The sequence below is a fragment of the Streptosporangium sp. NPDC000095 genome (assembly GCF_042899335.1).
Classification (GTDB): Bacteria; Actinomycetota; Actinomycetes; order Streptosporangiales; family Streptosporangiaceae; genus Streptosporangium.
This window is the reverse complement of record NZ_JBIAZS010000001.1, coordinates 515,909-571,857: the sequence shown is the minus strand read 5'-3', so window position 1 is coordinate 571,857 and position 55,949 is coordinate 515,909. Positions and strand designations below refer to the sequence as shown.

51 protein-coding genes (2 of these 51 running past the window's edge) are annotated in these 55,949 nt (G+C 70.7%); 29 read left to right on the top strand and 22 right to left on the bottom strand.

All coding sequences use genetic code 11. The features are described from left to right. Window positions 1-590: the 3' portion of a hypothetical protein gene (locus tag ACFY3V_RS02275; protein ID WP_362895658.1), read on the top strand. Its footprint begins 553 nt before the window's first position; only the last 590 of its 1,143 coding nucleotides appear in the window; its start codon lies beyond the left edge, outside the window; the stop codon is at window positions 588-590. A 70-nt stretch (window positions 591-660) separates the two neighbouring features. On the opposite strand, the gene ACFY3V_RS02270 is transcribed toward ACFY3V_RS02275, so the two are convergent. Both ACFY3V_RS02270 and ACFY3V_RS02265 read right to left on the bottom strand, forming a co-directional pair. Then, complete coding sequence (locus ACFY3V_RS02270; protein ID WP_350947497.1) at window positions 661-1,137, bottom strand: hypothetical protein; 477 nt, start codon at window positions 1,135-1,137, stop codon at window positions 661-663. Between the two features lie 66 nt (window positions 1,138-1,203). Beyond that, complete coding sequence (locus ACFY3V_RS02265) at window positions 1,204-1,968, bottom strand: alpha/beta fold hydrolase (RefSeq protein WP_362502170.1); 765 nt, start codon at window positions 1,966-1,968, stop codon at window positions 1,204-1,206. A gap of 149 nt (window positions 1,969-2,117) precedes the next feature. Here ACFY3V_RS02265 and ACFY3V_RS02260 point away from each other — a divergent pair, with 149 nt between their 5' ends. Continuing rightward, window positions 2,118-2,858, top strand: a complete 741-nt coding sequence (locus ACFY3V_RS02260) for a lysophospholipid acyltransferase family protein (RefSeq protein WP_350947499.1) — start codon at window positions 2,118-2,120, stop codon at window positions 2,856-2,858. A 122-nt stretch (window positions 2,859-2,980) separates the two neighbouring features. On the opposite strand, the gene ACFY3V_RS02255 is transcribed toward ACFY3V_RS02260, so the two are convergent. Together ACFY3V_RS02255 and mmuM are read right to left on the bottom strand one after the other, a co-directional pair. Beyond that, window positions 2,981-3,988, bottom strand: coding sequence for a LacI family DNA-binding transcriptional regulator (locus tag ACFY3V_RS02255; protein ID WP_362895655.1), 1,008 nt, complete (start codon window positions 3,986-3,988; stop codon window positions 2,981-2,983). A gap of 315 nt (window positions 3,989-4,303) precedes the next feature. Further along, a complete protein-coding gene (mmuM, locus tag ACFY3V_RS02250) occupies window positions 4,304-5,176 on the bottom strand; it encodes a homocysteine S-methyltransferase (protein ID WP_362895653.1) in 873 nt (290 codons plus the stop codon). 273 nt (window positions 5,177-5,449) lie between these two features. On the opposite strand from mmuM, the gene ACFY3V_RS02245 reads away from it, so the two are divergent. Together ACFY3V_RS02245 and ACFY3V_RS02240 are read left to right on the top strand one after the other, a co-directional pair. Continuing rightward, on the top strand, window positions 5,450-5,941 hold the full coding sequence (locus ACFY3V_RS02245; protein WP_362895651.1) for a SigE family RNA polymerase sigma factor: 492 nt from the start codon (window positions 5,450-5,452) through the stop codon (window positions 5,939-5,941). Next, complete coding sequence (locus ACFY3V_RS02240; RefSeq protein WP_389769127.1) at window positions 5,938-6,858, top strand: hypothetical protein; 921 nt, start codon at window positions 5,938-5,940, stop codon at window positions 6,856-6,858. The genes ACFY3V_RS02245 and ACFY3V_RS02240 overlap by 4 nt, the downstream gene beginning before the upstream one ends. A gap of 165 nt (window positions 6,859-7,023) precedes the next feature. Here the strand turns inward: ACFY3V_RS02240 and ACFY3V_RS02235 are convergent, their stop codons facing one another. Both ACFY3V_RS02235 and ACFY3V_RS02230 read right to left on the bottom strand, forming a co-directional pair. After that, window positions 7,024-9,399 carry a VIT domain-containing protein gene (locus tag ACFY3V_RS02235; protein WP_389769124.1) on the bottom strand — a complete coding sequence of 792 codons (2,376 nt, stop codon included), beginning with the start codon at window positions 9,397-9,399 and terminating at the stop codon, window positions 7,024-7,026. Beyond that, window positions 9,396-10,112, bottom strand: a complete 717-nt coding sequence (locus ACFY3V_RS02230) for a MerR family transcriptional regulator (protein ID WP_389769121.1) — start codon at window positions 10,110-10,112, stop codon at window positions 9,396-9,398. The genes ACFY3V_RS02235 and ACFY3V_RS02230 overlap by 4 nt, the downstream gene beginning before the upstream one ends. 122 nt (window positions 10,113-10,234) lie before the next feature. Between ACFY3V_RS02230 and ACFY3V_RS02225 the strand changes: the two genes are divergently transcribed. After that, on the top strand, window positions 10,235-10,702 hold the full coding sequence (locus ACFY3V_RS02225) for a Dps family protein (RefSeq protein ID WP_389769118.1): 468 nt from the start codon (window positions 10,235-10,237) through the stop codon (window positions 10,700-10,702). A gap of 283 nt (window positions 10,703-10,985) precedes the next feature. Here ACFY3V_RS02225 and ACFY3V_RS02220 read toward each other — a convergent pair whose 3' ends face one another. The 4 genes from ACFY3V_RS02220 to ACFY3V_RS02205 all read right to left on the bottom strand — a co-directional run bounded on the left by ACFY3V_RS02220 (window position 10,986) and on the right by ACFY3V_RS02205 (window position 14,580). Beyond that, window positions 10,986-12,785 carry a hypothetical protein gene (locus ACFY3V_RS02220; RefSeq protein ID WP_389769115.1) on the bottom strand — a complete coding sequence of 600 codons (1,800 nt, stop codon included), beginning with the start codon at window positions 12,783-12,785 and terminating at the stop codon, window positions 10,986-10,988. A 302-nt stretch (window positions 12,786-13,087) separates the two neighbouring features. Continuing rightward, entirely contained in the window at window positions 13,088-13,906 is an 819-nt protein-coding gene (locus tag ACFY3V_RS02215; protein WP_389769112.1) for an HPP family protein, read from the bottom strand. A gap of 198 nt (window positions 13,907-14,104) precedes the next feature. Next, entirely contained in the window at window positions 14,105-14,239 is a 135-nt protein-coding gene (locus tag ACFY3V_RS02210; protein WP_362895637.1) for a hypothetical protein, read from the bottom strand. Between the two features lie 8 nt (window positions 14,240-14,247). Then, the gene (locus ACFY3V_RS02205; protein WP_362895635.1) at window positions 14,248-14,580 is read right to left on the bottom strand and encodes a hypothetical protein; all 333 of its coding nucleotides are present in this window, start codon (window positions 14,578-14,580) and stop codon (window positions 14,248-14,250) included. Window positions 14,581-14,800: 220 nt separating this feature from the next. Between ACFY3V_RS02205 and ACFY3V_RS02200 the strand changes: the two genes are divergently transcribed. The 4 genes from ACFY3V_RS02200 (at window position 14,801) to ACFY3V_RS02185 (ending at window position 16,720) form a co-directional block, all read left to right on the top strand. Further along, on the top strand, window positions 14,801-15,676 hold the full coding sequence (locus ACFY3V_RS02200; protein WP_389769108.1) for a helix-turn-helix domain-containing protein: 876 nt from the start codon (window positions 14,801-14,803) through the stop codon (window positions 15,674-15,676). After that, complete coding sequence (locus ACFY3V_RS02195) at window positions 15,673-15,915, top strand: DUF397 domain-containing protein (RefSeq protein ID WP_362895631.1); 243 nt, start codon at window positions 15,673-15,675, stop codon at window positions 15,913-15,915. The genes ACFY3V_RS02200 and ACFY3V_RS02195 overlap by 4 nt, the downstream gene beginning before the upstream one ends. Next, window positions 15,915-16,142, top strand: coding sequence for a DUF397 domain-containing protein (locus tag ACFY3V_RS02190; protein WP_362895629.1), 228 nt, complete (start codon window positions 15,915-15,917; stop codon window positions 16,140-16,142). Before ACFY3V_RS02195 ends, ACFY3V_RS02190 begins: the two co-directional genes overlap by 1 nt. Window positions 16,143-16,303: 161 nt before the next feature. Further along, window positions 16,304-16,720: a nuclear transport factor 2 family protein gene (locus ACFY3V_RS02185; RefSeq protein WP_362895627.1), complete on the top strand. Its 417-nt coding sequence runs from the start codon at window positions 16,304-16,306 to the stop codon at window positions 16,718-16,720. Between the two features lie 117 nt (window positions 16,721-16,837). Here the strand turns inward: ACFY3V_RS02185 and ACFY3V_RS02180 are convergent, their stop codons facing one another. From ACFY3V_RS02180 to ACFY3V_RS02165, 4 genes are all read right to left on the bottom strand, one after another. Next, complete coding sequence (locus ACFY3V_RS02180; RefSeq protein WP_389769103.1) at window positions 16,838-18,805, bottom strand: serine hydrolase; 1,968 nt, start codon at window positions 18,803-18,805, stop codon at window positions 16,838-16,840. A gap of 253 nt (window positions 18,806-19,058) precedes the next feature. Continuing rightward, the gene (locus tag ACFY3V_RS02175; protein ID WP_389769100.1) at window positions 19,059-22,412 is read right to left on the bottom strand and encodes a P-loop NTPase fold protein; all 3,354 of its coding nucleotides are present in this window, start codon (window positions 22,410-22,412) and stop codon (window positions 19,059-19,061) included. A 189-nt stretch (window positions 22,413-22,601) separates the two neighbouring features. After that, the gene (locus ACFY3V_RS02170) at window positions 22,602-22,796 is read right to left on the bottom strand and encodes a hypothetical protein (RefSeq protein ID WP_389769097.1); all 195 of its coding nucleotides are present in this window, start codon (window positions 22,794-22,796) and stop codon (window positions 22,602-22,604) included. 64 nt (window positions 22,797-22,860) lie between these two features. Beyond that, entirely contained in the window at window positions 22,861-23,610 is a 750-nt protein-coding gene (locus tag ACFY3V_RS02165) for a TetR/AcrR family transcriptional regulator (protein ID WP_362895613.1), read from the bottom strand. Window positions 23,611-23,700: 90 nt separating this feature from the next. On the opposite strand from ACFY3V_RS02165, the gene ACFY3V_RS02160 reads away from it, so the two are divergent. Beyond that, complete coding sequence (locus ACFY3V_RS02160; RefSeq protein WP_389769094.1) at window positions 23,701-25,893, top strand: MMPL family transporter; 2,193 nt, start codon at window positions 23,701-23,703, stop codon at window positions 25,891-25,893. A gap of 99 nt (window positions 25,894-25,992) precedes the next feature. Here the strand turns inward: ACFY3V_RS02160 and ACFY3V_RS02155 are convergent, their stop codons facing one another. Beyond that, window positions 25,993-26,904, bottom strand: coding sequence for a GNAT family N-acetyltransferase (locus tag ACFY3V_RS02155; protein ID WP_389769091.1), 912 nt, complete (start codon window positions 26,902-26,904; stop codon window positions 25,993-25,995). 155 nt (window positions 26,905-27,059) lie between these two features. On the opposite strand from ACFY3V_RS02155, the gene ACFY3V_RS02150 reads away from it, so the two are divergent. From ACFY3V_RS02150 to thiI, 5 genes are all read left to right on the top strand, one after another. Beyond that, window positions 27,060-28,049, top strand: coding sequence for a beta-propeller fold lactonase family protein (locus tag ACFY3V_RS02150; protein WP_362895607.1), 990 nt, complete (start codon window positions 27,060-27,062; stop codon window positions 28,047-28,049). A 338-nt stretch (window positions 28,050-28,387) separates the two neighbouring features. Beyond that, entirely contained in the window at window positions 28,388-29,413 is a 1,026-nt protein-coding gene (locus tag ACFY3V_RS02145; protein WP_350948005.1) for a 6-phosphofructokinase, read from the top strand. A gap of 307 nt (window positions 29,414-29,720) precedes the next feature. Then, a complete protein-coding gene (gene macS, locus ACFY3V_RS02140) occupies window positions 29,721-30,830 on the top strand; it encodes a MacS family sensor histidine kinase (RefSeq protein ID WP_389769087.1) in 1,110 nt (369 codons plus the stop codon). 180 nt (window positions 30,831-31,010) lie between these two features. After that, window positions 31,011-31,640 (top strand): response regulator transcription factor, encoded by a 630-nt coding sequence (locus ACFY3V_RS02135; RefSeq protein ID WP_362895840.1) that lies wholly within the window; start codon window positions 31,011-31,013, stop codon window positions 31,638-31,640. A 221-nt stretch (window positions 31,641-31,861) separates the two neighbouring features. Further along, window positions 31,862-33,064 (top strand): tRNA uracil 4-sulfurtransferase ThiI, encoded by a 1,203-nt coding sequence (gene thiI / locus ACFY3V_RS02130; RefSeq protein WP_350948007.1) that lies wholly within the window; start codon window positions 31,862-31,864, stop codon window positions 33,062-33,064. A 131-nt stretch (window positions 33,065-33,195) separates the two neighbouring features. Here thiI and aroF read toward each other — a convergent pair whose 3' ends face one another. Next, on the bottom strand, window positions 33,196-34,233 hold the full coding sequence (gene aroF, locus ACFY3V_RS02125; protein ID WP_350948008.1) for a 3-deoxy-7-phosphoheptulonate synthase: 1,038 nt from the start codon (window positions 34,231-34,233) through the stop codon (window positions 33,196-33,198). A gap of 350 nt (window positions 34,234-34,583) precedes the next feature. On the opposite strand from aroF, the gene ACFY3V_RS02120 reads away from it, so the two are divergent. From ACFY3V_RS02120 to ACFY3V_RS02110, 3 genes are read left to right on the top strand one after another with little or no spacing between them, the layout of a single operon-like run. Then, window positions 34,584-35,225, top strand: a complete 642-nt coding sequence (locus ACFY3V_RS02120; protein ID WP_389769082.1) for a molybdopterin-dependent oxidoreductase — start codon at window positions 34,584-34,586, stop codon at window positions 35,223-35,225. Between the two features lie 48 nt (window positions 35,226-35,273). After that, window positions 35,274-36,518 carry a histidine kinase gene (locus ACFY3V_RS02115; protein WP_362895600.1) on the top strand — a complete coding sequence of 415 codons (1,245 nt, stop codon included), beginning with the start codon at window positions 35,274-35,276 and terminating at the stop codon, window positions 36,516-36,518. A 50-nt stretch (window positions 36,519-36,568) separates the two neighbouring features. Next, window positions 36,569-37,357 carry a LytTR family DNA-binding domain-containing protein gene (locus ACFY3V_RS02110; RefSeq protein ID WP_350948010.1) on the top strand — a complete coding sequence of 263 codons (789 nt, stop codon included), beginning with the start codon at window positions 36,569-36,571 and terminating at the stop codon, window positions 37,355-37,357. A gap of 1,254 nt (window positions 37,358-38,611) precedes the next feature. On the opposite strand, the gene ACFY3V_RS02105 is transcribed toward ACFY3V_RS02110, so the two are convergent. Together ACFY3V_RS02105 and tnpA are read right to left on the bottom strand one after the other, a co-directional pair. Continuing rightward, window positions 38,612-39,451, bottom strand: coding sequence for a deoxyribonuclease IV (locus ACFY3V_RS02105; RefSeq protein WP_389769078.1), 840 nt, complete (start codon window positions 39,449-39,451; stop codon window positions 38,612-38,614). Between the two features lie 106 nt (window positions 39,452-39,557). Then, a complete protein-coding gene (tnpA, locus tag ACFY3V_RS02100; RefSeq protein WP_389769075.1) occupies window positions 39,558-39,953 on the bottom strand; it encodes an IS200/IS605 family transposase in 396 nt (131 codons plus the stop codon). 63 nt (window positions 39,954-40,016) lie between these two features. Between tnpA and ACFY3V_RS02095 the strand changes: the two genes are divergently transcribed. The 10 genes from ACFY3V_RS02095 (at window position 40,017) to alc (ending at window position 50,245) form a co-directional block, all read left to right on the top strand. Further along, window positions 40,017-41,174 carry an RNA-guided endonuclease InsQ/TnpB family protein gene (locus tag ACFY3V_RS02095; RefSeq protein ID WP_389769072.1) on the top strand — a complete coding sequence of 386 codons (1,158 nt, stop codon included), beginning with the start codon at window positions 40,017-40,019 and terminating at the stop codon, window positions 41,172-41,174. A gap of 442 nt (window positions 41,175-41,616) precedes the next feature. Continuing rightward, window positions 41,617-42,279, top strand: coding sequence for a 2-oxo-4-hydroxy-4-carboxy-5-ureidoimidazoline decarboxylase (locus tag ACFY3V_RS02090; protein ID WP_389769069.1), 663 nt, complete (start codon window positions 41,617-41,619; stop codon window positions 42,277-42,279). 126 nt (window positions 42,280-42,405) lie between these two features. Then, window positions 42,406-42,717, top strand: coding sequence for a hydroxyisourate hydrolase (gene uraH / locus ACFY3V_RS02085; protein WP_389769066.1), 312 nt, complete (start codon window positions 42,406-42,408; stop codon window positions 42,715-42,717). Continuing rightward, window positions 42,718-43,620, top strand: a complete 903-nt coding sequence (gene pucL / locus ACFY3V_RS02080; protein WP_389769063.1) for a factor-independent urate hydroxylase — start codon at window positions 42,718-42,720, stop codon at window positions 43,618-43,620. Window positions 43,621-43,625: 5 nt separating this feature from the next. Next, window positions 43,626-44,501, top strand: coding sequence for an FAD binding domain-containing protein (locus tag ACFY3V_RS02075; RefSeq protein ID WP_389769060.1), 876 nt, complete (start codon window positions 43,626-43,628; stop codon window positions 44,499-44,501). Continuing rightward, window positions 44,501-44,974, top strand: a complete 474-nt coding sequence (locus ACFY3V_RS02070; RefSeq protein WP_350948143.1) for a (2Fe-2S)-binding protein — start codon at window positions 44,501-44,503, stop codon at window positions 44,972-44,974. The genes ACFY3V_RS02075 and ACFY3V_RS02070 overlap by 1 nt, the downstream gene beginning before the upstream one ends. Beyond that, entirely contained in the window at window positions 44,971-46,356 is a 1,386-nt protein-coding gene (locus ACFY3V_RS02065) for an 8-oxoguanine deaminase (RefSeq protein ID WP_389769057.1), read from the top strand. Before ACFY3V_RS02070 ends, ACFY3V_RS02065 begins: the two co-directional genes overlap by 4 nt. 143 nt (window positions 46,357-46,499) lie before the next feature. Further along, a complete protein-coding gene (locus tag ACFY3V_RS02060) occupies window positions 46,500-47,741 on the top strand; it encodes a glycerate kinase (RefSeq protein WP_389769054.1) in 1,242 nt (413 codons plus the stop codon). A 50-nt stretch (window positions 47,742-47,791) separates the two neighbouring features. Continuing rightward, the gene (gene allB, locus ACFY3V_RS02055) at window positions 47,792-49,105 is read left to right on the top strand and encodes an allantoinase AllB (RefSeq protein WP_389769051.1); all 1,314 of its coding nucleotides are present in this window, start codon (window positions 47,792-47,794) and stop codon (window positions 49,103-49,105) included. A gap of 144 nt (window positions 49,106-49,249) precedes the next feature. Next, complete coding sequence (gene alc / locus ACFY3V_RS02050; RefSeq protein ID WP_389770202.1) at window positions 49,250-50,245, top strand: allantoicase; 996 nt, start codon at window positions 49,250-49,252, stop codon at window positions 50,243-50,245. A gap of 78 nt (window positions 50,246-50,323) precedes the next feature. On the opposite strand, the gene pknB is transcribed toward alc, so the two are convergent. The 4 genes from pknB to thiO all read right to left on the bottom strand — a co-directional run bounded on the left by pknB (window position 50,324) and on the right by thiO (window position 54,738). Beyond that, window positions 50,324-52,273, bottom strand: coding sequence for a Stk1 family PASTA domain-containing Ser/Thr kinase (pknB, locus tag ACFY3V_RS02045; RefSeq protein WP_389769048.1), 1,950 nt, complete (start codon window positions 52,271-52,273; stop codon window positions 50,324-50,326). Between the two features lie 75 nt (window positions 52,274-52,348). Further along, complete coding sequence (locus ACFY3V_RS02040) at window positions 52,349-53,260, bottom strand: thiazole synthase (protein WP_389769045.1); 912 nt, start codon at window positions 53,258-53,260, stop codon at window positions 52,349-52,351. A 3-nt stretch (window positions 53,261-53,263) separates the two neighbouring features. After that, window positions 53,264-53,464, bottom strand: a complete 201-nt coding sequence (thiS, locus tag ACFY3V_RS02035) for a sulfur carrier protein ThiS (protein ID WP_350948022.1) — start codon at window positions 53,462-53,464, stop codon at window positions 53,264-53,266. Beyond that, window positions 53,461-54,738, bottom strand: coding sequence for a glycine oxidase ThiO (gene thiO / locus ACFY3V_RS02030; protein ID WP_362895580.1), 1,278 nt, complete (start codon window positions 54,736-54,738; stop codon window positions 53,461-53,463). Before thiO ends, thiS begins: the two co-directional genes overlap by 4 nt. 314 nt (window positions 54,739-55,052) lie before the next feature. On the opposite strand from thiO, the gene ACFY3V_RS02025 reads away from it, so the two are divergent. Beyond that, on the top strand, window positions 55,053-55,949 hold the 5' portion of the coding sequence (locus ACFY3V_RS02025; protein WP_350948024.1) for an FAD-dependent oxidoreductase. 282 nt of this gene lie beyond the right edge of the window; 897 of the gene's 1,179 nt are visible here — the first part of the coding sequence; the start codon lies at window positions 55,053-55,055; its stop codon lies beyond the right edge, outside the window.

The window sequence follows — 55,949 nt, the reverse complement described above, 5'->3', positions numbered from 1 at the left end:
CCCAGCTTCCCGACAAGGGCGCGCTGTACGGGGTGGCGCTGTCGGGCAAGAGCGACGGGTGGGCGGTGGGCGACACCGGCGGCAAGCCGTTGATCATGAAGCAGTCCGGCGGGCGCTGGAAGACCTACAAGACCCCCCGGATTCCGGGCGGCTACCTGCGTGACGTCCACCTCGACGGCCCCAAGCGGGCCCTCGCCGTCGGCGGCGTCTACCGGGAGAACGGGGGGATCGTCCCGCTCGCCCTGTCGTGGAACGGCAAGAAGTGGTCTCGGGTCTCCCTCCCCGAGGGAGACGTCCGGCTGTACGGGGTGACGGGCGACCGCAAGGGCCGCTACTGGATCTCCGGGGTCGATCTGGATCGGCCGGGGGAGGCCTTCCTGCTCCGGTACGACGGGCGCAAGGTCAAGACGCTGCGCGGTCCTGAGACCGCCGCTCCCCGGACGGTGCGGCTCCAGTCGGTGGCCTACCTGCCGGGCACCGACACCGTGTGGACCGTCGGCCACGTGGTCGACGCCTCCGGCAAGTACACCGACGTGATCGAGCGCTTCGGCAACTCGGCGCGTGCCGGCTCGGCACGCACCAAGCAGTAGCGGACTCGGGGCGCACCGACTCGGGGCGCCAAGCAATGGCGGACTCGGGGCGCACCGAGCAGCAGGCCGCTCAGATGACCGCGCCGTCGTCCCAGCCGGAGTCGTTGGGCGGGCCGTCACCCATGCGGACCACCAGCGCCACGAAGCCGCCGATGAACGCCGCGACCGCGGTGAAGAGCATCCATCCCTGCAGGTTCCAGCCGAGCGCGGCGCTGAGCAGCAGGTAGGCGGGGCCGCCGAACAGCGCGAGCCATGCGATCTTGGTGGTGGCGTCGGTCTTGGGCAGCGGGGGTGGGGGCGGAGGCACGTAGTGCCCCTCCTCGTCCTCGCCGCCGGACTGCTCCGTGCCGGTTTCGGCCTCGTCGGCGGGATCGTCCTCACGCAGGAGGTCTTCCTCGTCCGATTGCTTGATCACCCGTCGCGGAGGCTCGGCAGGGAGGTTCTCGCTGTCCGGCCACGGCTGATCTGCCGAGTCGCGCTCGGCGGTGTCGTTGAAGGACGCGACGATCTGACGCCAGACCTCGTCCTCATCGCTTTGAGGTGTCACCTAGTTGGGCTCGTTGCTCATCGGTCGATCACTTTCTCCCGAAGACCGCGCATCCCCCGCTCGCGATCAGTCTCTCTGCAAGGGTACAGACGCGTTCGAGGTGATGAACTCCAGGCTCCCCGCGAAGATCCGTTCAGCGTCGTTGTCAAGCGTCGCGACATGGTAGCTGTCGGCGAGCTCCACCACATTCAGATTCCCCTTGGTCAGCCTCTCCCGCAGAATACGCACACTCATCGGTTTCACAACATGATCCTGCGGACTATGGAAAACCAGGACGGGTTGGGTGATCTTACCCAGCTCCGATCGGGTCAGCGACCACAGCCGCAGGAGGGTGGCCGCGGCCTTGACCGGCGTACGCGTGTAGCCGAGCTCGGCCGCCCCCTCCTTCTTGATGTCCCCGGCCACGCCCGGCACCGACGCGACCACGAACTTGAGCAGGGGAGCCAGTCTGAGCAGTGGCACGTCGTTGACGATCGACGGGTTGACGACCACCACTCCCTTGATTCCGTCGCCGTGCACCTCGGCGAGCCGCAGCGCCATGCACCCGCCCAGTGAAAGGCCCATCACGAAGACCTCGGCGCAGCTGCCGCGCAGGTCCGCCAGGGCCTTGTCCAGCTCGGCGTACCAGTCCTCCCAGCCGGTGCGGGCCATCTCCCGCCAGGTGGTGCCGTGGCCGGGCAGCCTCGGCAGCGCCACCGTCAGGCCCGCCGCCGCCAGGTATTCGCCCCAGGGACGCAACGACTGCGGCGATCCGGTGAATCCGTGGCAGAGCAGGACGCCGATCTGTCCTCCCGCATGGTGGTACGCCTCCGCACCGGGCATGACTGGCATCGCGGCTCCTAGTAAGGTTCGCCTGATCGTCGCACGACTGGGACATGTTTTGCGAGAGGTCGATTTGGGTGGTTCGGTGGGGTAGGTGGCCGGGATCTGAAGTGGGAGGATAACTCCAGATTCTCGGCTGTCAATCGAAGGAGCATCGAGTGTTCTACTGGGTGGTGAAGGCCATCCTCTCGCCCTTACTTCATCTGATTTTCCGCCCCTGGGTGGAGGGTGTGGGGAACGTGCCGAAGCAAGGGCCGGTGATCCTCGCCGGAAACCACCTGTCGTTCGCCGACCACTTCTTCGGGGCGCTGTTCCTGCGGCGCAAGGTGATCTCTCTCGGCAAGTCCGACTATTTCACCGGCCGAGGTCTCAAGGGGCGGTTGAGCAAGGCCTTCTTCAGCGGCGTCGGCACCGTGCCCATCGACCGCTCCGGCGGCAAGGCGAGCGAGGCGGCGTTGCGCACCGGCAAGCGCATCCTCGGCGAGGGGAACGTGCTCGCCATCTATCCCGAGGGTACGCGTTCCCATGACGGCCGCCTCTACAAGGGCAAGACCGGTGTGGCCCGCCTCGCGCTGGAGGCGCGGGTGCCGGTCGTCCCGTGGGCGATGGTCAACACCTTCGAGATGATGCCCCCGGGCAGCGTCCTTCCCAAGCTGGGCATCCGCCCGGGGGTGAAGTTCGGCAAGCCGCTCGACTTCAGCCGCTACTACGGGATGGAGGAGGACCGCCTCGTCCTGCGCGCCGTCACCGACGAGATCATGTACGCGCTGATGGAGCTCTCCGGCCAGGAGTACGTCGACAAATACGCCGCGAGTGCCAAGGTCGAGGCCGCCCGCGCCGCCAAGGAGGCGAAGGAGGCCGCCAGGCAGGCCGCGAAGGAGGCGCGCAAGCGCTCCTGACCGGGCCGGGCGTCGTCACCGGTGCGGCGGGATCAAAGGGCGGTGAAGCCGATCCGAGGGCTGGGCGGAGTGACCGGCGAATCGGGATCAAAAGGGTGAGGCAGGGTGACCGGTGAGGCGGGTCAGCGGGTCGACTCGCGGATCACCAGCTCGGGTTGGAACATGATCTGCTGATGGGCGTGCGAGTCAGGGTTGTCGCACTCGTCCAGCAGTAGCTCGGTGGCGACCCGGCCCAGCCGGTGGGTCGGCTGCCGGATGGAGCTGAGCGAGACCGTCGACGCCGAGGCGAAGTCGATGTCGTCGTAACCGATGAGGGAGACGTCCTGGGGGACCCGTACGCCCGCCTGGAGCAGCCCGCGCAACATGCCCAGGGCGAGCAGGTCGTTCGCGCAGAACACGGCGTCGGGCAGCCGCCCCTCGGCGATCAGCTTCTCCGCCGCCTGCTGTCCCGACCTGGCGTTCATCGTGCTCACCGCGATCTCCTGCAGCACCTCCCCGGGGTCGTGGCCCGCCGTGGTCAGCGCCCGCTCCGCGCCGGTCAGGCGGTCGGCGCACTGGCGGATGGTGTGCGGGCCGGTGACGTAGGCGATCCGCTCGGCTCCGATGGAGAGCAGGTGGGAGACCGCGAGCGAGCCGCCGGTGACGTCGTTGACCGCGACCGAGCACTGGTCGGCGCGTTCGGCGGGGTGGTCCACCAGGACCACGCTGATGCCGCGCTCCTTGAGCTGGTCGAGTTTGGCCAGGTTCTCCCCGGCGGGCGTGATGAGCACGCCGCGGACCCGCTGTTCGGCGAAGACCAGGAGGTTGCGCTCTTCCTTGAGCAACTCGCCCGAGGAGTTGCCCAGGATCACCGCGTACCCGCGCTCGCTGGCCACCTCCTCGACCCCCGCCGCCACGTCGGTGAAGAAGGGGTTGCCGATGTCGATGACAGACAGACCGACTGTGCGGCTGTGCCCGGCCCGCAGGCTGGAGGCGGAACCGTGCCGGACGAACCCCAGGTCGCGGATGGCCTCCTCGACCCGGGCGCGGGTGGACTCGGCGACCTTCTCCGGCCAGTTGAGCACGTTGGAGACCGTTCCCGGGGAGACCCTGGCGCGCGTCGCGACTTCCTTAATACTCACCGAGCTCATGTGCACTGATTAAAACGTAACAACCTTTGATTCGCTAGTGACTTTAGGCGCTTTTGTGCCACTTGACTGGTTTCGTCTCTCGACCCGACGTGGCGGTGTTGACGGTGCCCGTGGGTGTCACGCGACTTTTTCGCCGTCGTTGAAACGTTTTCAAGAAGCGCTCGGATCTTGCGCGACGGTCTTCCCGGCGTCCGGGGGAGGAGCGAGCGGAGAGGATCGTCCGGCCTGTTCACGCTCTCGCCGACAGGCCGGACCCCCTTCAGACAGGGGATCCGGCGTTCGCGGGTGTGGGAGGCACGGTGGCCGCTCAGGGCCTCACGGGGTGTCCGTCCCCGTGAGGTGGGCGCGGATCTGGCGGATGTGCTCCGGGGTGGTGCGGCAGCAGCCGCCGACGAAGGCCGAGCCGGCGGCGGTCCACTCGGCCGCGGCCTCCCCGAACTCCACCGGGTCGGCCAGCCCGAGCCAGCGCCGGTTCGCGGAGTCCCAGACCTCGCCCGAGTTGGGGTAGACCATGGTGGGCTTGCCCTTGATCTGCGAGATCAGGCTGGGCACGTGGCGCGGTGCCGTGCAGTTGACGCCGATCGCGATCACCTGGGGGTTGCCGGCGAACAGACCGGCCGCCATCTTGAGCGGGGTGCCGTCGTTGATGTGCTCGCCGTCGCGGCAGGAGAAGCTCACCCACGCCCGCATCCCCGGCGTCTCGGCGAGCAGCCGCCTCAGCGCCCTCGCCTCGGTGTAGGACGGGATGGTCTCGCAGGCCATCAGGTCGGCCTCGCTGTCGGCCAGGATGTGCCAGCGGTCGCGGTGCCAGTCGGTGAGGCCGTCCTCGTCGAGGTCGTAGGCGCCGGTGTACTCGGCGCCGTTCGCCAGATAGGCGCCGTACGGGCCGACGCTCGCGGCCACCGTGCCCGAACCGTGGGCGTCCCTGGCCTGGGCGGCCAGGTGCACGGAGAGCAGGATGAGGTCCTCGGCCTCGGTGGCGCTCAGCCCTCGCTTCACGAACGCGGGGATGCTCGCCTGATAACTCGCCGTTATCGCCACCTCGGCGCCGGCGGTGAAGTAGTCGAGATGCGCCTGCCGGATCACGGAGGGGTTCTCCAGCAGGAGTTTCGCCGACCAGAGGTCGTCTCGCAGGTCCGCGCCCAGCTCCTCCAAATGGGTGGCCAGGCCGCCGTCCAGAATCACCATCCCGCTACTTTATGTGGCACGGCCGAGGTTGGAACCCCGCTCTTCCTGACCTTGGTTCCGCTCTGTCCCATATCGGCCTCGTGGCGTCTTCGCCGCGTACGGTGATCCGCGCCCGCACGAGCGCCGGATTCGCAGGGGGCGCCGTTGACCGCGAAGGGCTCGTGCCTCGCTCGCGCGAGGCGAAGGAAAACGGCCACACGTCACCTCCCGCTGTCGTCCGAATCGGCCCGCCGCCCGGTAGATGTCTGTAAGGCCTCAGGACGGAGATCGTGAATGGACGACGGGTTCGACGGTTACGTGGCGACACGTTACGAGCGGCTCCGACATACGGCGTATCTGCTCACGGGGAACAGGGCGACCGCCGAGGATCTCGTGCAGACGGCGCTCGCCAAGGCATGGGTGGCGTGGCGGCGGATCGAGGGCGATCCCGATCCGTACGTGCATCGGATCATCGTCAACACCCACGCCTCGTGGTGGCGCAGGAAGTGGCGCGACGAGGTGCCCGCCGAGCACCTTCCCGAGCACGCCGATCCGAGGGACTTCACCACCGAGGTCGGTAGCCGCCAGGTGCTCTGGGAGGCGATCGGCGGCCTGTCGAGGCGGCAGCGCGCGGTCATCGTCCTGCACTACTTCGAGGAGCTCACCCTCGCGCAGTGCGCCGACGCGCTCGGCTGCTCCCTCGGCACGGTGAAGACCCAGCTCGGCCGGGCGTTGAAACGCCTTCGCGTCCATTCCGAGATCCAGACGACGGGGGCGAAGCGATGACCCATGCCGAGGACGAGTTGCGCGCGGTGCTGGCCGGGAACGTCTTGGAGGGTCCCCCCGACATGCGGGAGATCGTGCGGCGTGGCCGTCGCATCAGGCGGCGCAGGGCCGTGACGGGCGTGGTGGGCGTGGCGCTCGCGGGGGCCGCCATAGCCGTCGCGGCCTTCCAGGCCCAGGGATTCCGGGAGGGCGCCGAATCGATGGAGAAGGAGCCGCCGACGGCGGCGAGGGTCTCACCGCCGACCGAACTGCCCTCGCAGGACGTCCTGGACGCCCCTTTGATCGCGTCATACGGTTCCGCGACCGTGCCCGGCGGCACGACGCTCACGTTCCGGCCGTTGAGCGACTACACCTCCTACCGGGTCGTGTGCGCTGATCCGAAGGCGGTGGTGGTGATCCGGGCGAGCGACGGAAGCAGCTCGGTCGGTACCTGTGGAGAGGAGGGCAGACATCAGTACCACTATGAGAGGCCGCTGACCTCCAGCTGGTCGGAGCGACCCCAGCGTCTCAAGGTCTGGGTCCTGCCCGGTGACGCGCCGATCGATCCTCCCGCTCCTCCCTCGCCGTCGAAGGATGACTGCAAGGTGGTCAAGAAGGAGCTGGGCATGTGTGACGGCAGGTACAAGATGACGTGGTTGACGGATCCAGGGGTCATCGAACGGGTGATCGCCGAGTTCGAGCGGCGACCGGGGCGGTGGGCGGTGGGGGTCTACGACCGGACGGGCAGGCCCGCACCGTCGAGGACGACCCCGATGCCGACGAGGACCGTCACCGTCGGACCGGACGGCCGAGTCGGTACGGCGACACCGCCGGGGCCGATGCCCACGAGGACCGTCACCGTCGGACCGGACGGCCGAGTCGGTACGACGACACCATCGGGGCCGATGCCGACGAGAATCGTCACCGTCGAACCGTGAGCCGGACCGTGCGGAGAGTGGGACCGCCCGCCGGCGGGTCCGGGAGACCTGCCCGGAACGCACTCCTCTCGGGTGCTCGTGCCGGGGGTGGTCCGGTGACCGTTCGAACGGTCACCGGACCGGGCCGGTCCCGCCGGGGCGCCCCGATCCGGTGACCGGAGAGGGTCAGCGCTTCCAGAACGGACGTCGCCCGGTGGAACCCGTCAGAGACTCCAGGACCTCCACGGCCCTCCGCCACAGGACGTCCACGTCCCCACCGGCCTGCAGCTCGCTCGCCAGGGCGGCGAGTTCGGCGTGGCCCCCGAGGTAGACGACGAGGGCCGCGAGGCGGCTGCCCAGGTCCTCCAGCAGGAGCAGCCGCTCGGCGGCGGGCAGGGAGGCCGCGGCGCGCAGCCGCTTCAGCTCCTCGGCGAGCTGCTCCTTCGGCGGGTCCTGGGGGGCGCCCTGGGACTTGCCGCGCTTCGGGGCGGCCCCCGCCGGTGCGGGACGCAGCATCCTGGCGCGGTCGTCGAAGCCTCCGGCCGCCGCCTCGTGCGGCATGCCGCCGACGGCGGGGCTCGCCGCGAACCTCGGCATGGAGCCGGGGCGGGCCATCCCGGGCGGTCCCGTGGGCGCGGGGGGCGGCGGGGCCGCCGCGTTCTCGAAGGCCATCGAGGTCATCATCATCGGAGCGGCGGCGATCGGGTTCTCCCAGCCGCTGGGCGGCTCCACCGGCTGGATCACCCGGTGTCCGGGACCGCCCTCGGCGACCACCTGCGTGTCGACCGCGACGAAGGCGGTGAACCTGCAGAGCACCCCGTACCTGAGCGAGGTCTCGACGATCTCGGCCTCCAGCGACCGGTCACCGGCCGCGTAGCGGTCCTCCAGGGCACGCAGCCGCGCCCGCGCCCAGATCGCCCGTACGGCCGGATTGTGCACCACGGAGGCGGTGACCCTCCGCTCCCACGGCGAGCCGTCGGCGCCCACGCCCCGTACGGTGATCGCCCCTTCGGCGGGGCCACGGTAGCGGCCGAGCACGGTGAGCGGGACGCCCGAGTAGACCGAGCCGATGTGGCTGACCGTCTCGGTGATCAGGTCGATCCCGTCGGCCTCGATGGACAGGTCGGTGACGAGTGGGGCGCCGATCCGGCGGTGGATGTGCTCCATCGCCTCGTCCAGCCGGTCCTCGGACTCGACCAGCTCGCACCTACCCCCGCCCACCCCGGCCAGCCTGCCCAGGAAACCGGCGTTGACCGCCCTGTCGATGCCGACCGTGTGCACCCGAACCCCGGCCAGCGCGGCGCCGGTCCGCGCCAGGATCTGGTCCTCGTTGCCGACCTGTCCGTCGGTGACGAGCACCAGCACCCGGTCCCTGGCGGAGTCGGCGAGCAGCTCGGCGGCCCGCTCCAGCGGGGACAGCATCTCGGTGCCGCCGCGCGCCTCCAGCCTGGCCAGGTGCTCCACGGCGCGGTAGCGGTTGCGGTCGGACGCCTCCGACAGCCCTTCGCCGAGACCCTCCGGGTATTCCACGACGCTGTCGAAGGAGAGCACCGCGAACCGGTCGCCCGAGGTGAGCGTGTCGACGATGCGCGCGGCCGCGCGCCGGGCCGCCACCATCTTCCAGCCGGTCATGCTGCCCGAACGGTCGAGGACGAGCACCACGTCCTTGGGCCTGGCCCCCGCGGGGGCAGGTTCAGGGACGACGGTCAGCGTGAACGTGCCTTCATCGTTCTCCGGGCCGTTCTCCTCGTCGTTCTCCTCGGGGGCGAGCGCGAGGGAGGTGGAGGCGCCGGTGGCCAGGCGCAGGATGAAGTCGCGGTCCAGCCGCTCACCCGGCTGGAGGCGGATCACACCGCCCTCTTCCTGGACCACGTGCAGGCTGGAGCGGACCTCGCGCAGCTCCAGGCCCGCGGGGTCGACGGAGACGGCGAGCGAGAGGCGGACCGGGTTGGGGAAGCCGGGCAGCAGCACCGGCGGGGTGATCCGGGAGGCGTCGGGGACCGCGTCGGTGTCCGGTGCCCACCCGTCGCCCGCCCGCTCGCCGTCCAGCGGGGTGCCCGGGATGTAGCGGGGGGCGACGACCAGCGGGAAGCGGAAGGTGGCCGCGCCGTCCTCGTACGGGAGCGGCTGGTTCAGCGTGAGGTGCACGGTGACCCGCTCGCCCGGCACGATGTTGCCGACCCTCATGGTGAAGACGTCCGGCCGGTCCTCCTCGGCGATCGCGGCCCGCTTGCCCTGGGAGATCGCCTGGTCGTAGTCGGCCCTGGCCTGGCCGCGCTCCTTGAGCACACCCTCGATGACCCGGCCGTCGGCCTCCATCCTGAAGGCGGTCACGGCGGCCCGGTCGGGCAGCGGGAAGACGTACGTCGCCTCAAGCGCCACGTCGTGCGGGTTACGGAAACCCTGGACCACCTCGACCCCGGCGCTCAGGCCGGACACGGCGGCGGTCACGTCCACGCTCTCCAGCGGCAGGTTGCCGAGCTCGGTGGCGAGCGCCCCCAGCCCGGTGTCGGGGACGGGGTGGCACTCCTCCGGCGGCAGTGTTGTGATCGAGGTAATCATGAGCGAGTTCCTTCCGGAGGTGTGAGGCCGCGTTCGCGGAGGAGTGACAGGAGCCCTTCCGCGGCGGCGGCGATCTCGGCGAGGTCGTCGGGAGTGGGGGCGTGCTCGCCCGTGTCGAGCAGGAGCGTCACGCCGTTCGCGAGCCGTACGCCGTGGACGGCCACCGCCTTCGGGGCGGGTGGCGAGGGCGGCGCGGGCCGGGTCTCGGTCGCGGGGGGCGGGGGCGGCTGTGCGGCGTGTGCGGCGGCCGGTCGGGGCGGTGGTGCGGGCACCTCCGGTTTCACCGGTTTCACCGGCTTGGCCGGCTCAGGTGACTTCGGTGGCTCTGCGGGGGAGGGCGGTCCGGCCCAGAAGCGCGGGCGTGCCGGCGTGCCGGTCGCCGCCGGAGGGGGTGGGGGTTGTGGTGGGTGGTCGGGGAGGCGGGCGATCGACTCCAGGGTCTGGTCGGTGGCTCCGGCCAGCTCGGCCTGGATCTCGGCGATGGTGCGGCCGTCGGACTGGCGTCGCTTCACGGCGACGATCTGGAGCAGGTGGCGTCTGCCGTACATGGCGACGCGACCTCGGCGGGCCGACGGGGGGTCGAGGAGGCCGATCGTCGAATACCAGCGGATGAGGCGTTCGTTGGGCATGTCCCGCACCCGCCCGTTGAGCTGGGCGGTGGGGGCCAGCGCCGCGGATGCCCGCTCAGCCAGTTCACCGATGGTCCATTCCATGCCTCGATAGTGACACTGTAATCATGACAGTGTCAACATTTCGACCGGCGTAGGGGGCCGATAGATGGGTACGGACATTTAGCAGCAAAGAGGAAACTAGGTTCGAAACAGGGGGAAACTCTATGTCTGCGATCACCAGTCCACTCAACCCGGAAGACAAGAAGGTCGTCGGCAACGTGCTCCAGGGGGCGCTCGTCGACCTGCTCGACCTGTCGCTCCTGACCAAGCAGGCGCACTGGAACGTGATCGGCCACAACTTCCGGTCGCTGCACCTGCAGCTCGACAAGATCGTCTCGTCGGCGAGGAAGCACGCGGACACCGTCGCGGAGCGCGCCGTAGCCCTCGGGTGCAACCCCGACGGCCGGGCCTCCACGCTCGCCAAGACCAGCGAGGTGCCGCAACTGGAGACGGGCTACATCCACGACGGCAAGGTCGTGGCGGCGATGACGGACATCCTCGGGTCCATCGTCCGCCGGATGCGCGAGCGCATCGAGGCCACCGAGAAGCCCGACCTGGTCACCCAGGACATCCTCATCGAGATCACGCAGGATCTGGAGAAGCACCACTGGATGATCGAGGCCCAGCGCTAGATCGTCTCGCCAAGGCGCCCCGGCCGGGGCGCCTTGGGTGTTCTCCGGAGTCCTTCTTTCGGCGGCGACGTCATCGGGACCGGCACCAGGCCCTTCCGCCGGGCCCAGACCCAGACGCCGCCTCGGTGTCAGGGGCTGGCGCTCCTCGCCTGCGGGCGGTAGGACCGGCTTCCGGGGAGATTGGAACCGGATTCGGAGGTAGGCCCAAGCCGGGTGACAAGGCACACCGGAGAACGTGAAAGCCCGTGGTCCGCGTAGGGGGCTACGGGCGGGACGATGTCGATCAGATGCAGTTCACTGGATACGCGGCCTGCTTGGTCGGCTTGTTGTGGTTCAGCACCTCGATGGCGACCGTTCCGCTGGTCTTCGAACTCCGGGTCCAGTGAGCGGACTGGAGACCGAGGAATCCGCTGGATCCGACCTTGAGCGTGCGGGTGTCATCCGGCTTCCCGTCGATGACCCAGCGGTAGCTGATCTCCGTGTCCGGAGCCGCATGGAGGTCCGCCCACGCGGTCGGGTACGGCGCGGCGTCGCAGTCGCCGTGGTAGGCCACCGAGGTCAGCCCGCCGATGCGGACCGTGCCCGGTGTCGGGTCCTTCGGCACACAGGTCCAGGAGTAGGTCTGCTGGGTGAACGGCTTGTTGTGGTTGAGCACCTCAAGCCGTACGGTGCCGTTTCCGCTGCTCTGCGTGGACTTGTTCCAGAAATCGCCGATCGTCTGGACGACGCCGGGCTTGAGCACCTGGCTCCTGACCGGCCCCGGCTGGCCGTCGGCCACCAGGCGGTACCTGACCTCGGTCTCCCGGTCCGTCGTGAACAGCCCGTCCACACGCATGCTGAAGGAACGGTCACAGTCGCCCGCGTAGAGCGGCACGAGCACGTAGCGGAAGGTCACATTGGCGTCGTTGGGCCCCTCGTCGCAGGTGAAGGTGTACGAGCGCTCGTCAGGCTGGGAGGGGCCGCCCTCGACCATGAGGCCGACCTTGTGCGGGCCGCCCCCTGCGGCACCGAGGGTCCAGGAGGCGGAGACGTCCTGGGAGCGGGCCTGGGCGGAGGCGGGGAAGTCCAGCACCTGTTTCTGCCAGGCGGCGCCGTCCACGAGCCACCAGTACGTGACCTGCTGCGCGGTTCCGGCGGGGAGCGTGACCCGCCCGGTGGCCCGGTACGCGACAGGCTCCACGCAGGTGCCCGCGTAGTCGCCCGGGGTGAGCTCCACGATCTGCCGTCCCGGCGTCACCGGAGGCTGCGTGGGCGTGGACGTCGGCGTGGACGTCGGCGTGGAACTAGGCGTGGAACTCGGAGTGGACGTCGGGGTGGGCGCCGGGCCGCTCTTGCAGGTCACCGCGTAGTCGGCGCGGCCGGAGTCGTGTCCGCCGAGGGTGAGGATGTGGACGGCCTTCCAGCCGCGGGCGGAGCTGCCCACGCTCATCGGCAGCGTGACCTGGCGGAGGCGCGGCCCGCCGGCGGCGAAGTACAGCGACTCCGGCCGTCCCTCGCCGGTGATGCTGTCGATCCACCGGTAGTCGACGGTGGCCGGGGTGCGCGAGACCTGGATGGTCGCGGTGAACCGTACCGTCGCCGGGCAAACGCCGTTGTGGGCGGCCGGGCTGACGTCCACGTCCGCCGCGGACTCCATCGGCCGTCCGGGCTGGGCGGGCAGCGGGTGGGAGATGTCCCACACCTGTGCGGGACCGTCACAGGCGACGCTGAAGCGTGCCTTGCCCGACAGACCCTTCTTGCCCAGGATCTCGACGGCCTGCCAGCCGGTGGTGTCGCGGTCGAAGGTCTGCCGGTCTCGCACGACCACCTTGCGCGAGCCGTTGACGCGGAAGCTCTTGACGACGCTCTTGCCGCCGTCGCCGCGTACCCACCTATAACGGATGATGCCCTTGCCCTTGGCCGCCACCACCGCGGAGAATCCCACCGTGGTCGGACACGCACCCGACCGCTTGGCGGGACTCGCCTTCACCTGGGCCACAGCGGTCTTGGGCGCGAGGGCGGAGGATGTGGCGGCGTACGAGGGGGTGGTGGCCAGCAGCCCGCTGAGCACCACCGTGCTCAGCAACAACGCTGTCCTCTTCATCATGATCCTTTCTGCTTCGCGAAAGGATCATGATCGAGTTCCTCACTTGCTGATCACTTGGTCTTTAGTTGTCACCCCGGCAGACCTGGCGGTCGGTGCGAGGTCGATGAGCGGTCCTGTGCCTTTCGCTTGCCTTCGCCGCGCTTCCGGCCATGTGCGATGCCGCATTCCTCGGCGGTGACCGCCTCCCGGCAGGGCGGCTCGTACCGGGAGCCGATGCCGGTGGCCGTGCTGCCGCTGTCTGTCGCACACCGACGCAGTGAATGCGAGCCGGGCATGGCGAGCGGCGGAGCTGGTGGTCGTCACCACCAGTAGGTGGGGTAGCGCGGGGTCACCCCGCTGCGTCCGACGAGCATGCCGACGAGTACCAGGATGACGGTCGCGGCGACGAGTATCGGCAGGAACGGCACCAGGGGCTGCTGCTGGGCGACCACGAGCGTCGCGGTGGCGGCGGCGGGCGAGTGCGGCGTACGCGTCAGGGCCGTGACCCCGAGGGCCAGGCCGCCGGCGACGGCGGCGGCCCAGACGGAGGAGCCGGCGACGGCCAGTACGGCGAATCCGGTGAGCGCCGCCAGGAACTGGCCGCCGATCACGCTTCGCGGCTGCGACAGCGGCAGGGTCGGCGCGCCGAAGACCAGGGCGGCGCTGGCGACGAGCGGGGGCATCAGCCAGACCTGGTCCAGCACGGTGCCGAACGCGACCAGGGTGAGCAGGGCGATCGTGGCACCCGCGGTGAAGACGGCGATGGCCGCCGTCTTCGGCCGGGCGGGTGCGCGGCTCCTGAGGCCACGCCAGGCGTCCGTCGCGGTGGTCTCGTCGTTCCCGCTCGCCGGCGAGACGAATGCCGTCCTCTCGTCGTCTCCGCCGAAGGCGACCGGGGGCGCCACATAGGCGGTCCGCCAGGTGCGCGACGGCTCCACCCGGGTCTTCGGATCCGGTCTGGCCTCGATGGGCCCCTTCAGGTGCGTCCTGCCTCCCGGCGAGACCTCCTTCGTGTCCTCGACGGCCCGCGGATCGAGCCGCGCGGCCGCCAGGACCTCTTCCGGTCCGGATGCCTGCGGCGGGAACGGCGTCGTCCACCTGCGCATCCGGTCGGCCGGAAAGAAGTTGCGAACCCCCATGGAAAATCTCCTGCGATCTCGGTATCGGTCACCAAAAGTCGCAGAAGGTACTTGTGCCTTACTTGAAGGTCAGCGCAAGCGCCCGCTCACGGGCAAACGTTGGCTGATACGGCACTACAGCGGCTGGGAGGGAAGCGCACGTCTCGTCCCCCTGACGGCGATCTCCAGGCCGAAGCCGACGACGAACCGCTGTCCGGCTCACAGGAGATAGCGGGCCAGGTCGGCGATGGGGTGGGGGGAGAGGAGGTCGCGGAGGGCTTCCAGGTGGGTGGCCGCGTCGTGCAGGACGGCTCTCGGCACGGTGTCCCGTGCCGGGAGTCGATGCCTGTGCATACCGGGATCTACCGGGTGGATTCCTGCATGCCGCCGTCGCCGAACCAGACCAGGTCGGAATGGAGTCGGCGGGCGGCGCTGCGGGGGCTCGCCCACAGGCCGAAGCCGCGGCCGTTCGCGCCGACGGTCGTCGCCGTGCCGCCCGGCAGCGCCAGCCCGTAGGCCACCACCTCGGGGTGACTCTCCTCGCCCTCGGCGAAGTCCTGGACCAGGGCGAACATGCGGGGAAGATCGCCGGTCAGCGTGTACGCACGCTCCAGAGCCACCTCTCGCGGGTAGTGCTCGCCGAAGTCCGGGCCATGGCAGGCGGATGGCTGGTCGGAACCAGGGTGGTGCTCCATGCCGGTGCTCCCTTCCGATGCTGAACGTGGGTGAAGATCTGCCGTACGGCTCCGCTCCGCCCTGATTCCTCTACGTTTTCGAGCGAACACCGAGCGTAACGGCCGATGCTTCGGTAGCGTTGCATCGAATTCGAATTTGCGCAAGCTTACGTAATGAGCTTGCCGGATTTGTTCGGATTTACCCAGAAGTGGCGACACGGTGAACTCGAAGGAGGCGGAGATGGGTGCGAGGCGAGGACCCACCCTGCGGGCGCAATGGCTCGGCAAGCATCTGAAAGACTTCCGTGAGTCGGCAAAAATAACGCTCAAGCAGGCAGGCGATTACCTGCAGCGTGACGCCGCGACCATCAGTCGACTGGAGTCCGGAATTATCCCGGCGAGGGTGTCTGACGTGCTAGCACTCCTCAACCTGTACGGTGTCGACGACCATAAGATTCGTGACGGACTGGAAGAACTGAGTCGCGATATCTGGCGCAAGGGCTGGTGGGACGGTTATGCCGCAGCTCCCCTTGGCGTGATGTTTGATCATGCCTGGCTCGAAACCCGGGCGGAGAGAATCCGCTTCTACGGAGCGATGGTCATTCCCGGTCTCTTCCAGACTCGGGACTACGCGCAGACGGTCATCGCGGCAGGTGGTATGGATGCTTCCGGCGAGCAGATCGAGCGCTGGGTGGACTTTCGGATAGACCGGCAACGTGTGTTCGATGCCGAACCCGCTCCGCACCTGGAGGTCATCCTTGATGAGGCTGTATTGCACCGCATGATCGGCGATTCGAAGGTGATGGGTGCCCAGTTGGAGCATCTGGCCGAGGTTATGAACAGGCCGAATGTGACCATTCGGATTCTGTCGTTCACTGCTGGGGCGCACGCCAGCCTGGAGGGCTCTTTTTCGATCTTCGACATGCGAGAGCCATATTCCGACATCGCCTGTGTGGAAACCCGGAGCGGCGCTGTTTATAGCGAAGCAGAGGGCGCCGAGAACTTCACGCGAGCGTACAATTCCATCCGGAGCATTGCTCTCAACCTGGATGAGTCCGCGACTGTCATCCGGACTGCGATCGGTCGTGTCAGACGAGCGAGAGGGAGAAGCACATGACGATCGACCCCAAAGAACTGGCGGGTGTCGCCTGGCACATCAGCACCAGAAGCCCTGATGCGGGTGGTCAGTGTGTTGAGGCTGGTCCGTTGGCTGATGGTAGTGGGCGGGTTGCTGTGCGGCACAGTCGTCGGCCTGGGGCTGAGGTGATTGTTTACACCCGCGCTGAGTGGGAGGCGTTCGTCGGCGGCGTCAAAGACGGTGAATTCGACTTCTCCGCCGGAGAAGGGAACGTGTAATGGCGGCCAGCGAAGAATTAGCCAACGTCGCTTGGCATGTCAGTGCCAGGAGTGCCAACGGTGGTGGTCAGTGTGTTGAGGCTGGTCCGTTGGCTGATGGTAGTGGGCGTGTCGCTGTGCGGCACAGTCGTCGTCCCGAGGCCGAGGTGATCGTCTACACCCGCGCCGAGTGGGAGGCGTTCGTCGGTGGTGTCAAGGACGGCGAGTTCGACTTTCCCGCCCGCTGACCGTACCGGTTCACGATGATGCGCGGCCTCGGGTGACGGTGTAGCCGTTCGGGGTGGTGGACGCGGTCGAGTATGGCGCGCTCTCCGGTTTCGGCCTTCGCGAGCCCGCCCTACCTCGGCGGTAATCGACGGGTGGCATTCGAAATAGGGATGCTTGCGACATGAGTGGTGAAACCCGTGACGTCGTGGAAGAACTGCTGGGTCGGATGGTCAAGGGCGATCATGACCGTACGGCGGAGTTGTTCGCCGAGCCGGTCGACTGGCAGTTGAACTGGCCCGCCGAGGGGCATCCGGCGGTGCCGTGGATTCGTCCCCGGTCAGGCCGGGCCGAGGTGGCGGACCATTTCCGGTCGCTGGAGACCCATCATGTGCCCGAGCTGAACGGCACGTCGGTGACGCGGATCCTGGTCGACGGGGCGGACGCCGTCGTGTTCGGGGAGATCGTGCAGACGGTGCGGGACAACGGGGCCGCGTACACCTCGCCGTTCGCGCTGCACCTCACCGTCGAGGACGGGCTCATCACCCGCTATCACATCTACGAGGACAGCCTCACGGTCGCGCGGGCCCTCAGCGCCTGAAGGTGCCCGAGCGTGCCCAAGATGTGATCGTGAAGGGGGCCGTCTCGTGTACGCAGGGGACTCTCGGCAGCCCAGGCCCGGAGGGGGCCTGGGTTTCTTCGTTGACGGGGGCCGTTCTCAGAACAGGTCGTGGGAGGGCCAGGCGGCGAACTGCTGGAACACCTCCCACATCATCGTGTCGAGGTCGATGCCGTTGCCGTTGGCGAGCGCCGCCCAACAGAACTCGTTGCTCGTCCGGGCGAGGATGCTCTCGGTGCCGTAGGGGATCAGCCGGCCGTCGTGCCACCAGTTGCCGAGGGCGTTGACGTGCCAGCCGCAGGCGTACGTCGGTTCGGCCGCGGACGGCGCGGTCATCGTCGCGATCGTGTCCGGCCGGAGCAGGTCGGGGACGGTGGGAAAGCCGTCGGCCCGCAGGGCGAAGCGGACGATGTCGACGGGTGACGCGAGCCAGCCGCCGTGGGAGTCCATCCGTCGCGCCGGGATGCCGTAGGGGTCGCCGGCGCCGTAGTAGACCACCTCGTCGGAGCGTCGTTCGGCCCGGGTGTTCCCCGCGAGGTGCATGTTGGTGATTCCGCTGGGCGTGAGCACGATCCGGTGTACGGCGTCGGCGTAGGGCTCCCCGGTGACCTGTTCGATGACCCGGCCAAGCAGGCAGTAGCCGAAGTTGGAGTACAGGTAGGTGGTGCCGGGCGTGTGCAGGAGGGGCCGGTTGTCGAGCACCCAGCCGATCAGCTGGTCGTGGTTCATCGCCGGGTTGCCGAACATGGGGTCGTTGACGTCGTTGGTCCAGCCCCCCGCGGTGTGCTGGAGCAGGTGCCTGACCGTGATCGCCCGAAGTTCCGCAGCGTAGGGCCTGCTGCCGTACCGGGTGCCGAGGATGCCGCTCGCGCCGAGGACGCGTTGGTCGAGCGTGAGCCGACCGGCTTCGACGAGCCGCATGACCGTGACCGCGGTGATCGGCTTGGAGACGCTGGCGATGCGCATCAGGTGCCGTTCGGTGAGCTGCTCGCCGGTCTCCCGGTTCGCCAGCCCGTACCCTCGGGCGAAGACGAGCGCGCCGCGCCGGGCGATCGCGAGTGACACGCCGGTCACTCCGGAGGCCCTCATGTGGCGGTCGACGACCGCGTGGACGGCGGCGAAGTTGCCGTCCACGATCTTGTCGCTCAGCCAGATCCCCGCGAACCGCTCCGAACCGGAACCGTAGCCGCTGACCCGGGCGGGCCGGTAGCCGTCTCGCCGGTGCTCCTCGAAGACCTCCTGGTAGTCCGCCCCCGCCACGCCGTGGCGGGCCGACCAGGCAGGGCCCGCACCCCGCACCCAGATCGCCGTGTACAGGTCGGTGCCGCCGACGGTGTAACCGCTGACGTGGAAGGGGCGGTATCCCTTCTTCGTCAGCTCGTCGAACTCGGCCTGGTACTGCGCCCCTGTCAGGTTGTGGCGGGCCTCCCAGTCGGGTCCCCGGGCTCCCCAGACCTTCTCCCAGATCGCCGCGAAGTGTGACTTTCCTCCGAGGCCGTACCCGTCCACGTGGATCAGCCGGTATCCCTCCTTGAGCAGCCGGTCGAACTCGGCCTGGTACCGCTCAGAAGGCATGTCGTGCTGGGTGACCAGGTGCGGCCCGCCGGTGAGCTCCCAGATCGCCGCGAAGTACACCTTCCCGGCGACCTCGTATCCGGCGACGTGGAGCAGGCGATAGCCCTCCTTCTCCAGCCGCTGGTATTCGGCCCGATACTCCGGCTCGGTCAGGCCGTGGCGGGCGAACTGCGGCGGCCCCGGCGCGTTCTCCCAGATGGCCGCGTATCCCGCCCGGTCACCCATCTGGTAGCCGTCCACCTGGATCAGGCGGTACCCCTCCTTGGCCAGGCGGTCGAACTCGGCCTGGTACTCCTCCGAGTTCAGGCCGTGGCGGGCCACCCACGGGAACGTCCCCGCCGACGTCGCCGTCCCGGTACGGAGCCTTTCCACGCTTTCCGCGACGCGGGCCGCCGAGGCGACCCCCGATCGTTCGAGGCCGAGGAACGCGGCCAGCCCGAGTCCCGCCAGGAGCGCGCCGCGACGGCTGAACGGCACCGATGAATCCCGCACGTCGAACTCCTGTCCTGGGCTGCCGTGCCCGGCCGGATAGCCGGATGTTCTGAATGTTCGATGATCCGAATCATCGGAATCCGCGAGACGTGAGCCGTACCGGCGATCGTTTCCCGCGGCCTTCGAGCGCGCGCCGTCGCCGACGAGCCGGGCGGAGCCGCCGTCTCGAGTGTGCGAACCCGCGTCGTCCGGCAGATGAGTACACCCCTACTCATTTCCGTCTCCATTGGTCGGAGCCGGAAGGACGCGTGCATCAGAGGAGATAGCGGGCGAGGTCGGCGATGGGGTGGGGGCGGGAGAGCAGGTCGCGCAGGGTGTCCAGGTGGGTGCCGCCGGAGGTGTGGTGGGCGACGAGGCCGGTGTCGCGGACGGCCCGCTCCCAGCCCGCGTCGTCGTTCGCGGCGTCCTCAAGCCGTCGCAGCACGCTCTCCCCGCCCGTCTCCATCGCCAGCAGTGTGAGCAGGTGCGGCCACTGGACGGCGAGCGCCGCGAGCTTGGCGACCTCGCCGTCCGAGGCGGGGGCCGCCCCGGCGAGGGCGCGGCGGTAGGTGAGGAACGAGTAGAAGCGGAAGACGTTCACGTACCGCTTGATCTCGCGCGGGTTGAAGAACGTCAGGGCCGGGAGCACGAACTCGATCGCCCGGTAGGCGTTCTCGTCGCTGTAGAGGTCGTCGAAGACCCGGTCGGCGGCCTCGCGGGTCGCCGCGCAGAGACCGCCGACGGCGTCGGAGCACTGGATGCCCAGGGCGTCCTGCGCCAGGCGCGCCGCCTCGTCAAGGGTCGTCGTGGTCGGGCGCAGCGCCCAGATGGCGTCCTGCAACCGGCTCACCTGGACCGGATCGGGCGGTTCCGCCGCCTGTGATCCGGGTTCCGGTGTCTCCGTCGGCGTTCGCGGTCCTGGTCTTCGTGGTTCCGCCCGCTGTCCCGACACGGCCGCTCCCGGTGGCGCGGTGGTGCCGGGACAGCCCGGTGTGACCGCGCCGAGCGGGGAGGGCCGTGCGGGAGGCAGGGGACCGCGCGAACGCGGTCCGGCCGGATCCGGTGGCGGGTCGAGCCGTTCCAGGGCGGCTGGGGGACCCGCCGGACGCGGTCCGGCCGGATTCGGTGTCCATGTGGTCTCCGGGGCCTGGGGTCGCGTGGTCTCCATGCTCGTGGAAACGTCTCCCGGGGAGATGCCGAGCGTGGAGACACTGCCTGTGGGGACGCTCGCGACCACGTCGGTCGCGGGCCGCGCCAGGTCGGGCACGCCCAGCAGGGCGCGTACGAAGGCGGGCAGCCGGTCGGCGTCGTCCAGCAGCGGCACGCTCAGCGGGAGCTGCACGATCTTCTCCAGGAACCGCCAGCCCAGGCCGGACCGCCCGGCGCCCGGCAGCGTCCCGGCCAGTTCCGGGTAGGCCGCCTCGACGTGCGCGGCGACCACCTCGGGCTCCATCGCCAGGACGAACACGCAGTTGGGGAACTCGCCGGCGAGGAACAGGTTGATCGCCTCGATGACCTGCGCCACCGTGGCGGACGAGCAGCGGTCCAGGTCGTCCACGAACACCACCAGCGGGCGCTCCCCGGTGGCGACCAGGTCGAGGACCTGGCGCATGTCGGTCTGCACCAGGTGCAGGAAACCGGTCCTCGACCGGTACCCGGGGCCGGCCGTGGCCTCGTTGACGAGTCCTTCCGCCGCTCCGGGGCCGAGCAGGTCGGGCTGCGTGACCAGGCCGCGGAACGCGTTGTCCGCCGACTCCCCGAAGAACCGCGCCAGCCGTAGCGCGCCCGCCCCGACCACCACCGCGGATCCGGCGGATCCGACGGCCGCCGCGGTGTTCCCCAGGAAGGTGCCGAGCGCGGGCAGCAGCGTGGCGGCGGCGAGGAGCGCCCCGGTGAGGACGACGGTGGCGACCAGGCCGAGGGCCACCGGGGCCAGGCGGGTGAGCGCGAGGTGGTAGGCGCGGCTGCGAACCGCCTCCCGGTCGATCCTGGACAGGTTCAGCTCCAGCCAGAACCGTTCCCGCTCGGCGCGGGGCAGCCGCCGGGTGACCTGGCTGATGATCTCGTGGGCCAGTCCGGCCCAGACCTGCTCGCCGTTCTGGTACATCCACGGGTTGAACCAGACCGTGGGCCGCCAGTCCGCCGGCCGTAGCGGGAGCGGGCCCGGCTCGGCCCGCCCGGCGTTCTCCCGGGGGCGCCGTCCGGTCCTGGCCAGCACCTCGGCGTTGGTCAGCGCCCGTTCCGCGCGGGAGCCGGGCAGGTGGATCGGGGCGGGGGCGTCCCCGGCGGCCCCGGGGTCCAGAAGGTCCTGGATCATCCGCATCAGGGAGGTCTTGCCCGCCCCCCATGGTCCCTTGACGCCGATCGTGAGCGGGGGCCTGGTCTCCGGGTGGCGGACGAACGCGGCGATCGCCTCGGCGTAGACACGGTGTCCGAGCTGGTCCTCGGTGGTCCACCGGTCGGCGGTGAGCCTCGCCCTGGGCCGTACCGTCCGCAGCCCGGCCCTGCGACGGCGCAGCAGTGCCGAGGTCTGCGCCCGCTCGGCCGCCGACAGCCGCGAGTGGCCGAAGACCCGGACGTCGGGGTGGACGAACGTGGTCGTCTCGCCCAGCAGGCCCCACTGCCGCAGCTCGGCGGCGTCGCCGAGGATCTCGTCGATCGGCTCGTCCTCGTCGAGGAGGGCGGCCCTGCGCAGCAGCTCCCTGGCGGCCTCACTCAGGTGCAGCTCGTAGACCCGCCGTACGATCTCGACTCCGCAGGCGGGCGGGGCGTGGTCACCGAGCCGCGCCAGGACGTGGGCGAAGGCGGCGTGCGGTACGGCGGCGGTGTCCCTCGCCGGGGTGAGGGCGACCCCCGTGACGGCCCCGTACGAGATCAGGATGGGGGTGCGGGCGGCGGAGGCCGCGGCGTAGCGGGCGAGCGCGTAGGCGTGCAGGTCCCCGACGCTGATCGTCCCGTCCCCGTCGAGGTCGGCGGCCCGTGTCAGCAGGCCCTCCGCGATGACGTCGGTCAGCGTGCGCGCCGGTCCCGGCACCGTCTCGTCGAACCTCAGCGTGAGGGTGAGCGCGGCCGCGGCGACCCTCGGCTCCCCGGCCACGGCGAGCTGCCTGACCGGTTCCGCGGAGCCGCTCAGCGCGCTCCAGCCGAAGTCGACGATCATCAGTACGGCGGCGGCGAGCGACTCGCCGACCTGCCGCCCGAACGCGCCGATCATCGATCCGAGCTGTCCGGAGGTCCAGCCGCCGTCGGCGGGCAGTCGGATCACCAGCAGGTCGCCCTCCCGCGCCGAGCGCAGCAGGTTCCACACGCGTTCGCCGTCCGGGCCCGCCCCCTCGCTGACCTCGGCCTCGACGGTGAACCCCTCGGCGCGCAGGGCGCTCGCCAGCCGCGCGTCAGGTCGCGTCTCCTGGAGCGTTCCCGGCAGGGCGGTGTGCGGTCCGGCGACGGGGGTGCCCGTGCCCACGCCCGAGTCCGGCGCAAGTGAGGACGGGGACGGAACCGGGGACATGGGGGCGGACGGTGGCGAGGGCGAGGCGGGAGAGGAGTCGAGGAAGACGAGAGCTCGGCGGGTGCCCACGTGGGGCGTGGTCTCGAAGACTGGATTCGCGAACGCGAGTCCCTCGCTCAACGGTCCTCCCGATCTGACGGCGGTCATCTAACTGTGGACGCGTCGGGCGGGGCAGATGGCGATCTTGGCGATAGGTCGACCTGTTTTGACGGATGTTTGCTCCGCGGTTTCCGCAAAGTTTGCGGTGGGAGGGAGCCTCGCCGTCGTTGGGGGCGGCCGATAACCTCTCCGACGGCGTCACCTACGAAGTCACCGGCCGTTTCCGCCGCTGAGCGACGCGGCCTGCCTGACGACCTCCGTCAGCTCCTCGCGCAACCCCGCGAAGAGCGGGTCGGTGCGAGGGTGGTCGCCGTAGGGCAGGTTCGAGGGGCGGTCGAGGACCACCCGGCCCGGCCTGCCGCTCAGCGCGAGCACGCGGGTGCCGAGGTAGATGGCCTCGTCCACGCTGTGGGTGATGAACACCGCCGTCGTGCCCGCCCGCCGCCACAGCTCGCGGACCTCCTCTGATTCAGGTGCCCGGTTCCCGGCCGGAGTCCGTGGAGGCCGACAGGTAGCCCGTGAGCAGGGTCTTGAGTTCGGCGGTCAGTTCCGCCGCGCGTTCCGGCGGTCCGGCCGCGACCAGCGGGAGCACCGCCCTGATGGTGGCCAGCATCATCGTGGCGATCAGCAGGCGCCGCTCCTCGCCGAGGCGGGGTGCGCGTACGGAGAGGGCTTCGGCGATGCGCCGGGCGATGTCCCGGTGGAGCCGCTCGGACGCCGCCGCCAGCCGGTCGCCGGTGGCGGAGCCGTGCAGCAGGGCCCAGTAGGCCGGGCGGGAGGCCTTGTAGGCGACGATCTCGTCGACCACCTGGTCGATCAGGTCGGCCGCGGGCATCCGTATGGCGTCGCCGGAGAGCCTGGCCTCCCAGTGCGCGCTCCGCCCATCGGTGAAGCGGCTGAGCAGGCCGTCCAGGATCTCCTCCTTGTTGCGGAAGAACTGGTAAAGCGAGCCCGGGGACATGCCCGCCCGCTCGGCCACCGCGTTCGTGGTCATGTCGGCGTAGCCGACCTCGGCGATCACATCCTCGGCGGCGTCGAGGATCTCCTCCATCCGCCTGAGGCCGCGCGCCTGCCGTCTGACCGGCCGCCGCGCGGTCGCGGCCCGGCTGTCGCCGGCCTGGTCGTCGGCGGCTTGGTCGGTGGCGTGCCGGGCGGTCCGTCGCGTGGTCGTGGGCCGGTCGTCCGCCGGCTGTCCGGTCGCCGGACGTTTCTCAGGCATGCGTCATCCCGTTGACAAATACGAGCATTTACTTGTATTTCTGTCTCGAACCCTAAAACACGAGCAGTTTACCGAATTTCGGGGATGATCATGAAGACTGATCCGCGTCCGGTCGCGGCGCCTCCCGGGCCGCCGCTGAGACGGCTCGGCCGCTTCCTCGTGCGGCGACGCCGCCTGGTGATGGTCCTCGCCCTACTCGGCGCCGTCGTGCTGGGAGCGCTGGCCTCGGGTGCGGTGTCCGCGCTCTCCCTGGCCAGGTACGAGGCGCCCGGCTCGGAGTCCGACCGGGCGCAGGCGGAACTGGCCGGGAGGTTCGGCACAGGGAGCGCCGACCTGGTCCTCCTGGTCACCGCCAGGAACGGGACCGTCGACACCCCCGCCGTCGCCGCCTCCGGACGGGCGCTCACCACCCGGTTGGCGGCTTTCGAGGGCGTGGCCGAGACGGCGTCCTACTGGTCGCGGGGCAACCCCGCCACGCTGCGCAGCGAGGACGGCAGGCACGCGCTCGTGGTCGCCCGCATCCCCGGCGACGCCGATCGGGTCCGCTCCGAGATCCTGCCAAAGATCATTCCCGAGGTCCTGCGCGGCGACGCCGCGACCACCGTCAGGGCGGGCGGCGGCGAGGAGGTCTTCCGTCAGGCCGTTCCCCTGGCCAGGCAGGACTTCGTCCGTGCCGAGCTGGTCGTCGTCCCCATCGTGCTCGTACTGCTCTGGGTCCACCTGCGGCGCGTCCTCGCCGCGGTGCTACCGGTCGTGCTCGGCGCGCTGGCCATGGTGATCGGGCTGGCGCTGCTGCGGATACCGCTCCTGTACGCGGACGTGTCGACGTTCGCGCTGAATCTCACCCTGGCCATGGGACTCGGCCTGGGCGTTGACTACTCACTGTTCATGATCGCCCGTTTCCGGGAGGAGGTGGGGCTGGGCAGGGACAGGCACGAGGCGGTCGCCCACGCCGTCGAGCGGGCCGGCCGTACGGTGATCTTCAGTGGGGTGACGGTCGCCGCCTCGCTGAGCGTGCTCCTGTTCATGCCCTTCGACTTCTTCCGCTCCTTCGCCTATGCCGGGATCGCGGTCGTCGCCGGGGGAGTGGTCGGCGCCGTGGTCGTGCTGCCCGCGATGCTCGCCGCCGTCGGCGACCGGGTGCTGTCGCGCCGGCCCGGGGCGGCGGGAGGAACCCTCTGGCGCGGCCTGGCGGCCCGCGTCATGCGCAGGCCGGTCGTCTACGGCGGGGTCGCGGCCGCAGTGCTCCTGCTGCTCGGCTCACCCTTCCTCGGCCTGCGCTTCGGCGTCGCCGACGACCGTGTCCTGCCCGTGTCCGCGCCCGCCAGGCAGACCTCGGACGTGATCCGCGCGGAGTTCCCCGCCGAGGAGACCGACGCCCTCCAGGTCGTCTCCGTGGGCGCGGCCGGAGCGCCCCCCGAGGCCGTACCCGGTTACGCCGCCGCGCTCTCCCGCCTCCCGGGCGTCGCCCAGGTCGACTCCGCCGCCGGGTCGTACGCGAAGGGCACCCGGATCTCGGCCGGAGACCCGTCGAGGTTCGCGGGAGCCGGGGGCACCTGGCTGTCGGTGGTCCCCTCCGCAGAGCTGATGGAGGACGACCCCGTTCGGCTGGTCCACGACGTCAGGGCGCTGAAGGCGCCGTTCGAGGTGCTGGTCGGCGGCTACCCGGCCGAGCTGGCCGACTACCGGCAGGCCGTGATCGAGCGGCTGCCGCCGCTGCTCGGACTGGTTTTGGCGATCACCTTCGCGGTGCTGTTCGTGATGACGGGCAGTGTGCTGATCCCGTTCAAGGCGACGGTGCTCAACCTGCTCAGCCTCTCGGTCATGTTCGGCGCCCTGGTCTGGATCTACCAGGACGGCAACCTGTCGGGCTGGCTGGGCTTCACCCCCACGGGGACCCTCGACCCGAGCATCCCGATCCTGATGTTCTGCGTCGCGTACGGGCTCTCGATGGACTACGAGGTCTTCCTGCTGTCACGGATCAAGGAGGAGTACGACCTGACCGGCGACACCTCGGGGGCCGTGGTGACCGGGCTCCAGCGCGGTGCCCCCCTCATCACGGCGGCGGGCGGGATCCTGGCGGTGTCGTTCGCGGCCTACGGCACCGCGGAGGTGGTCTTCGTGCAGATGCTGGGCGTGGGGATGGCGGTGGCGATCCTCGTGGACGCGACGGTGATCCGCGCGATCCTGGTTCCCGCCACGATGCGCCTGGCCGGTGAGGCCAACTGGTGGGCCCCGGGCCCCCTGCGCCGCCTCCACGCCCGTATCGGCCTGTCCGGCTGAACCTCGCCCGCCCGCCGGACGGAGGGCGGGCACGTCCGGCGGGGAGACGCGCCGTCGTGGTGGATTCGGCGCTCCCGCTCCGCCGCGAAGGGGGTGGGGTCAGAGGTCGCGGGCCCAGATCTCCTCGACGAAGTCTTCGCCGCCCTCGTTCCGCTCCTTCTCGACCACCTCGAAGCCCGCCGCCCGGTAGATGCGCCTCGCGCCCAGCAGCACGTCCCTGGTCCACAGCATCATCCGCCGGTATCCGGCGGCCCTGGCGAAGCGCATGCACTCGTCCACCAGGTGGGTGCCGATCCCCATTCCGCGCGCGGACGGCTCGACGAGCAGCATCCGCAGCTGCGCCGTCTCGTCGTCCCTGCGTACGCAGAAGACGCACCCGGCGCGCTCGCCGTCCACCTCGGCGATCCAGCCCGCCTCGCGCCGGGGGTCGTGGTCGTTCACGTATTCGGCCACGACCCCGGCCACCAGCGCCTCGAAGTCCATCCCCCAGCCCTGCTCCTGGCTGTAGAGCGCGCCGTGGCGGTAGACCACCCAGCCGAGGTCGCCGGGACGTGGCGGGCGGATGACGTACGGCCGATCCGGCTTCGGCGCGCGGCCGAGGATCTCCTCGATCGTCGCCATGCTCGCGACCAGCCGTCCGCGGTCCTCCTCGGTCAGCCCGGCGAGCAGTTCGCGCACCTCCGCCGCCGCGCGCTCGTCGAAGCCCGCGAACCTCGTCCTGCCCTCGCCGGTCAGCTCGACCACCTGCCGCCGCGCGTCGGCGGCGGACCGCTCGCGCACCACGAGCCCTTCGCCCTCGAACCTGCCGAGCATCCGGCTGAGGTATCCGGCGTCGAGGCCGAGCAGCCGCCGCAGCTCGCTCGCCTCCATCCGGCCCGCCCGGTCCAGCTCGAACAGCACCCTCACCTCGGTGAGCGAGTAGGAGCTGTCGAGGATCCCCTGGTGGAGCAGGCCGATGTGCCCGGTGTAGAAGCGGTTGAAGGCGCGGACGTCCGCCACGTGTCTTTCCATGCTTGACAGCATCAACCGATTTATTGACGCAGTCAATGAATTAATCGGCACGGGCCGATGTGAGATCGGCCGTTTACTGCGCTAACTTCGCATTTTGGCCGAGAACAGATGATGATTCTGGGGGCGGCGCGTGCCGTGCCCATGACGGGAGCATGATGGCTGAGGTCGCGTACATCGGTGGGTACACCCCCGACACCGACGGGTCCGGGCCGGGGATCACCCTGGTCGAGCTGGGGAGCCTCGCGCGGCTCGGGGAGACGACGGCTTCCGGCCCCTCCTTCCTCGCCGTCCACCCCGCCCTCCCGATCCTGTACGCGGTGGGAGAGAGCGAGCGCGGCACCGTCGGCGTCTTCGCCCGAGCCGAGGACGGCACGCTGAGCCCGCTCGCGCAGCGGCCCAGCGAGGGATCGGCCCCCTGCCACCTCGCGGTGGACCCCACGGGCACGCGTCTGGCGGTGACCAATTACGGCGACGGCACGGTCAGCGTGCACGGTATCGACGGATCCGGCCTCCTGACCGACGTGTGGATCTTCCCCTACCGTGAGGGCGCCCACGCCCACCAGGCGGTCTTCGGTCCCGACGGGGTGCTGCACGTGAGCGACCTGGGCTCCGACGAGATCCGCCGCTACCTGGTCGGGGACGAGGTGGTCCCGCACCCCGCGGGGCCGGTGCGGCTCGCGTCCGGCATGGGGCCCCGGCACATGGCCTGGTCGGACGGCCACTGGTACGTGGCGGGCGAGCTGGACGGCACCGTGCGCGTCTACGAGGCCTCCGACGGCGCCGGTCCCGCCGACGCCTCCGGTCCCTCGGGCGGGCAGTGGCGCGAGATCACGGTCGTCGCGGCCAGTGGGAGCGAGGGGCGCAACCAGCCCTCGCACCTGGAGGTCTCCGGCGGCCTCGTCTACGTCGCCAACCGTGGGCCCGACACGATCTCGGTCTTCTCCGGCCCCGAACTGGAGCGGGTGGCCGAGGTTCCCTGCGGTGGTGTCTGGCCGCGGCACTTCGCCATCGCCGACGGTCACATGTACGTGGCCAACCAGCGCTCGAACGGTGTCGCCGTGCTCCCGCTCAAGTCCGGCCTCCCGCAGCCCGCGGAAGAGGTCTTCGCCGTCGGCACCCCCTCCTGCGTACTGCCCCTGTCATAGGGTCGTGTCATAGGACGCCGTGTCGCTGTCACGGGGCCGCTCCCGCAGGGCCCCGCCGCCCTCGTCGTGAAGGTGCTCACCGGAGGCTTTCCCGAGGCGTCCGGTGAGCCTCCGACGTGCGCGCCGGGCAGGACGCGGGAGGAGACGGGCGCCGCCGCGCGGCCCGGACGCTCCACCGTCGATCGTGAGAAACGACATGTGAGGCCTACTACACTTGGTCTAGACCACTGGGGCATCTGCGGGCAGAATGCGTTGCGTCGGTGGCGAAAATCCGTTGCCGGACGACCAAGCCACCTAGTCTGGCCATCTTGAACCGACACTCATTACCGGAGGATGCCATGCGTATCGGAGTGCTCACCGGCGGCGGCGACTGCCCCGGCCTGAACGCCGTTATCCGCGCCGTCGTGCGCAAGGGAGTGGGTGTTCACGGGCATGAGTTCGTCGGGTTCCGCGACGGCTGGCGGGGTCCCCTCGAGGGCGAGACCATGCCGCTCGACATCAATGCCGTGCGTGGAATCCTGCCCCGTGGCGGAACGATCCTGGGCTCGTCGCGGACGAACCCGATCAAGATCGAAAACGGTGTTGAGAGGATCAAGGAGAACCTCGCGAAGAGCGGGGTCGACGCGCTGATCGCGATCGGCGGCGAGGACACCCTCGGCGTGGCCAAGCAGCTCTTCGACAAGGGCGTGAAGGTCGTCGGCGTGCCCAAGACGATCGACAACGACCTCAACGCGACCGACTACACCTTCGGCTTCGACACGGCCGTCAACATCGCCGTCGAGGCGATCGACCGGCTGCACACCACGGCCGAGTCCCACCACCGCGCGCTGATCTGCGAGGTCATGGGCCGCCACGCGGGCTGGATCGCCCTGCACGCCGGAATGGCGGGCGGCGCCAACGTCATCCTCATCCCGGAGAAGCCCTTCGACATCGACAAGGTGTGCGCCTACGTCGAGTCCCGCTTCGAGACGAAGTACGCGCCGATCATCGTCGTGGCCGAGGGTGCGCACCCGGTCGAGGGCCAGATGGCGCTGCAGGCGGGCGAGCTCGACGCCTTCGGGCACGTGCGGCTCGGCGGCATCGGCGAGACTCTCGCCAAGGAGATCGAGAAGCGCACCGGCAAGGAGGCCCGCACCACCGTGCTCGGCCACATCCAGCGCGGTGGCACCCCCACGGCCTTCGACCGGGTGCTGGCCACCCGGTTCGGCCTGCAGGCGATCGACGCGGTGCAGGAGGGCGACTTCGGGAAGATGGTCGCCCTTCAGGGCACCGAGATCGTCCGGGTCGGTCTCGACGAGGCCACCAAGGAGCTGAAGACCGTGCCGACCGGCCGTTACGAGGAGGCCGAGGTCTTCTTCGGCTGAGCCACGCTTTCCGAGGCGTCCCCTTGAGGGGACGCCTGCAAGCGTTCTGCAAGCGGCCTCTCCTAACCTCCCGGCAGGGCGGCCGCCCGCGATTCCCCTCCGTGTACGGCTTGCGCCTTGACCAGGCAGAAGCGGGGGCGCAAGCCGTACACCATCGCCCTCCTCGCTCCGGGACCCACCGGGCGCGAACCGCTCGGGGGCGAACGGGAGCCGAAGAGGGACGGATCTCTCGTCGGCGAATCATCGCGGCTCGTCGCCTTTCTGATGAGCGGCTCGTCGCCTATCCGATGAAAGGTGCGGGCGAGGGGTGACGGGAATCGAGGATCCGTTCTGGCGTGCGATCGCGGTCTTCCGTGTCGCGTCCCTCGCGTACGCGGCGGTCCTGCTCATCCGCGCCGGAGGGTACGCCCACCCGGCGACCGGCTGGGTGGTGATCGGCGTCATGGCGCTGTGGACCGTGGCGACGATCTTCGCCTACTCCGTCGAGGAGTTCCGCGGCCGGCCTCTGCTCGCCGCCGACATGCTCGTGACCATGGGTTGCCTGCTCGCCACCCCGGCCGTACAGGGCGTCTACCAGCAGGGCAGCCTGCCGATCACCGGCACCTGGATGGGCGGGGCGGTGCTCGCCTGGGGAGTGTACGGCGGGCGGCGGCTGGGGGCGGTGGCCGCGCTGATCGTCTCGCTCGCCGACCTGTGGCTGCGCGGCATTCCCGGTGGCGACTTCGAGACGCTGCCGATCAACGGCACCGTCCTGCTCTTCCTCGCCGGTGTGGTCGTCGGGCACGTCGCCAGGCTGGCCAAGAAGGCCGAGGAACGCATGCAGCAGGCGATCGAGCTGGAGGCGGCCGGCCGGGAGCGGGAACGGCTCGCGAGGGGAATCCACGACTCGGTGCTCCAGGTGCTCGCGCTGGTCCAGCGGCGCGGGCAGGAGATCGGTGGTGAGGCGGCCGAGCTGGGCAGGCTCGCGGGCGAGCAGGAGGCCGCCCTGCGCGAGTTGGTCAGGCTCAGGCCGGAGCCGCCCGCCCTCGGCACCGCGGACCTGTGCGCACTGCTGCACCGGTACGGCTCGGCCACGGTCACCGTCTCCGCCCCGGCGACCCCGCTCACCCTGCCCGCGGCCACCGCGACGGAGCTGGCCGCCGCGGTCGGGGCCGCCCTGGACAACGTCGCCCGCCACTGCGGGGCGCGGGCGCCCGCCTGGGTCTTCGCCGAGGGCGAGGACGGGCTGGTCACCGTGACGGTGCGGGACGAGGGGCCGGGCATCGCCCCCGGGCGACTGGAGGAGGCCGCCGCCGACGGGCGCCTCGGTGTCGCGCAGTCCGTCAGGGGCCGTATCGCCGACCTCGGCGGCACGGTCACCGTGATCTCGGGTCCCGGCCGGGGCACCGAGATCGAGATGTCGGTCCCGGTCGGTTAGGTCGGTGAGAGAGCCGGTCGAGTGACCGCACAAAGTGTCGATCAACACCGGACGCGGCCGGGCCGACCTGTCGCGACCTGCGGTTCACCCGAAGGCCGAACACCGCGTGGGCTGTACTCGACCGCCGCTCCAGGCGTGTCGCCCGGGACGGAACAGTCCTAAGGTGGGCCAATGCGCGTGATGGTGGTGGACGACCACCCGATGTGGAGGGACGGGGTGGCCAGGGATCTGGCCGAGGCCGGGTACGAGGTCGTGGCCACGGTCGGGGAGGGGCGCCAAGCCGTCCGGGTGGCCGCGGCGGTCCGGCCGGAGCTGGTCGTGCTCGATCTGCAGCTGCCCGACCTGCCGGGGGTCGAGGTGGCGAGGAGCCTGGCCGCGTCGAAGCCGCCGCCCCGCGTGCTGGTCCTGTCGGCCAGCGGCGAGCAGGAGGACGTGCTGGAGGCCATCAAGGCGGGCGCGTCCGGATATCTCCTGAAATCCGCGAGCAAGGAGGAGTTCCTCGACGCGGTCAGGCGCACCGCCGAGGGCGACGCGGTGTTCACTCCAGGGCTGGCGGGACTCGTCCTGGGGGAGTACCGCAGGCTGGCGGCCAGACCCGCGCCCGAGGCGACGCCCCGCCTGACCGAGCGGGAGACCGAGGTGCTCCGCCTGGTGGCCAAGGGCCTGTCGTACAAGCAGATCGCCGAGCGTCTCGTGCTCTCCCATCGGACGGTGCAGAACCACGTCCAGAACACGCTGAACAAGCTCCAGCTCCACAATCGGGTGCAACTGGTCCGCTACGCGATCGAACAGGGCCTCGACGGGTCGTAGGGGCGACTCGGGTGTGGCGGAGGCGTCCAGACGGCGATCACGTGGACGGGTCTCGGCGGGGTGCGGGCGACGATCCGGGCGACGGCGCAATCGGATTGACGGCGCGACTAAAGTGGCAAGGTCGAGACGTTGTCTTTACGCGAGTACGCGAGAGACTTGACGGTGACTCCCCGACGTCCCCGACTCCCCGTTCCCCTCGAAGCTCCACCGGAGGTCGCACCATGACCATGTCCGCCTTGGGCGAGCCCTGCGTTCTGCTCAAACTGGGCGAGGTCGTCCTCAAGGGCAACAACCGCGAGCTCTTCGAACGCAGGTTGCAGGCCAACATCAAGGCCGCCCTGAAGGACGTCGGCGTCAAGGTCGACGTACGGCAGCGCCACGGTGTCATCGCGCTCTTCCTGCCGGACGGCAGCGAGGTCGAGGTCGCCGACGCGGTCGCCGAGCGCGTCTCGTACGTCCCCGGCCTGGTCTGGGTGCACCGCGCCTGGCGGGTGGAGAAGGACCCCTCGGCGATCACCAAGGCGGCCATCGAGTTGCTGGCCGACCGCGACGACGTGAGGCGCGGCGTCTCCTTCGCGGTCCGCTCCCGTCGCCGCGACAAGCGCTTCCCGCTCACCTCGATGCAGCTGGACCGCTCGGTCGGCGGCGAGCTCAACGACATCTACGGCCTGCCGGTCGACCTGAAGCGCCCGGAGTTGGTCGTCTCCATCGAGGTCGACCGCGACGAGGCGTTCGTCTTCACCGGCGGGCAGCCCGGCCAGGGCGGGCTGCCGGTCGGCACCAGCGGCAGGGGCCTGGTGCTGATGTCGGGCGGCATCGACTCCCCGGTGGCCGCCTACCGGATGATGCGCCGGGGCCTGCGGGTCGACTTCCTGCACTTCTCCGGCATCCCCTTCACCACCTCCGAGTCCATCTACAAGGCGTACGCGCTGGTCAGAGCGCTCGACAAGTTCCAGGGCGGGTCCCGGCTGTGGGTCGTCCCCTTCGGCAAGGCCCAGCAGTCGATCAAGGCTTCGGGACAGGACCGCCTGGCGATCATCACCCAGCGGCGCCTGATGCTGAAGACCGGCGAGGAGGTCGCCCGTCGCCTGCGCGCCGGCGCCCTGGTCACCGGTGACTCCCTGGGACAGGTCTCCTCGCAGACGCTGCAGAACATCACCGCCCAGGACGACGCCGTCGACATGCCGATCCTGCGCCCCCTCATCGGCCTCGACAAGACCGAGATCATGGCCGAGGCGCGCCGCATCGGCACCCTGGCGATCTCCGAGCTGCCCGACGAGGACTGCTGCACGCTTCTCGCCCCCCGCCGGGCCGAGACCGCCGCGAAGGTCGCCGACCTGAAGAAGATCGAGCGCCGCCTGGACGCCGAGGAGCTTGCCGTCCAGCTCGCCGGGTCCCTGCAGGAGTACAGGCTCGACGCCTGAACCACCCCCCTCGGGCGACGGGCGTCGCCCGAGGGGGGTGGCTACCGGGGCCACCGAGGGGCCACGAGGGCCACAGGGGCGCTACTGAGGGGCTACCGAGCCGACCGGTGAGACCGAACCGGCGGCTCCCGTCAGGCGGGGGCGAGAAGGTCGCCGGCGGCGACCTTGCCCAGCAGCGGCGGGAGGTGCTCCATCACCTGGGCGAGCTCCTCCAGGTCTGCGTCGACCAGCGCCTGAGGGCCGTCGCAGAGGGCCTGGGCGGGGTTCGGGTGCACATCGATGATCACACCGTCGGCGCCGACGGCGATGGCCGCGCGGGTGAGGGGCAGGACCAGGTCGCGGTGCCCGCCCGAGTGGGACGGGTCGACGATCACCGGCAGGTGCGACAGCCGCTGGGCGAGCGGCACCGCCGAGACGTCCAGGGTGTTACGGGTGGCGGTCTCGAAGGTGCGGATGCCGCGCTCGCACAGCACGATGTCGAGGTTGCCGCGCTGGGCGACGTACTCGGCGGCCATCAGCCACTCCTCGATGGTGGCGCTCATCCCGCGCTTGAGCATCACCGGCTTGCCGGCGGCGCCGACGGCCTGCAGCAGCGCGAAGTTCTGCGCGTTGCGGGTGCCGACCTGGAGCATGTCGGCGTAGGAGGCGACCAGTTCGACGTCGGCGGCGTCGACGACCTCGGTGACGACGGGAAGCCCGGTCTCCTCGCGCACGTCGGCGAGGATGCGCAGGCCCGCCTCACCGAGCCCCTGGAAGGCGTACGGGGAGGTGCGGGGCTTGTAGGCGCCGCCGCGCAGCAGGGTGGCACCGGCGGCCTTCGCCATCAGGGCGGCCTTCAGGGTCTGCTCCGGGGTCTCCACCGCGCACGGCCCGGCGATCAGGGTGACCGTGTCCGGGCCGATCGGCACGCCGCCGACGCGGACGGTGGACCGTTCGGGATGGTTGTCGCGGCTCACCAGCTTGTACGGCGCGCTCACCCGCATCACGTCGGCCACCCCGGGCATCCCGCGCAGGTCGAGGGTGGCGAACTGGGCGATGTCGCCGACCAGGCCGATGATCGTGCGGCTCACCCCCCGGCTGACGAACGCCTCCCCTCCCACCGAGCTGATGATCTTCACGATCGACTCGACGTCCTCCCGCGTGGCGTCCGGACCCATGACGATGACCATTTCTCTCCCTCTCGATCACTCCGTCGGCGCCCGCCGATCCCGGCCGGCTCCGATGTTTCCTGCAGTGGTTGTGACGTTCTCGACGAAGGCCGGAAAAGCAGAAGGCCCCGGGTCCGAAAACCGGACCCGGGGCCTTCTGTTCGCCAGGCTGTCAGCGCAGCATCTGGAGGCGAACGGTCCGACCTGAGGGTCCGTCGCCATACCAAAACCAGAACGCGGTGCGCATAGCGGGAAATGATAGCGCACGCGGAGAGCACACCCTTCCCGCGACCCCGGGGCCAGGCAGAAGAGCGCTATGCGACAGCCACCGAGAGGCCGGGAAATCCGCGATGGCAGGATTACCCCGTGCCATGGGGGAAACGGCGAGGGGAGTGATGGTGGAGCAGTCCGAACCTTCGGAGGAGTCTCGCCTGCCCCCGGGCCAGTACGTCCCACGGGGCAGGCCGGTGATCCACTACGGCCGGGTGCCCACGTTCCGCCCGGCGACCTGGCAGCTGCACGTCATGGGGGCGACCGCCTCCGGCGAGCAGCACCGCTTCAGCTGGCCGCAGTTCTCGGAACTGCCACGCACCACGATCGTGGCCGACTTCCACTGCGTCACCAAGTTCTCGATCATGGGCAACGAGTGGAACGGGGTGTCCACGGCGACGCTGATGGAGATCGCCCCGCCCGCGCCCGACGTGAGGCACGTGATGATCTGGGGTGAGTACGGCTACAGCGCCAACATCCGCATCGGCGACTTCACCCGCCCCCAGACGATGTTCGCGCTGGAGTTCGACGAGAAACCCATCTCCCCGGAGCGCGGCTTCCCGGTGCGGATGATCGTCCCGCACCTGTACGCCTGGAAGAGCGTCAAGTGGGTCCGCGCCGTGGAATACCTGCTGGAGGACAAACGCGGCTTCTGGGAGGAGCGCGGCTACCACAACATCGCCGACCCCTGGCGTGAGCAGCGCTACTCCTATCAGGAGGAAGCGGGCGAAGGTCCACCGTGATCGGTGTTCGCCCCTGATCAGAGGGGTCGGTTGACTACCGTTTCCCGCATGTCGACCACCGGCTGGACGCTGCTCTGCGCCTTCAGCGCCATCCTCGGATTCCTCCTCCCCCGCCCGCGCCGGGAGCATCCGGACCGTTCGGGCACCCCGATGGACGAGGCCACCTTCCTCGCACTGCACATCGCGGCGATGGCGGCACCCTCGCTGCGGGCCGGGCTCACCCGCGAGTCCGCCGGCAAGGCGGCCCGCCACCTGCGCGCCCTGCTGGGCACCGGCGCCGTCGCGGTCGCCGACACCGGCGGCCTGCTCGCCTGGGACGGCGCGGCGGGCTGCCATCGCGACCACCTGCCCGAGCACGCCCGCGGCCTCCTGGCCCCGGCCGGCCCTCGGGCGGTGGCAGGACAGGATCTGAGCTGCGGCACGCCAGGCTGCGTCATCCGGAGCGGCGTCGTCGTACCGCTCACCGTCGACGGGCGGGTGGTCGGCGCACTCGCCGCGTACGACACCGTGATGGGCGCGGCACTGGCGCGTACCGTCACCGAGGTCGCCCGCTGGGTCTCCGGGCAGCTGGAGCTGGCCGAGGTCGCCTCCTCGCGGCGGCGGACGATGGAGGCCGAGATGCGGGTGCTGCGCGCCCAGATGTCCCCGCACTTCGTCTACAACGCGCTGACCACCATCGCCTCGTTCGTCCGTACCGACCCCGACCGGGCGCGGGAACTGCTGGTGGAGTTCGCCGACTTCAACCGGTACGCGCTGCGCCGGGCCCGTGATTTCGCCACCCTCGCCGAGGAACTGCACTGCGTGGATCGCTACCTGCTGCTGGAACGTGCCAGGTTCGGCGACCGGCTGCACGTCACCCTCAAGGTCGCGCCGGAGGTGCTGTCGCTCTCCGTCCCGTTCCTCTGCCTGCAACCCCTGGTGGAGAACGCCGTCAAGCACGGGGTGGCCGCGGCGGGACAGCGCGGCGAGGTCCGGGTGGTCGTCAGCGACGCCGGACCCGAGGCCCACATCAGCGTGCAGGACGACGGCCTGGGCATGCCACCCGAGCGGACCCGGCTGCTCCTCGACGGCGGCTTCCCGCGCGAAGGCTCACATGAGGGCTCACCGGGAGGCCCGCCCGAGGACGGGGAGGGGGGGATCGGGCTGGCCGGAGTCGACGTGCGGTTCCGTCAGATGTACGGAGAGGACTACGGCCTGGTCGTGGAGAGTGCCCCGAACGCGGGCACCACGGTGAGACTCCGCGTTCCCAAGCTCCCACCGCCGATAGCTATTTGTAGTCAAACTATTACCTGAAGTCGCCGCGGGGCTTGCGGTGGATGCGATTGGAAGGGCAGCGTAGGGCCATGTTGCGAGTCCTGGCCGTTGACGACGAGGTCCCCGCTCTTGAGGAGATCGCCCATCTCCTCCGCCAGGACCCCCGGATCGAGCACGTCTCCACAGCCCTGGGCGGTGTCACCGCGCTCCAGGACATGGTCCAGATGATCGGTACGGGTGAGCGGCTGGACGGGGTCTTCCTCGACATCCGGATGCCCGGCCTCGACGGCCTCGACCTGGGCAGGCTCATCGCGGGCTTCCCCAACCCGCCCCGGCTGGTCTTCGTCACCGCCCACGAGGATTGCGCGGTGCAGGCCTTCGAGCTGGAGGCGGTGGATTACCTGCTCAAACCGGTCAGGGCCGACCGGCTGGCCGAGGCGGTGCGGCGTCTGGAGTCAATGGTTCCCGCGGCGCCCGCCCTCGTGCCCGAGGACGTCATCCCGGTCGAGCTCGCCGGACGGACGAGGTTCGTGCCCCAGCAGGCGGTCTGGTTCGCCGAGGCGCAGGGGGACTACGTCCGGCTGCACACCGACGAGGGCAGCTACCTGGTCCGCATGCCGCTCGCCGCGCTGGAGCGGCGGTGGGCGGGATCGGGGTTCATCAGGGTGCACCGCAGCACGCTCGTCTCGGTGCGGCACGTGAGCGAGCTGCGCTTCGACGGCGGCCGGGTGATGCTCAGGGTCGGCACCGAGACGCTCCCGGTCAGCCGCCGCCACACCCGCCAGGTCCGCGAGCGGCTCGTCCGCCAGTTCCGCGACCGCCCGGCCGTCCCCGGCGTGACCCGGACCAGGCCCCTGCCCTCCGCCGCCCTGCGCTAGCCACCCGCATCTCCCTCGCGGATCGAGGAGCCCCGTCCAACGGGTCCGGTCGCTTCCTCCTCACGGGAATTCCGTCGCATCGGCCCGGCTCCGATGGGAGTTCCGTCGCACCCGCTTCGTCGGCTTCGTCGGCGCGAACCCGGCGCTGACGGTCAGGGCTCACCTCTCGAAGACGCGGGGTCGGGGCGGGTCCCGCCCGTTCTCTGCCTTTCGTGGCTTTCGCGGGCGTTCTACCGGACGCCGTGCGGGGTTTCCCCGGCGGCTCCTTGCCTCTCTCGCGGCCGTAGACCGCTGTGGGAGTTTCCTTCTCGAGGACCGGGTCGTCGCGGCCTCCTGTGGCGATTCACGCCCGCGTGGACCCCGGCGCGCCCCCTTCGTCCGTGTCCCTGATCGCGGCCCCCGACGGCCTGCTCCCGGTGACCCGCGTCCGTCCCGGCGGTTGGTCCTGGGCGACGCGTGCCCGTCCAGGCGATCGGTCCGGGGTAACCCGCACCCGCCTCGGCGGTGAGCCGGGGAGGCCCGCACCCGACTCGACAGTGGGCCGGGAGGCCTGCGCCTGGAGTAAGCCCCCCGCCTGGGACGCCCACCTGTCGTCGCCGGACTCCCGGTCGCGGACTCCGCTCACCGGCGGGCGTTTCGCGCGCCCTGCCGACCGGTGTTCACACGGGCCCCACGAGCCCCCGATCGACCGTTCGTCGCCCGTCGGCGGCCGCTCGTCGCGTCGGCACTCTCCGCACATCGACAACTACGAACCGTTAATCGCGCTGGAGGGAAAGCGCCGCTCGCTCGTCTGGACGCGCCTCTAGTGTTCCCTCATCGGAGAACGGGACCCGCCGCGTCAGGGGGGGACAGAGGGCCGCGAGGCTCGGGTAAGACCTGACGTGCGGACATCGGGTGACCGTCGAGAGCCGGCGACATCCGGTCACTCGGCCGCCGGGTCCTCGGCCAGAAGGGGAGGGGCCGCCGATCTCCGATATGACGGGACGCCCGCGCCAGCCGACGGGCCGGACCGTGATCCGGCCACACGGGGGCGGTCGGATCACGAGGACGGGCGTCCCGTCCGACCCCACGAGCCCGATGACGCGGGCTCTGCCGGACGGCGAACGCCCGGACGAACACCCGAAGGAAAACCGGGGCGAACGTTCGGGTGAACGGACGCCGGGACGACTCGTCGGGTGAACGCCGAGGTGAGCGGGCGGGACGGCTGTTCGGGTGGAGGCCGGACCGGGCACGCGGGTGAGGCCGGTCGTCGCGTCAGGTGTCGCGGAGCTTCTTGAGCAGGTCGATGTCCTCGCGGTGCTTCTCCGCGCCGCCCGGCGTCTCGATGCAGAACGGGACGCCCGCCACCACGGGGTGGCGCATCATCTCGGCGAAGGACGCGGCGCCGATGTGGCCGGCGCCGATGTTCTCGTGCCGGTCCCTCCGGGAGGCGCACGGGTCCTTGGAGTCGTTGGCGTGGACCAGTTTGAGGCGCCCGGGGGCGATCGCGTGCAGGGCGTCCAGGGTCTCGTTGAGGCCCTCGGAGGTCGACAGGTCGTGCCCGGCGGAGAAGACGTGGCAGGTGTCGAAACAGATCCCCGCCTTCGGATGCCAGCCGAGGGCCTCCAGGTAGGGCTCCAGGTCCTGGACGGTCGCGCAGAGGACCCCGCCCTGCCCGGCCATCGACTCCAGCAGCAGATCGGGGCCGTCCTCGGGGATCTCCTCCAGGAGCGGCAGGAGATGCTCGTGCAACTGCCGCAGGGCGGCCTCACGGGACTGGCTCACCGCCGATCCCGTGTGGATCACCACTCCCTTCGCACCGATCGCGTGGGCACGCAGCAGGTTGTGCCGCACGGCGGCCACCGACTTCTCCAGCGTCTCGGGACTGGGAGACCCCATGTTGACCAGGTAGGAGGCGTGCACGAAGGAGAGCACGCCCGATTCGCGCAGCTTGGCGTCCTGGACGGGGTCGCCTGCGGCGAGCGCCCAGCCGCGGGGGTTGCTGACGAACACCTGGATCATCTCGGCGCCGATGTCCGCGGCGTAGCGCAGCCCGCCCTTGGCGAGGCCACCGGTGACGGAGACGTGCCCGCCGATGGGGGAGAGTGAAGTCATCAGGATCCTTCCGTGGAAACCCCGGCTTTAGCCGTGGGAGGAAGCGGAACTCCTGCGGAGCAGGTTACGGGTAGCCCGTCCGCTGCCAAGGCGGATGGGCGTCTGGTCAGACGTTGCGCTGGTTCTCGACATACCTCTTCACGATCTCCAGTGTCGCGCCGCCGACGGTGGCGACGAAGTAGCTGTTGGTCCACAGGGTCGGCATCCGGGACTTGAGGTGCGGAAACTCGGTGCGCAGCAGGCGTGAGGATCGGCCCTTGATCTGCTTGACCAGCCGGTGGATGCCGTACTGCGGGTCGCAGGTGACCAGCAGGCGCACATGGTCGGGCATGGTTTCCAGCTCGGCTATGGGGGTGTCGCGTTCGACGCACACCTCGCGGATGATCTCTTTGAGCCGGGTGTCGACGTCACCCTTGATGACGTCCCGGCGGTACTTCGGGCACCAGACGACGTGGTAGGTGCAGCGGTACACGACGTTGTTGTTCGATCGGATTTCGTCCATGTTGTTTGATCGGATTTCGTCCACGCTTTCGACTATACAGCTAGGACCTGTATAGTAATCGGCATGATCGAGACAGTGCGTTACACCTACCGCCTGCGGCCCGGCCGCCAGGCGCAGGCCGCACTGCTCCAAGAGTGGTCGCGCTGCCGGTGGCTGTGGAACGAGGCCGTGCATCAGCAGAAGTCGGGCCGCAGGCCGACGTTCGGCAAACTGTCGAAGATGCTGACCGAGGCCCGGTCCCGGCTGTCTTGGCTGCGGGCCGGCTCGCAAGTGGCTCAGCAGCAGACGCTGCGTACCTACTGTGCCGCCCTGGACGCCTCGTTCAAGGTCAAAGGTCGTGGCCGTCCGAAGAAAAAACGCAAGAAGGACGCGCTGCCGAGCCTGGAGTACACCACCCGGGGTTTCTCGATCAAGAACGATCGGCTGTGCCTGCCCGGCAAGGTGGCCGTCCCGGTCCTGTGGTCGCGCGACCTGCCGTCCGAACCGGCCAGCGTCCGCGTCTACCAAGACAATCTCGGCCACTGGTACGCGTCCTTCGTGGTCCGCCGCGACCAGGTCGAACCTTCGGATGCGGATCTGCCGGGGATCGGTGTCGACTGGGGCGTGAAGGCCACCGCCACCACCACCGACCCGGCTTTCGACCTGCCGCACCTCGGCCACCGCAAGCGCTGCGCCGCCGAACTGGCCAAAGCCCAGCGCAAGATGGCCCGCCGCCGCCGACCGAAAGGCCGCCCGGCGTCGAAGGGCTACCTGACCGCGAAACGGCAGGCAGCCCGGATCGCGAAAAAAGCAGCCCGGCAAAACACCCACGATGCCCGCGTCTGGGCCAAGAACATCGTCGATCGCCACACGCTGATCGCCATCGAGGACTTCAAGCCGAAGTTCCTGGCCGGCACGTCCATGGCCCGCAAGGCCGCGGACGCCGCGATCGGCGCGTGCAAACGACAGTTGATCGAAAGTGGCACGCGGGCGGGCCGGAAGGTGGTGCTGGTGCCGCCCGCCTACACCACGATGACCTGCTCCGAGTGCGGCGAGAGAGCCAATCTCCGCCTCGGATTGGGTGTACGGACTTTCGAGTGCGCGGCCTGCGGATACACCGCGGACCGCGACCTCAACGCCGCGAGGACGATCCTCGCCACGGCCGAACGCGACCGTGCCAGTGCCGACGACGTCAGACATCAGATCGCCTCCTTCCGGGACGGTGGATCAGGTGCAGTCTGAGCTGGGAAATCCCCCGGATTCATCCGTGGGGATGTCGTTAAAGTGCCACCATTTTAGGCACCGTCCAGGGGACAGGCCCGCTCCCGGCGATCGGCGTTTCTTATCGCGTGGCCTCGGCCGCCGACGCTTTGTACCTTTCGGTGCTCATGGATGGGACGGTGGTGCGCGAGGGCGGGGCGGGACCGGGTGATGTACGGGATCGGGCGGGCGACCCGCGACGGTCCGGCGGTGATCCGGCGGGCCGCCCGGACCGTTTCGTGGGCCCCCTTGACAGGGGCCGGTTCGGCACTCTCGCAGGGCTTCCCGGCGCACATCACGGAGGCGGGCGGAGGGTGAAGATCAACGAGTTTGGAGCATGTTACGAAAATCCGGGGCAAATCATGGCTCAGTTTGCGCTTCGTGGCGCTGGACCGCACACACCGGTGGTGTGTGTACTGCTGCCATGCCTAACGTGAACTCCGCGCCACCGGTTTCGGGGCTGGCCGCGTTCAACGCGCTGGGCGCCGAGGAGGCCGAGGCCGGTCTGCTCGCCTGCTGCGCCTGCCGGGCCTTCGCCCGGGAGGTGGCCGCGTCGCGCCCCTACCGCGACCTCGACCGGCTGGCCGAGACGGCGGAGGCCGTCGTACGAGGGCTGGACTGGTCCGGTGTCCGCGAGGCGCTGGCCGCCCACCCCCGGATCGGCGAGCCGCCTCGCGCGGCGGAGCGGCCCCCCGCCGAGGAGCCGTCCCGCGAGGGAGGGCCGGTGCCGGGTTCCGGGTCGGCCGATCGCCCGGAAGGACACCCGGAACGCCCGGGGCACCCGGAACACCAGGAACGTCCGGAACACTCGGAAAGGGAGGCGGCCTGGTCGCGCGGGGAGCAGGCGGGGGTGGACACGGCGGGGAAGGACATCCTCGACAGGTTGGCGGAGGGCAACCGCGCCTACGAGCGGCGGTTCGGTCACGTCTACCTGATCTGCGCCACCGGTCTGTCGGCGGAGGAGATGCTGGTCCGTCTCACCGAGCGGCTCGGCAACGACGAGGACACCGAGCGGGACGTCGTCAGGACCGAACTCGCGAAGATCACCCGTCTGCGGCTGGCGAAACTCCTGGGAGCCGCCCCATGAGCTCCGCGCCTCGGAAAGCCGTCACGGATTCCGTGTCTCCGGGGGATGCCCCATGAGCCTCGCGCCCCGAGTTGCCATCACGAACCGCGTACTCCTCGAAAACCGCACGCCAGAGGAAGGTCCCGCATGAGCCTGTCCACCCACGTGCTGGACGCCGCCCTGGGCAGGCCCGCGGCGGGGGTCGCCGTACGCCTGGAAAGGGGCGGCGAGGTGCTCGCCGAGGGGGTCACCGACGCCGACGGGCGGATCGCGGGGTGGACCTGCGGGGCGGGAGAGCACCGCCTGGTCTTCGACACCGGCGGCTACTTCGCCGCCCGCGCGGTGGACGCCTTCTACCCCCGGGTCTCGATCGACTTCACGGTGGCGGACCCCGGTGAGCACCACCACGTTCCCCTGCTGCTCAGCCCGTTCGCCTACTCGACGTATCGAGGGAGCTAGATGGCCGTCGTTCTCGGTCCCAACCGCTACGGCAAGGCGGAGACCCGCCTGGTCCGCGTCGTCAGGGACGGCGGCGTCCACCACATCAAGGACGTCACCGTCGGCTCGGCGCTGTCGGGCACGATGGAGGAGGTCCACCTCACCGGCGACAACGCCGCGGTCCTGCCGACCGACACGCAGAAGAACACCGTGTACGCCTTCGCTAGGAAGTACGGCGTGGCGGAGATCGAGGACTTCGCGATCCTGCTGGCCCGTCACTACGTGGAGGCGCAGCCCACCGTCCACCACGCCCGCGTGGAGATCGAGGAGCACTTCTGGGACCGCATCCCGGTGTCGGAGGAGGCCGAGAAGAAGGGCGGGCGGCACTCCTTCGTCCGCTCGGGAAGGGAGACGCGCACCTGCGTCGTGCACCACGACCGCGACGGCACCACCACCGTGGTCTCCGGGCTGAGGGACCTGACGGTGCTCAACTCGACCGACTCGGAGTTCTCCGGCTTCATCCAGGACGAGTACACCACCCTCGCCCCCACCAAGGATCGCGTCCTCGCCACCGCCGTCTCGGCGCGCTGGCGGCACCTGCCGGGGGCGGCCGGGCAGCGGACGGCGTACCGGGAGTCGTACGACGAGGTGCGCCGCCACCTGCTCGGGGCGTTCGCCGAGACCTACAGCCTGTCGCTGCAGCAGACCCTTTACGCGATGGGCGAGCGGGTACTGAACGCCAGAGAGGAGGTCTGCGAGGTGCGTCTGGCGATGCCCAACAAACATCACTTCCTGGTCGACCTCACCCCGTTCGGGCTGGACAACCCCAACGAGGTGTTCTACGCGGCCGACCGTCCCTACGGGCTGATCGAGGGCGACGTGCTCCGCGACGACGCCCCCGACGCCCGCTTCGCCTGGGAGTGACGACCATGGACTTCCTGCGACCCGCCACCTGGGCGGAGGCACTGGCGGCCAAGGCCGGCCTGCCGGAGGCCGTGCCCATCCAGGGGGGCACCGACATGATGGTCGAGCTCAACTTCGACGTGCGGCGGCCCGCCGCGCTGCTCGACCTGAACCGCGTCGCCGAGCTCACGGCGTGGAGCGAGGAGGCGGACGGCAGGCTCAGGATCGGCGCGGGCGTGACGTACGCCCGCCTGATCGGCGAGCTGGGCGACCGGCTGCCCGGCCTGGCGCAGGCCTCCCGCACGGTCGGCTCGCCGCAGATCCGCAACCGCGGCACCGTGGGGGGCAACCTCGGCGCCGCCTCGCCCGCGGGGGACAGCCACCCGCCGCTCCTGGCCGGCGGCGCGGTCGTGGAGGTCGAGTCCGCGGCCAGGGGGACGCGGATGATTCCGGCCGACGAGTTCTACCTCGGGGTCAAGCGCAGCGCGCTGGAGGCCGACGAGCTGATCCGGGCGTTCTGGATGAGCCCCGCGAGCGGCCCCCAGTACTTCTCCAAGGTCGGCACCCGCAACGCCATGGTGATCGCGGTCTGCTCGTTCGCGATCGCGCTGCACCCCGGCGAGCGCCGGGTCGGCACCGGCATCGGATCGGCCGCCCCGACTCCCCGCCGGGCCGTCGCCGCCGAGGAGTTCCTCGCCGCCGAGCTCGACTGGGAGGCCAGGCTCGACCCCGGGGTGCTGGAACGCTTCGGGGAACTGGCGGCCGGGTCCGTCTCCCCGATCGACGACGTGCGCGGCACCGCCGACTACCGGCGCCACGCCATCGCGGTGATGGCGCGGCGCACCCTCACCTGGGCGTGGAACGAGTTCCGCTCGGGACACTTCGAGAGGAGGGCCGGATGATGCGCGTCACCTTCACCGTCAACGGTCGCACAGAGGTCGCCGACGACGTCTGGGAGGGCGAGAGCCTCCTGTACGTCCTGCGCGAGCGCGTCGGCCTGCCCGGTTCCAAGAACGCGTGCGAGCAGGGCGAGTGCGGCTCCTGCACGGTCTACCTCGACGGGATCCCCGTCTGCGCGTGCCTGGTCGCGGCCGGGCAGGCCGAGGGGCGTGAGGTCCGCACCGTCGAGGGGCTCGCCGACGGCGACCGGCTCGACCCGATCCAGGAGGCCTTCGTCGAGTGCGGCGCCGTCCAGTGCGGCTTCTGCACCCCCGGCCTCCTCGTACAGGCCCATGACCTGATCGAACGGGTCGCGCGGCCGTCCGACGCGGAGATCCGCGAGGCCCTGGCGGGAAACCTGTGCCGGTGCACCGGCTACGAGAAGATCCTCGACGCCGTGCGTCTGGCCGCGGCGCGGAAGGCGGAGGCCTCGTGAGCGCGACCCTGATCGAGAACGTCCACATCGCCCCGGTGGTGGGCGAGGAGATCTCCTCGGGGCACATCCACGTCGAGGGCGACAGGATCGTGGCCCTGGGCGCCGGCCCCGCGCCGGACGTCCCCGGGGCGGCCAGGATCGACGGCACCGGCTGTCTCGCCACCCCCGGCCTGGTCAACACCCACCACCACCTCTACCAGTGGGCCTCCCAGGGGCTCGCCCAGGACGCCACCCTGTTCGAGTGGCTGACGGCGCTCTACCAGGTGTGGGCCGCGATGGACGCCGAGGTCGTCAGGGGCGCGGCGGGCGCGGGGCTGGGCTATCTGGCCCTGTCGGGCTGCACCACCTCCAGCGACCACCACTACATCTTCCCCTCCGGGCGCGGGGACCTGTTCGCCGCGGAGATCGAGGCGGCGAGGCAGGTCGGCCTCCGCTTCCACCCCGCGCGGGGCTCGATGGACCGGGGCAGGTCGCAGGGCGGCCTGCCGCCGGACGTCGTGGTCGAGCGGCTGGACGAGATCCTTGAGGCGACGGCCGAGGCCGTCGACACCTACCACGACCCGTCCTTCTCCTCCATGCTGCGTGTCGCGGTCGCCCCCTGCTCGCCGTTCTCCGTCAGCGCCGACCTGATGACCGAGGCCGCCGCGCTGGCCAGGTCCAAGGGCGTGCGCCTGCACACCCACCTCGCCGAGACCCTCGACGAGGAGGAGCACTGCCTGCGGCAGGTCGGGCAGCGCCCGGTCGACTACATGGAGAAGCTCGGCTGGCTCGGCCCGGACGTGTGGTTCGCCCACGCCGTCCACCTGAGCGACGGCGACATCGACGTCTTCGCCCAGACCGGTACGGGTTCTGCGCACTGCCCCAGCTCCAACGGCCGCCTCGGCGCCGGGATCGCCCGCGTCTCCGAGATGCTCCACCGGGGGGCGAACGTCGGCCTGGGCGTGGACGGCAGCGCCTCCGCCGAGCTCACCTCCCTCTCCGGCGAGATGCGCCAGGCCCTGCTGTTCCAGCGGGCGAGGTACGGGCCCACCGCGCTCACCGCGCGCCAGGCCCTGGAGGTCGCGACCCTCGGAGGGGCGAGGAACCTGGGCCGTCAGGAGGAGCTCGGCTCCCTGGAGGCGGGCAAGCTCGCCGACATCGCCCTCTGGCGCACCGACGCCTTCGCCTCCGCGGTCGCCGACCCGGTCTGCGCCCTGGTGTTCGGCACCCGGCAGCCTCCGCTGGCCCGCCTGCTGGTCGGCGGCGAGACCGTCGTCGAGGACGACGAACTGCGTACCGTCGCCCAGGACGAGCTCGGCCGCGCGGGAGGCGAGGCGCACCGCCGTCTCATGCGCCTGGCCGAGGAGCAGGGCTTCACGGCGGCGAAGGAGGTCGGCGGATGAGGCGGGTCGCGGGGCCGGGCGTCGAGGACGCGCGGGGACGAATGTGATGATGGTGCTCCGTCTTATCGGGGTCCGGCGTCCGCCTCCCGGCCGTTCACGCCGGCCGGGGGCGCGTGCCCCCCGTCCGTCAGCAGGGAGCAGGGTTGTCTGAGTCTTCGGGACACATCGTGATCGCCCCGGACAAGTTCAAGGGCTCGCTCACCGGCGCCGAGGTCGCCGCGCGGGTCGCGGCGGGCCTCGGGCCAGGCGTCGCCATGGTCGCGTTACCGGTGGCCGACGGTGGTGACGGCACCGTGGACGCGGTCGTGGCCTGCGGGTTCACCCGCGTCGAGGTCGAGGTCACCGGTCCCGTCGGCGAGCCGGTCCTCGCCTCCTACGCCTGGCGCGACGCCTCCTCGGGGGAGGGCGCCCTCGCGGGAGTGGACGTGCCGACGGCGGTCGTCGAGCTGGCCGAGGCGTCAGGGCTGCGGCGGCTGCCGGTCGCCTCGGGGCGCGCGGCCACCGAGGGATCTCCCGCGCACGAGGGGGTGGAACTCGCCCCGCTCACCGCGACCAGTCACGGCACCGGCGAGCTGATCGCCCACGCGGTACGGCGCGGGGCGAGGCGGGTCGTGCTCGGCCTGGGCGGCAGCGCCTGCACCGACGGTGGCGCGGGCATGATGAGGGCGCTCGGCGTCCGCTTCCTGGATTCCGGGGGACGGGAACTTCCCCTCGGGGGAGCGGCCCTCCGCGACCTGGAAAAAATCGATATTTCCGGACTTATCGCGATTGATGAGGTTGAGTTTGTCGTCGCCGGTGACGTGGACAACCCGCTGCTGGGCCCGCACGGCGCCGCCGCCGTGTACGGACCGCAGAAGGGCGCGAGCCCCGAGGACGTGAAGCTGCTCGACCGGGCACTGGCCAGGCTCGCCGCCGTCGCCGCGCACACTCACGGACTGGTCGGTGCCATCGAGCACGACGGTGTCGTCCGCTCGATGGGGGTGGCGGGGCGGCCGGGCGCGGGCGCCGCCGGGGGAGTGGGCTTCGCCGCGCTCGCCTTCCTCGCGGCCGACTTCCGTCCCGGCATCGACTACCTCCTTGAGCTGCTCGGCTTCCGCGACCGGCTTGAGGGAGCGCGCCTCGTCATCACCGGTGAGGGCTCGCTCGACGAGCAGACACTGCGCGGCAAGGCCCCCGCCGGGGTCGCGAGCGCCGCCGCCAAGGCGGGCGTCCCGGTCGTCGCGGTCTGCGGGCGCCGCACGCTGGGCGACGAGGAGCTGAACGCGGCGGGGATCACCGCCGCCTACGCGCTCACCGACATCGAGCCCGACCCGGCCGTGTGCATGTCCCAGGCGGGCCCGCTGCTGGAACGGCTCGCGCGCACGGTCGCGGAAAGGCACCTCTGACGGGCGGCCGACCGGCAGGCGGCTCATGGACGGCGAGGAACGGAGAGTGGATGAGCGCAGGGGTTGAGGACGTGGCGGATCTGGTCATCAGGTCCCGCAGGGTCGTACTGCCCGAGGGAGAGGGCCCGGCGGCGGTCGCCGTGAGGGGCGGGAAGATCGTCGGGGTGTACTCGCACGACGCCGCGCCGGACGCCGTCGAGCAGGTCGACCTCGGCGACGTCGCGCTGCTGCCCGGCCTGGTCGACACCCACGTACACGTCAACGAGCCGGGCCGTACCCACTGGGAGGGGTTCGCCTCCGCCACCCGGGCGGCCGCCGCGGGCGGCGTGACCACGATCGTGGACATGCCGCTCAACTCGCTGCCACCGACCGTGAACGCGGACGCCCTGGCCGTGAAGCGCGAGGCGGCGGACGGGCAGTGCGCGGTGGACGTCGCCTTCTGGGGCGGGGCGATCCCCGGAAACGCCGGGGACCTGCGGCCGCTGCACGAGGCGGGCGTGCGCGGGTTCAAGTGCTTCCTGTCCCCGTCCGGAGTGGACGAGTTCCCGCCGCTCGACGAGGACGGGCTGCGGGCCGCCATGGTGGAGATCGCCTCCTTCGACGGGCTGCTGGTCGTCCACGCCGAGGACCCCGCGCTGCTCGCCGACCCGGAAGGACCGGGATACCCGGAGTTCCTCGGCTCCCGGCCCGGAGAGGCCGAGTGCCGCGCCGTCGAACGGGTCGCCGCGCTGGCGGGGGAGACCGGGGTACGGGCGCACATCCTGCACGTGTCGTCCGCGCTGTGCCTGGAACCGCTGGCGAAGGCGAGGCGGGAGGGGGTGCGGATCACCGCGGAGACCTGCCCGCACTACCTCACGCTGATGGCCGAGGAGGTGCCCGAGGGCGCCACCCAGTTCAAGTGCTGCCCGCCGATCCGCTCCTCGGCCAACCGTGACGAACTCTGGCGCGGCCTCGCCGACGGGGTGCTCGACTGCGTCGTCTCCGACCACTCGCCGTCCACCCCCGACCTGAAGGTGCCCGACTTCGCCGCCGCCTGGGGCGGGATCTCCTCCCTGCAGCTCGGCCTCACCGCCGTCTGGACCGAGGCGACCCGGCGCGGGCACGGCCTGGGCGACGTCGTGCGCTGGATGGCGGAACACCCGGCCGCGCTGGCCGGGCTGCGCGGCAAGGGCGCCATCGCCGTGGGCGCGGACGCCGACCTCGTCGCCTTCGACGCCGACGCCGTCCACACGGTGGACGTCTCCACCCTGCACCACAAAAACCCGGTCACCCCCTACCACGGCAGGACGCTGGTGGGCGAGGTCCGTACGACGTGGCTGCGCGGCCGGGTCGTGGGGAACGATCCCCAGGGCACCCTCCTGTAGGACGACGCGCCATGACGATCCCGGTCCGCGGTGGGACCGCCACGGCGGCCCGGCCGGTTCACCGTGAGAAAGGCCCTCTCCTTGACCGACGCGACCGACGCGACCGACGCGACCGACGCGACCAACGCGGCCGAACCGACCGACGTGACCGAACCGGCCAACGCGACTGACGCGGCCGGCCCCACCGAATTCACGGCGCTGCCCGACCTCGCCCTGCGTACCCTCGGCGGCGCGGTCGTCGCGGCCAACGACGAGTCCTTCGCCGAGAGGGAGAGCCTCATCAGGCCGGGTCGTCCCGGCTTCATGCCGCACACCTTCGGAGCCAAGGGCCAGGTCTACGACGGCTGGGAGACCCGCAGGCGACGCGAGCCCGGCCACGACTGGGCCCTGGTCAGGCTCGGCATGCCCGGCGTGGTGAGGGGCGTGGTGATCGACACCGCCTGGTTCAAGGGCAACTACCCGCCGTACGCCTCCGTCGAGGCCGTCGAGGTCGAGGGCTACCCGACGGTCGCCGAGCTGGAGGCGGCCGACTGGGTGGAGATCGTTCCCAGAAGCGGTCTCAGGGGGGACGCCGAGCACCTCTTCGCGGTGTCCGGCGAGCGCCGCTACACGCACGTGCGGCTGAACATGTTTCCCGACGGGGGCATCGCCCGCCTGCGGGTGCACGGCGAGGTCAGGCCCGACCTGTCCCTGTACGAAGGACTCGGCCTGGACCTGGCCGCCCTGGAGAACGGCGCGCTCGTCACCGCCTGCTCCAACGAGTTCTACTCCTCGCCGAACAACGCCATCTCACCGGGTCTCGCCCGTCACCAGGCCGAGGGCTGGGAGACCGCGCGCCGCCGCGACGGCGGCAACGACTGGCTGGTGATCCGCCTGGCGGGCTCCGGTGTCGTCGGCCTCGCCGAGATCGACACCACCAACCTGGTGTTCAACGCCCCCGCCGAGGTCTCCGTCACGGGAAGCGCGGACGGCACCACCTGGTTCCCGCTGCTGCCCAGGACCCGCCTGCTGCCCGACACCCGGCACCGCTTCCGCATCCGGGACGCGCCGGCGGCCACGTACGCCAGGGTGGACATCTATCCGGACGGCGGCCTGGCCAGGGTCCGCCTGCACGGCTTCCTCACCGAGACCGAGAGCTGACGCGGTTCCGGCGACGAATGGTGACCCGCGGTCCACACCCCGCCCGTACGGCCTCCTTCACAGGGGCCGTACGGGAGGTCAGTACCAGATGGTGACCTGGGTGCCGGGCGGGACCGCCTGGCCGCCCGGCGGGACCTGGGCCAGGACCCTGCCCTTGCCCAGGGTGCGCTTCATCTTCACCGTGACCCCCGCGGCGCGCAGCTCGTCTCTCGCCGCCCGGTAGTCCTTGAAGACGATGTTCGGGATCACCACGACGTTGCCGCCGTTGTCTCCGTTCTCCCCGGGCGGGACCTGGCCGTCGCGCTCCCAGGGCCAGCGCCACTCGCTGGCGCACTGCGACAGGGTGAGCCGGACCACGGCGCCCTTGTCGATCTCGGCCTTGGGTTGCGGGTCCTGGGCGATGACGGTGCACGGCTGGGCCGAGTCGGTCTGCTCGACGAACTCGGGAGCGAACCCCGCCCCGCGCAGCACCCCGTCGGCCTGGTCGCGAGGCATGCCCCTCACGTCCGGCATGAGCAGGCCCGCGCTCACGATCAGGTCGACCTTGCTGTTCTCCCTGACCGGGTTTCCCACGGCGGGGACGGTCCGCATCACCTGGCCGCGCGGCACGGTCTCGCTTTGCTGCTTCTTGACGTCGTCGACGAGGAGTGAGGATTCGGCCAGCCTGCTCCTGGCCTGCGCTTCGGTCATCCCCACCACATTGGGCACCGCGACCCGCTTGGGGCCGGCCGAGGCGATGAGGATCAGCTTGCTCCCCGGCTCGGCCTCGGTGCCGGCCACGGGCTCGGTGCGCAGCACGGTCCCCTTCGGGGCCTTCTCGTCGTGCTCGGCCTTGCCGGTCTCGACGGTGAAGCCGCGCTGCTTGGCCTCGCCGGTGGCGGCCGTGATGTTCTTGCCCACCAGGGTGGAGGGCACCACGATGGAGGTGTTCTGCGAGAACAGCCAGCCGGTCACCCCCACCGCGATCACCATGACCGCGGCGAGCCCGATCAGGAACCAGCGGGCGCCGGACCTCCCGCGTGCCTTGGGAGCGGTCGTGTGGTGGCCGTCGGCCGGGCCGGTGGGCAACTCCACGCGGGGCTGGATCAGCGTGTGGTTGGCCGGGGCGGGGGGCGTGGGCGCCGCCGTCTCGGGGCCGTGCGGCGGGCCGGCGGGCAGGGACGGCACCGGGCCGCTCTCCCTGGGCAGCATCCGGTGGGCCTCGACGGCGGCGACGAGCAGCGCGGTGGCGTCCACGGGGCGGTTCGCGGGATCGCGGGCCGTCGCCTTCGCCACCAGGGTGTCGAGCAGCGGGGGAGAGCCGGGCAGCAGTGCCGAGGGCACGGGAACCGTGTCGTGCACGTGCCGGTAGGCGACCGACATCGGGGTCTCGCCCTCGTAGGGCTGGCGGCCGGTCAGAAGCTCGAACAGCATGATGCCGGCCGCGTAGACGTCGCTGCGGGCGTCGGCGCCTCCCGCGGTCACCTGCTCGGGCGACATGTAGCCGATGGTGCCGATCATGACACCGGTGCGCGTCTGGTTGCTCGCCTCGATCGCGCGGGCCAGGCCGAAGTCGACGACCTTGACCCGGCCGTCGTCGGCGAGCAGCACGTTCTCCGGCTTGACGTCCCGGTGGATCAGGCCGGACTGGTGGGCGGCGCCCAGCGCGGCGAGGACCGGGATCATGACCTCCAGAGCCTCGCGGGCGGGCAGCCTGCCCCGGGCACGGAGCACGTCGCGCAGGGTCCGGCCCGGCACGTACTCCATCGAGAGGTAGACGTTGTCGCCGTCGGTGCCCTGGTCGAACACGTGCACCACGTTGGGGTGCGACAGGCTGGCCACCGACTTGGCCTCGCCGATGAAGCGACGCACGAAGGCGGGGTCCTCGGCGAGCGAGCGGTGCATCACCTTGACGGCGACCGTGCGGTCGAGCCGGACGTCCAGGGCCAGATAGACGGTCGCCATTCCGCCCCGGGCGATCCGGGACTCGACGCGGTAACGCCCGTCGAGGAGTTTCCCGACCAGGGGGTCCGTAAGCGTCGTGTCCACGTGGCCGAGTTTACGGGCGATTTGGCGCCGACAGGATCCCCGAATCCCAAACCGATGCCGAGACGTGGTGGTTTTCTATCGATGGACCGCCGGCGGCCTGTCGATCGAGGGAGAGGAGGCTTCCGCGTAGCGACGCCGGGGTATCCGCCCGGCCATACGCGCGAACCGGCCTGCGTAGACGGCCGAGCGCATCGCCTGGGCCATCAGGTCGGGACGCTGTGCCCGGGTGACCGCCGTGGCCAGCAGGACCGCGTCGCAGCCGAGCTCCATGGCGAGTGCCGCGTCGCTGGCCGTGCCGATCCCGGCGTCCAGGATCACCGGCACGCTCGCGAACTCCACGATCAGCTCGATGTTGTGCGGGTTGCGGATGCCGAGTCCCGAGCCGATCGGCGCACCCAGCGGCATCACCGCCGCGCAGCCCGCCTGCTCCAGCCTGCGTGCCAGTACGGGATCGTCGCCGATGTAGGGCAGCACCGTGAACCCGTCGGCGACCAGCCGCTCCGCCGCGTCGAAGGTCTCGATGGGGTCGGGCAGCAGGGTGCGCTCGTCGGCGATGACCTCCAACTTGACCCAGTCGGTCTCCAGCGCCTCCCTGGCGAGCCTGGCGGTCAGCACGGCCTCACCGGCGGTGAAGCAACCCGCGGTGTTCGGCAGCACCTTGATGCCGCGCCGTCGCAGCACGTCGAGCACCGAACCCCGCGCGGACGGGTCGAGCCGCCGCATCGCGACGGTGGTCAGCTCGGTCCCGGAGGCGGCGAGCGCCTGGTCGAGGATCTCCAGGGACGGGGCGCCCCCGGTGCCCATGATGAGGCGGGAGGAGAACTTCTCCCCGCCGATGACCAGGTCGTCCACCGGGTCCGCCGTCAACCCGTCGGCCTCCCTCGCGTCCGTCGTCACCCTGTCGCCCCCTCTCGCCTTCGTCGTCGGCCGGTCGGCCTCCCTGGCGTCCGTCATCGACCGGTCGGCCCCTCTCGCGTCCGTCGTCATCGGTTAGCCTCCCTGGACCGCGGTGAGCACCTCGACCCGGTCGGCCTCCGCGAGCGCCGTGGAATCCCAGGCGCCGCGCGAGACGACCTCGTCGTTCACCGCGACGGCCACCCCGTTCCGCACCTCGGTCAGCCGCCGTACGGCCTGCGCGACGGTCGCGCCCGAGGGCAACTCGTGCGCGGCGCCGTTGATGGTCACGTTCATCTGTACTCCTGCGGTGTGTGGTCGCGGAGGCGGTGCTCCCGTGGCGAAGGTTCTGGGGAATCGAGTTCCCGGGAGTCGTGCTTCCGGTGGTGCTCTCCGAAGCGGTGTTCCTGATGTTCCCGCTGTTCCCGGTGGTGGTCCTGAGCACCGCGATCACCGAAGCGGAGCGGCGAGCAGATCGCGGAGAGCCCGGCGTCCGCCTCGCCCGCCTCCTGCGAGCAGAGGTCGGCGGTGAGCGGCGCGAGCAGGACCCCGCCCCGGTGATGCCCGGTGGCCAGGTGGAGACCGGGCACGATCGTGGCGCCGATCAACGGCAGGTTGTCCGGGGTGCCCGGACGCATGCCCGCGGTCATCTCGGCCACCTCCAGCTCGGTCACCCCGGGGACGAGCTCCCGCGCGTCGCGCAGCAGCTCCCACAGCCCACCGGCCGTGACGCGGGTGTCGAAGCCCATCTCCTCCTGGGTGGCGCCGAGGACCGTCTCGCCGTCGCCGCGCGGAACCAGGTAGACGTGCGAGCCGTGAACGACCCCGCGTACGCACCGCCGCAGGATCGGCGCGGGGGAGCGCAGTCGCATGATCTGGCCCTTGACCGGCCGTACCGGGGGCAGCGCCTCCGGGGGCACCCCCTCAAGGGAGCCCGACCAGGCTCCGGCGGCGAGGACCACCAGGTCGGCCCCGACACTCTCGCCGGTCGAGAGGCGTACCCCGGTGGCCCTTCCCGAGGCGGTGATCAGCTCGGCCGCGCGGGCGCGTACCAGGGTGCCGCCCGCGCGCTCCAGGGCCGCGAGGAGTGCCGCGGTGACCCGCCTGGGGTCCACCCAGGCGTCGCCGCCGGCCAGCAGGCCGCCGCGGACCGCGGGGGCGAGCATGGGCTCCAGGCGGCGGCACTCGCGGCCGGTGAGCCGCTCGGCGGGCAGCCCCAGCTTGGAGACGAAGGCGGCGAGGTCGTCCAACGCCGCCAGGTCGTCGGAGCCGAAGGCGACGTCGAGCGTGCCGTCGGTGCGGTAGTCGAGGTCGTGCCCGCTCGCGTCCGCCAGCTCGGCGGCGAAGGCGGGCCAGCGCTTCAGGGAGGCGAGCCCCAGCCGCAGCAGCGGCTCCTCGGTGTAGGTGACCTCGCTCACCGGGGCCAGCATGCCCGCCGCCGCGTGCGAGGCGCCGGAGGCGGGCGCGGGGTCGGCGACCATCACTCTGTGGCCCCGGACGGCGGCGCGCCACGCCACCGACAGGCCGATCACGCCGCCGCCCACGACGAGGAGGTCGAGATGGTCCGCCATACGTGCTCCGCTCCCTTCGCCGGCATGACCCGGATCAGGTTCGTGGCGGTCGAGGGCCCGCTCGCGGTCGTCTCCGGACCTCGCTCGCCGTGCCGTGCGGGGCGTTCCTCCTCGCACATCACCAGCTCGCAGGGGGTCCTTCCTCGTCCGCAGCCCTCCTCTCAGCCCGGTGCGTTCCGGGCTCCCGCGCGTCTTCTCCTCTCACCCTAAGGGCTGGGACAACACGCTTAGCGCGTTAGATGTGAGGTAAATCCCGTTTTCGTTATCAACGACCGTTGGTAGGAGTACGGGGTTCCCGCTTATCGTCGGGAAGTGTGAATCATGTCGTGGTGGTTGGAGCCGGCCTCGCCGGTGTGCGCAGCGTGGAGGCGTTACGAGCCCGTGGGTTCGGCGGCAGGATCACCCTGATCGGGGAGGAGCGGCACCGGCCCTACGACCGCCCGCCCCTGTCCAAGGGAGTGCTGCTCGGCGAGACCGATTCCACGGTCGTCGACTCCGACCTCGACGCGCTTGAGATCGACTTTCGCGCGGGCGTGTCGGCCAAAGGGCTCCATCCCGGTGTGGTGGAGACCACCGAGGGCGAGATCGCCTACGACGGCCTGGTCGTCGCGACCGGTGCCCGCCCGATCAGGTTGCGCGGGGACGGCCCCCAGCACGTGGTGCGCACCATCGACGACGCGCTCCGGCTGCGCTCCCTGCTCGGCGAGGGAGTCAGGGTCGCCGTCATCGGCGCGGGCTGGATCGGCGCGGAGGTGGCCACCGCCGCCCGCAGGGCGGGCTGTGCCGTGACCGTCGTCGAGGCCGCCCGCACCCCGCTGGCCGCCGCGCTCGGCCAGGTCGGCGCGTACACCACCCCCTGGTACGCCGAGGCGGGCGTCGACCTGCGCCTGGGCACCATGGTCGCCTCCGTCGACCACGGAGGGCTCACCCTGGCGGACGGCTCCGCGCTGGAGGCCGACGTGGTCGTCACCGGCGTGGGCGTGCGGCCCGCGACCGAGTGGCTGGCCGGATCCGGCATCAGGCTCGACAACGGCGTGGTCACCGACGAGCACCTGCGCACCTCGCTGCCCGACGTGGTCGCGGTGGGTGACTGCGCCGCCTGGTGGTCGCGCCGCTACGGCATCCGCCTGCGCGTCGAGCACTGGGACACCGCCCTGGGCGCCCCGGACGTCGCGGTGGCCACACTCCTCGGCGACGCCGCGGTCTACGAC

What these genes read in the sequence shown, in the direction of transcription:
- uraH (WP_389769066.1), top strand. Translation starts at nt 42,406, where the DNA reads ATGAGCCTGTCCACCCACGTGCTGGACGCCGCCCTGGGCAGGCCCGCG.
- ACFY3V_RS02200 (WP_389769108.1), top strand. Translation starts at nt 14,801, where the DNA reads ATGGGTGCGAGGCGAGGACCCACCCTGCGGGCGCAATGGCTCGGCAAG.
- ACFY3V_RS02255 (WP_362895655.1), bottom strand. Translation starts at nt 3,988, where the DNA reads ATGAGCTCGGTGAGTATTAAGGAAGTCGCGACGCGCGCCAGGGTCTCC.
- ACFY3V_RS02095 (WP_389769072.1), top strand. Translation starts at nt 40,017, where the DNA reads ATGATCGAGACAGTGCGTTACACCTACCGCCTGCGGCCCGGCCGCCAG.
- tnpA (WP_389769075.1), bottom strand. Translation starts at nt 39,953, where the DNA reads ATGGACGAAATCCGATCGAACAACAACGTCGTGTACCGCTGCACCTAC.
- ACFY3V_RS02160 (WP_389769094.1), top strand. Translation starts at nt 23,701, where the DNA reads ATGAAGACTGATCCGCGTCCGGTCGCGGCGCCTCCCGGGCCGCCGCTG.
- mmuM (WP_362895653.1), bottom strand. Translation starts at nt 5,176, where the DNA reads ATGGTGATTCTGGACGGCGGCCTGGCCACCCATTTGGAGGAGCTGGGC.
- ACFY3V_RS02185 (WP_362895627.1), top strand. Translation starts at nt 16,304, where the DNA reads ATGAGTGGTGAAACCCGTGACGTCGTGGAAGAACTGCTGGGTCGGATG.
- thiO (WP_362895580.1), bottom strand. Translation starts at nt 54,738, where the DNA reads ATGGCGGACCATCTCGACCTCCTCGTCGTGGGCGGCGGCGTGATCGGC.
- ACFY3V_RS02205 (WP_362895635.1), bottom strand. Translation starts at nt 14,580, where the DNA reads ATGGAGCACCACCCTGGTTCCGACCAGCCATCCGCCTGCCATGGCCCG.
- thiS (WP_350948022.1), bottom strand. Translation starts at nt 53,464, where the DNA reads ATGAACGTGACCATCAACGGCGCCGCGCACGAGTTGCCCTCGGGCGCG.
- ACFY3V_RS02090 (WP_389769069.1), top strand. Translation starts at nt 41,617, where the DNA reads ATGCCTAACGTGAACTCCGCGCCACCGGTTTCGGGGCTGGCCGCGTTC.
- ACFY3V_RS02075 (WP_389769060.1), top strand. Translation starts at nt 43,626, where the DNA reads ATGGACTTCCTGCGACCCGCCACCTGGGCGGAGGCACTGGCGGCCAAG.
- ACFY3V_RS02195 (WP_362895631.1), top strand. Translation starts at nt 15,673, where the DNA reads ATGACGATCGACCCCAAAGAACTGGCGGGTGTCGCCTGGCACATCAGC.
- ACFY3V_RS02040 (WP_389769045.1), bottom strand. Translation starts at nt 53,260, where the DNA reads ATGACGACGGACGCGAGAGGGGCCGACCGGTCGATGACGGACGCCAGG.
- ACFY3V_RS02215 (WP_389769112.1), bottom strand. Translation starts at nt 13,906, where the DNA reads ATGGGGGTTCGCAACTTCTTTCCGGCCGACCGGATGCGCAGGTGGACG.
- ACFY3V_RS02225 (WP_389769118.1), top strand. Translation starts at nt 10,235, where the DNA reads ATGTCTGCGATCACCAGTCCACTCAACCCGGAAGACAAGAAGGTCGTC.
- ACFY3V_RS02190 (WP_362895629.1), top strand. Translation starts at nt 15,915, where the DNA reads ATGGCGGCCAGCGAAGAATTAGCCAACGTCGCTTGGCATGTCAGTGCC.
- aroF (WP_350948008.1), bottom strand. Translation starts at nt 34,233, where the DNA reads ATGGTCATCGTCATGGGTCCGGACGCCACGCGGGAGGACGTCGAGTCG.
- ACFY3V_RS02235 (WP_389769124.1), bottom strand. Translation starts at nt 9,399, where the DNA reads ATGATTACCTCGATCACAACACTGCCGCCGGAGGAGTGCCACCCCGTC.
- ACFY3V_RS02220 (WP_389769115.1), bottom strand. Translation starts at nt 12,785, where the DNA reads ATGAAGAGGACAGCGTTGTTGCTGAGCACGGTGGTGCTCAGCGGGCTG.
- ACFY3V_RS02145 (WP_350948005.1), top strand. Translation starts at nt 28,388, where the DNA reads ATGCGTATCGGAGTGCTCACCGGCGGCGGCGACTGCCCCGGCCTGAAC.
- ACFY3V_RS02105 (WP_389769078.1), bottom strand. Translation starts at nt 39,451, where the DNA reads ATGACTTCACTCTCCCCCATCGGCGGGCACGTCTCCGTCACCGGTGGC.
- ACFY3V_RS02210 (WP_362895637.1), bottom strand. Translation starts at nt 14,239, where the DNA reads ATGCACAGGCATCGACTCCCGGCACGGGACACCGTGCCGAGAGCCGTC.
- ACFY3V_RS02135 (WP_362895840.1), top strand. Translation starts at nt 31,011, where the DNA reads ATGGTGGTGGACGACCACCCGATGTGGAGGGACGGGGTGGCCAGGGAT.
- ACFY3V_RS02155 (WP_389769091.1), bottom strand. Translation starts at nt 26,904, where the DNA reads ATGGAAAGACACGTGGCGGACGTCCGCGCCTTCAACCGCTTCTACACC.
- ACFY3V_RS02240 (WP_389769127.1), top strand. Translation starts at nt 5,938, where the DNA reads ATGACCCATGCCGAGGACGAGTTGCGCGCGGTGCTGGCCGGGAACGTC.
- ACFY3V_RS02110 (WP_350948010.1), top strand. Translation starts at nt 36,569, where the DNA reads ATGTTGCGAGTCCTGGCCGTTGACGACGAGGTCCCCGCTCTTGAGGAG.
- pucL (WP_389769063.1), top strand. Translation starts at nt 42,718, where the DNA reads ATGGCCGTCGTTCTCGGTCCCAACCGCTACGGCAAGGCGGAGACCCGC.
- ACFY3V_RS02115 (WP_362895600.1), top strand. Translation starts at nt 35,274, where the DNA reads ATGTCGACCACCGGCTGGACGCTGCTCTGCGCCTTCAGCGCCATCCTC.
- ACFY3V_RS02120 (WP_389769082.1), top strand. Translation starts at nt 34,584, where the DNA reads ATGGGGGAAACGGCGAGGGGAGTGATGGTGGAGCAGTCCGAACCTTCG.
- ACFY3V_RS02165 (WP_362895613.1), bottom strand. Translation starts at nt 23,610, where the DNA reads ATGCCTGAGAAACGTCCGGCGACCGGACAGCCGGCGGACGACCGGCCC.
- ACFY3V_RS02230 (WP_389769121.1), bottom strand. Translation starts at nt 10,112, where the DNA reads ATGGAATGGACCATCGGTGAACTGGCTGAGCGGGCATCCGCGGCGCTG.
- ACFY3V_RS02070 (WP_350948143.1), top strand. Translation starts at nt 44,501, where the DNA reads ATGCGCGTCACCTTCACCGTCAACGGTCGCACAGAGGTCGCCGACGAC.
- thiI (WP_350948007.1), top strand. Translation starts at nt 31,862, where the DNA reads ATGACCATGTCCGCCTTGGGCGAGCCCTGCGTTCTGCTCAAACTGGGC.
- ACFY3V_RS02245 (WP_362895651.1), top strand. Translation starts at nt 5,450, where the DNA reads ATGGACGACGGGTTCGACGGTTACGTGGCGACACGTTACGAGCGGCTC.
- ACFY3V_RS02150 (WP_362895607.1), top strand. Translation starts at nt 27,060, where the DNA reads ATGGCTGAGGTCGCGTACATCGGTGGGTACACCCCCGACACCGACGGG.
- ACFY3V_RS02265 (WP_362502170.1), bottom strand. Translation starts at nt 1,968, where the DNA reads ATGCCAGTCATGCCCGGTGCGGAGGCGTACCACCATGCGGGAGGACAG.
- allB (WP_389769051.1), top strand. Translation starts at nt 47,792, where the DNA reads ATGAGCGCAGGGGTTGAGGACGTGGCGGATCTGGTCATCAGGTCCCGC.